This window comes from Rhizobium sp. P1_E1 (assembly GCF_056406015.1).
This window is the reverse complement of the sequence record NZ_JBFUAY010000022.1, coordinates 1-55,204: the sequence shown is the minus strand read 5'-3', so window position 1 is coordinate 55,204 and position 55,204 is coordinate 1. Positions and strand designations below refer to the sequence as shown.

General features: G+C 61.3%; 54 protein-coding genes, 1 tRNA gene and 1 pseudogene (1 of these 56 cut by a window edge). 22 read left to right on the top strand and 34 right to left on the bottom strand.

Features of this window, described 5'->3' with window-relative positions; genetic code table 11:
* Nucleotides 1-156, top strand: partial view of a TerC family protein gene (locus AC1D1Z_RS11195; RefSeq protein WP_018445305.1) — the end only. The gene continues 453 nt to the left of window position 1, outside the view; the window shows 156 of its 609 coding nt (coding positions 454-609); the start codon falls outside the window, past its left edge; its stop codon occupies nt 154-156.
* Nucleotides 157-192: 36 nt separating this feature from the next.
* Here AC1D1Z_RS11195 and AC1D1Z_RS11190 read toward each other — a convergent pair whose 3' ends face one another.
* Genes AC1D1Z_RS11190 through metG form a run of 3 tightly spaced genes read right to left on the bottom strand, consistent with a single transcriptional unit; the run spans nt 193 to nt 3,359 of the window.
* Nucleotides 193-1,017 (bottom strand): MBL fold metallo-hydrolase, encoded by an 825-nt coding sequence (locus AC1D1Z_RS11190; RefSeq protein WP_018242062.1) that lies wholly within the window; start codon nt 1,015-1,017, stop codon nt 193-195.
* A 4-nt stretch (nt 1,018-1,021) separates the two neighbouring features.
* Entirely contained in the window at nt 1,022-1,804 is a 783-nt protein-coding gene (locus tag AC1D1Z_RS11185) for a TatD family hydrolase (RefSeq protein ID WP_018242063.1), read from the bottom strand.
* 4 nt (nt 1,805-1,808) lie between these two features.
* Nucleotides 1,809-3,359, bottom strand: a complete 1,551-nt coding sequence (metG, locus tag AC1D1Z_RS11180) for a methionine--tRNA ligase (protein ID WP_018242064.1) — start codon at nt 3,357-3,359, stop codon at nt 1,809-1,811.
* 234 nt (nt 3,360-3,593) lie between these two features.
* On the opposite strand from metG, the gene AC1D1Z_RS11175 reads away from it, so the two are divergent.
* Complete coding sequence (locus AC1D1Z_RS11175) at nt 3,594-4,382, top strand: sulfite exporter TauE/SafE family protein (protein WP_018242065.1); 789 nt, start codon at nt 3,594-3,596, stop codon at nt 4,380-4,382.
* A 39-nt stretch (nt 4,383-4,421) separates the two neighbouring features.
* Here AC1D1Z_RS11175 and AC1D1Z_RS11170 read toward each other — a convergent pair whose 3' ends face one another.
* From AC1D1Z_RS11170 to AC1D1Z_RS11155, 4 genes are all read right to left on the bottom strand, one after another.
* A complete protein-coding gene (locus AC1D1Z_RS11170) occupies nt 4,422-5,447 on the bottom strand; it encodes a DNA polymerase III subunit delta' (RefSeq protein ID WP_130759120.1) in 1,026 nt (341 codons plus the stop codon).
* An 8-nt stretch (nt 5,448-5,455) separates the two neighbouring features.
* The gene (gene tmk / locus AC1D1Z_RS11165) at nt 5,456-6,136 is read right to left on the bottom strand and encodes a dTMP kinase (RefSeq protein ID WP_018242067.1); all 681 of its coding nucleotides are present in this window, start codon (nt 6,134-6,136) and stop codon (nt 5,456-5,458) included.
* Nucleotides 6,137-6,269: 133 nt separating this feature from the next.
* Nucleotides 6,270-7,463, bottom strand: a complete 1,194-nt coding sequence (locus AC1D1Z_RS11160) for a D-alanyl-D-alanine carboxypeptidase family protein (RefSeq protein WP_018242068.1) — start codon at nt 7,461-7,463, stop codon at nt 6,270-6,272.
* A 71-nt stretch (nt 7,464-7,534) separates the two neighbouring features.
* Complete coding sequence (locus tag AC1D1Z_RS11155; RefSeq protein WP_130759119.1) at nt 7,535-8,629, bottom strand: septal ring lytic transglycosylase RlpA family protein; 1,095 nt, start codon at nt 8,627-8,629, stop codon at nt 7,535-7,537.
* A gap of 395 nt (nt 8,630-9,024) precedes the next feature.
* Between AC1D1Z_RS11155 and AC1D1Z_RS11150 the strand changes: the two genes are divergently transcribed.
* Nucleotides 9,025-9,534 (top strand): hypothetical protein, encoded by a 510-nt coding sequence (locus AC1D1Z_RS11150; RefSeq protein WP_130759118.1) that lies wholly within the window; start codon nt 9,025-9,027, stop codon nt 9,532-9,534.
* A 115-nt stretch (nt 9,535-9,649) separates the two neighbouring features.
* On the top strand, nt 9,650-9,853 hold the full coding sequence (locus AC1D1Z_RS11145; protein ID WP_028733723.1) for a hypothetical protein: 204 nt from the start codon (nt 9,650-9,652) through the stop codon (nt 9,851-9,853).
* Between the two features lie 91 nt (nt 9,854-9,944).
* On the opposite strand, the gene AC1D1Z_RS11140 is transcribed toward AC1D1Z_RS11145, so the two are convergent.
* Nucleotides 9,945-10,271, bottom strand: coding sequence for a GYD domain-containing protein (locus tag AC1D1Z_RS11140; protein ID WP_011652042.1), 327 nt, complete (start codon nt 10,269-10,271; stop codon nt 9,945-9,947).
* Between the two features lie 269 nt (nt 10,272-10,540).
* Between AC1D1Z_RS11140 and AC1D1Z_RS11135 the strand changes: the two genes are divergently transcribed.
* The 4 genes from AC1D1Z_RS11135 to AC1D1Z_RS11120 all read left to right on the top strand — a co-directional run bounded on the left by AC1D1Z_RS11135 (nt 10,541) and on the right by AC1D1Z_RS11120 (nt 12,382).
* A tRNA-Ser gene (locus AC1D1Z_RS11135) sits at nt 10,541-10,630 on the top strand.
* Between the two features lie 100 nt (nt 10,631-10,730).
* Nucleotides 10,731-10,874 carry a hypothetical protein gene (locus AC1D1Z_RS11130; protein ID WP_162769136.1) on the top strand — a complete coding sequence of 48 codons (144 nt, stop codon included), beginning with the start codon at nt 10,731-10,733 and terminating at the stop codon, nt 10,872-10,874.
* Nucleotides 10,875-11,079: 205 nt separating this feature from the next.
* Nucleotides 11,080-11,466 carry a hypothetical protein gene (locus tag AC1D1Z_RS11125; protein ID WP_130759117.1) on the top strand — a complete coding sequence of 129 codons (387 nt, stop codon included), beginning with the start codon at nt 11,080-11,082 and terminating at the stop codon, nt 11,464-11,466.
* A gap of 244 nt (nt 11,467-11,710) precedes the next feature.
* Nucleotides 11,711-12,382 carry a hypothetical protein gene (locus AC1D1Z_RS11120; protein ID WP_130759116.1) on the top strand — a complete coding sequence of 224 codons (672 nt, stop codon included), beginning with the start codon at nt 11,711-11,713 and terminating at the stop codon, nt 12,380-12,382.
* Between the two features lie 76 nt (nt 12,383-12,458).
* On the opposite strand, the gene AC1D1Z_RS11115 is transcribed toward AC1D1Z_RS11120, so the two are convergent.
* From AC1D1Z_RS11115 to AC1D1Z_RS11100, 4 genes are all read right to left on the bottom strand, one after another.
* A complete protein-coding gene (locus AC1D1Z_RS11115) occupies nt 12,459-12,668 on the bottom strand; it encodes a hypothetical protein (protein WP_130759115.1) in 210 nt (69 codons plus the stop codon).
* A 361-nt stretch (nt 12,669-13,029) separates the two neighbouring features.
* A complete protein-coding gene (locus AC1D1Z_RS11110) occupies nt 13,030-13,287 on the bottom strand; it encodes a hypothetical protein (RefSeq protein ID WP_130759114.1) in 258 nt (85 codons plus the stop codon).
* A gap of 643 nt (nt 13,288-13,930) precedes the next feature.
* The gene (locus AC1D1Z_RS11105; protein WP_176707489.1) at nt 13,931-14,263 is read right to left on the bottom strand and encodes a hypothetical protein; all 333 of its coding nucleotides are present in this window, start codon (nt 14,261-14,263) and stop codon (nt 13,931-13,933) included.
* A 119-nt stretch (nt 14,264-14,382) separates the two neighbouring features.
* Nucleotides 14,383-14,664 carry a hypothetical protein gene (locus tag AC1D1Z_RS11100; RefSeq protein WP_130759113.1) on the bottom strand — a complete coding sequence of 94 codons (282 nt, stop codon included), beginning with the start codon at nt 14,662-14,664 and terminating at the stop codon, nt 14,383-14,385.
* 530 nt (nt 14,665-15,194) lie between these two features.
* On the opposite strand from AC1D1Z_RS11100, the gene AC1D1Z_RS11095 reads away from it, so the two are divergent.
* Both AC1D1Z_RS11095 and AC1D1Z_RS11090 read left to right on the top strand, forming a co-directional pair.
* The gene (locus tag AC1D1Z_RS11095) at nt 15,195-15,920 is read left to right on the top strand and encodes a 3-keto-5-aminohexanoate cleavage protein (protein ID WP_130652422.1); all 726 of its coding nucleotides are present in this window, start codon (nt 15,195-15,197) and stop codon (nt 15,918-15,920) included.
* Nucleotides 15,921-16,494: 574 nt separating this feature from the next.
* Nucleotides 16,495-16,716: an alkylphosphonate utilization protein gene (locus AC1D1Z_RS11090; protein WP_018242078.1), complete on the top strand. Its 222-nt coding sequence runs from the start codon at nt 16,495-16,497 to the stop codon at nt 16,714-16,716.
* A 19-nt stretch (nt 16,717-16,735) separates the two neighbouring features.
* On the opposite strand, the gene AC1D1Z_RS11085 is transcribed toward AC1D1Z_RS11090, so the two are convergent.
* The 3 genes from AC1D1Z_RS11085 to AC1D1Z_RS11075 form a co-directional block, all read right to left on the bottom strand.
* Entirely contained in the window at nt 16,736-17,563 is an 828-nt protein-coding gene (locus AC1D1Z_RS11085) for a transglutaminase-like domain-containing protein (RefSeq protein WP_130759112.1), read from the bottom strand.
* Between the two features lie 97 nt (nt 17,564-17,660).
* Entirely contained in the window at nt 17,661-18,542 is an 882-nt protein-coding gene (locus AC1D1Z_RS11080) for a transglutaminase family protein (RefSeq protein ID WP_477850507.1), read from the bottom strand.
* Between the two features lie 517 nt (nt 18,543-19,059).
* A complete protein-coding gene (locus AC1D1Z_RS11075; protein WP_047622869.1) occupies nt 19,060-19,215 on the bottom strand; it encodes a hypothetical protein in 156 nt (51 codons plus the stop codon).
* A 900-nt stretch (nt 19,216-20,115) separates the two neighbouring features.
* Between AC1D1Z_RS11075 and AC1D1Z_RS11070 the strand changes: the two genes are divergently transcribed.
* Complete coding sequence (locus AC1D1Z_RS11070) at nt 20,116-20,370, top strand: GlsB/YeaQ/YmgE family stress response membrane protein (RefSeq protein ID WP_018242084.1); 255 nt, start codon at nt 20,116-20,118, stop codon at nt 20,368-20,370.
* 78 nt (nt 20,371-20,448) lie between these two features.
* Here AC1D1Z_RS11070 and AC1D1Z_RS11065 read toward each other — a convergent pair whose 3' ends face one another.
* Complete coding sequence (locus tag AC1D1Z_RS11065; RefSeq protein WP_130759111.1) at nt 20,449-20,730, bottom strand: hypothetical protein; 282 nt, start codon at nt 20,728-20,730, stop codon at nt 20,449-20,451.
* 219 nt (nt 20,731-20,949) lie between these two features.
* Here AC1D1Z_RS11065 and AC1D1Z_RS11060 point away from each other — a divergent pair, with 219 nt between their 5' ends.
* Genes AC1D1Z_RS11060 through AC1D1Z_RS11040 form a run of 5 tightly spaced genes read left to right on the top strand, consistent with a single transcriptional unit; the run spans nt 20,950 to nt 26,408 of the window.
* Nucleotides 20,950-22,842, top strand: coding sequence for a peptidylprolyl isomerase (locus tag AC1D1Z_RS11060; RefSeq protein ID WP_130759110.1), 1,893 nt, complete (start codon nt 20,950-20,952; stop codon nt 22,840-22,842).
* An 8-nt stretch (nt 22,843-22,850) separates the two neighbouring features.
* The gene (trpD, locus tag AC1D1Z_RS11055) at nt 22,851-23,867 is read left to right on the top strand and encodes an anthranilate phosphoribosyltransferase (protein WP_130652425.1); all 1,017 of its coding nucleotides are present in this window, start codon (nt 22,851-22,853) and stop codon (nt 23,865-23,867) included.
* Between the two features lie 9 nt (nt 23,868-23,876).
* Nucleotides 23,877-24,689, top strand: coding sequence for an indole-3-glycerol phosphate synthase TrpC (gene trpC, locus AC1D1Z_RS11050; RefSeq protein ID WP_047622866.1), 813 nt, complete (start codon nt 23,877-23,879; stop codon nt 24,687-24,689).
* Between the two features lies 1 nt (nt 24,690).
* Complete coding sequence (gene moaC / locus AC1D1Z_RS11045) at nt 24,691-25,188, top strand: cyclic pyranopterin monophosphate synthase MoaC (protein ID WP_065277550.1); 498 nt, start codon at nt 24,691-24,693, stop codon at nt 25,186-25,188.
* The gene (locus tag AC1D1Z_RS11040) at nt 25,185-26,408 is read left to right on the top strand and encodes a molybdopterin molybdotransferase MoeA (protein ID WP_130759109.1); all 1,224 of its coding nucleotides are present in this window, start codon (nt 25,185-25,187) and stop codon (nt 26,406-26,408) included. The genes moaC and AC1D1Z_RS11040 overlap by 4 nt, the downstream gene beginning before the upstream one ends.
* 10 nt (nt 26,409-26,418) lie before the next feature.
* Here AC1D1Z_RS11040 and AC1D1Z_RS11035 read toward each other — a convergent pair whose 3' ends face one another.
* From AC1D1Z_RS11035 to AC1D1Z_RS11010, 6 genes are all read right to left on the bottom strand, one after another.
* Complete coding sequence (locus AC1D1Z_RS11035; protein ID WP_130759108.1) at nt 26,419-27,081, bottom strand: class I SAM-dependent methyltransferase; 663 nt, start codon at nt 27,079-27,081, stop codon at nt 26,419-26,421.
* A 28-nt stretch (nt 27,082-27,109) separates the two neighbouring features.
* On the bottom strand, nt 27,110-27,544 hold the full coding sequence (locus tag AC1D1Z_RS11030; RefSeq protein WP_080764150.1) for a GNAT family N-acetyltransferase: 435 nt from the start codon (nt 27,542-27,544) through the stop codon (nt 27,110-27,112).
* Nucleotides 27,545-27,688: 144 nt separating this feature from the next.
* Nucleotides 27,689-29,644, bottom strand: coding sequence for a DEAD/DEAH box helicase (locus tag AC1D1Z_RS11025; RefSeq protein WP_130759107.1), 1,956 nt, complete (start codon nt 29,642-29,644; stop codon nt 27,689-27,691).
* Between the two features lie 99 nt (nt 29,645-29,743).
* Nucleotides 29,744-31,600 carry a CHASE2 domain-containing protein gene (locus AC1D1Z_RS11020; RefSeq protein ID WP_130759106.1) on the bottom strand — a complete coding sequence of 619 codons (1,857 nt, stop codon included), beginning with the start codon at nt 31,598-31,600 and terminating at the stop codon, nt 29,744-29,746.
* A 5-nt stretch (nt 31,601-31,605) separates the two neighbouring features.
* Nucleotides 31,606-32,124 carry a FecR domain-containing protein gene (locus tag AC1D1Z_RS11015; protein ID WP_018445284.1) on the bottom strand — a complete coding sequence of 173 codons (519 nt, stop codon included), beginning with the start codon at nt 32,122-32,124 and terminating at the stop codon, nt 31,606-31,608.
* A 139-nt stretch (nt 32,125-32,263) separates the two neighbouring features.
* Entirely contained in the window at nt 32,264-33,409 is a 1,146-nt protein-coding gene (locus tag AC1D1Z_RS11010; protein ID WP_130716425.1) for a citrate synthase, read from the bottom strand.
* 85 nt (nt 33,410-33,494) lie between these two features.
* On the opposite strand from AC1D1Z_RS11010, the gene AC1D1Z_RS11005 reads away from it, so the two are divergent.
* The gene (locus AC1D1Z_RS11005; protein WP_130759105.1) at nt 33,495-34,583 is read left to right on the top strand and encodes a citrate synthase/methylcitrate synthase; all 1,089 of its coding nucleotides are present in this window, start codon (nt 33,495-33,497) and stop codon (nt 34,581-34,583) included.
* 42 nt (nt 34,584-34,625) lie between these two features.
* Here AC1D1Z_RS11005 and AC1D1Z_RS11000 read toward each other — a convergent pair whose 3' ends face one another.
* From AC1D1Z_RS11000 to AC1D1Z_RS10975, 6 genes and pseudogenes are all read right to left on the bottom strand, one after another.
* Nucleotides 34,626-35,096 carry an SRPBCC family protein gene (locus AC1D1Z_RS11000; protein WP_130759104.1) on the bottom strand — a complete coding sequence of 157 codons (471 nt, stop codon included), beginning with the start codon at nt 35,094-35,096 and terminating at the stop codon, nt 34,626-34,628.
* A 171-nt stretch (nt 35,097-35,267) separates the two neighbouring features.
* Nucleotides 35,268-36,896 carry a CTP synthase gene (locus AC1D1Z_RS10995; RefSeq protein WP_130759103.1) on the bottom strand — a complete coding sequence of 543 codons (1,629 nt, stop codon included), beginning with the start codon at nt 36,894-36,896 and terminating at the stop codon, nt 35,268-35,270.
* Between the two features lie 143 nt (nt 36,897-37,039).
* Entirely contained in the window at nt 37,040-37,570 is a 531-nt protein-coding gene (secG, locus tag AC1D1Z_RS10990; protein ID WP_018242101.1) for a preprotein translocase subunit SecG, read from the bottom strand.
* A gap of 139 nt (nt 37,571-37,709) precedes the next feature.
* Nucleotides 37,710-38,480, bottom strand: a complete 771-nt coding sequence (gene tpiA / locus AC1D1Z_RS10985; RefSeq protein ID WP_130759102.1) for a triose-phosphate isomerase — start codon at nt 38,478-38,480, stop codon at nt 37,710-37,712.
* A 243-nt stretch (nt 38,481-38,723) separates the two neighbouring features.
* A pseudogene (locus AC1D1Z_RS10980) lies at nt 38,724-39,436 on the bottom strand (IS5 family transposase).
* A gap of 116 nt (nt 39,437-39,552) precedes the next feature.
* Nucleotides 39,553-40,452 carry a phospholipase gene (locus AC1D1Z_RS10975; protein WP_047622855.1) on the bottom strand — a complete coding sequence of 300 codons (900 nt, stop codon included), beginning with the start codon at nt 40,450-40,452 and terminating at the stop codon, nt 39,553-39,555.
* Nucleotides 40,453-40,660: 208 nt separating this feature from the next.
* On the opposite strand from AC1D1Z_RS10975, the gene parE reads away from it, so the two are divergent.
* The 3 genes from parE (at nt 40,661) to AC1D1Z_RS10960 (ending at nt 45,407) form a co-directional block, all read left to right on the top strand.
* Nucleotides 40,661-42,760 carry a DNA topoisomerase IV subunit B gene (gene parE, locus AC1D1Z_RS10970; protein ID WP_130758766.1) on the top strand — a complete coding sequence of 700 codons (2,100 nt, stop codon included), beginning with the start codon at nt 40,661-40,663 and terminating at the stop codon, nt 42,758-42,760.
* A 200-nt stretch (nt 42,761-42,960) separates the two neighbouring features.
* A complete protein-coding gene (locus AC1D1Z_RS10965; RefSeq protein ID WP_130758768.1) occupies nt 42,961-44,094 on the top strand; it encodes an esterase-like activity of phytase family protein in 1,134 nt (377 codons plus the stop codon).
* Between the two features lie 116 nt (nt 44,095-44,210).
* Nucleotides 44,211-45,407, top strand: coding sequence for an AI-2E family transporter (locus AC1D1Z_RS10960; protein ID WP_130758770.1), 1,197 nt, complete (start codon nt 44,211-44,213; stop codon nt 45,405-45,407).
* A 20-nt stretch (nt 45,408-45,427) separates the two neighbouring features.
* On the opposite strand, the gene AC1D1Z_RS10955 is transcribed toward AC1D1Z_RS10960, so the two are convergent.
* Entirely contained in the window at nt 45,428-45,886 is a 459-nt protein-coding gene (locus AC1D1Z_RS10955; protein ID WP_130758771.1) for a GNAT family N-acetyltransferase, read from the bottom strand.
* 129 nt (nt 45,887-46,015) lie between these two features.
* On the opposite strand from AC1D1Z_RS10955, the gene AC1D1Z_RS10950 reads away from it, so the two are divergent.
* Nucleotides 46,016-46,438 (top strand): hypothetical protein, encoded by a 423-nt coding sequence (locus AC1D1Z_RS10950; protein WP_028733738.1) that lies wholly within the window; start codon nt 46,016-46,018, stop codon nt 46,436-46,438.
* On the opposite strand, the gene AC1D1Z_RS10945 is transcribed toward AC1D1Z_RS10950, so the two are convergent.
* The 3 genes from AC1D1Z_RS10945 to AC1D1Z_RS10935 all read right to left on the bottom strand — a co-directional run bounded on the left by AC1D1Z_RS10945 (nt 46,435) and on the right by AC1D1Z_RS10935 (nt 48,881).
* Nucleotides 46,435-47,577 carry a DUF2336 domain-containing protein gene (locus tag AC1D1Z_RS10945; protein WP_477850496.1) on the bottom strand — a complete coding sequence of 381 codons (1,143 nt, stop codon included), beginning with the start codon at nt 47,575-47,577 and terminating at the stop codon, nt 46,435-46,437. The genes AC1D1Z_RS10950 and AC1D1Z_RS10945 overlap by 4 nt on opposite strands.
* A 108-nt stretch (nt 47,578-47,685) precedes the next feature.
* Nucleotides 47,686-48,297 carry a flavin reductase family protein gene (locus AC1D1Z_RS10940; RefSeq protein WP_130758773.1) on the bottom strand — a complete coding sequence of 204 codons (612 nt, stop codon included), beginning with the start codon at nt 48,295-48,297 and terminating at the stop codon, nt 47,686-47,688.
* Entirely contained in the window at nt 48,297-48,881 is a 585-nt protein-coding gene (locus tag AC1D1Z_RS10935) for a nitroreductase family protein (RefSeq protein WP_130758774.1), read from the bottom strand. The genes AC1D1Z_RS10940 and AC1D1Z_RS10935 overlap by 1 nt, the downstream gene beginning before the upstream one ends.
* Nucleotides 48,882-48,995: 114 nt before the next feature.
* On the opposite strand from AC1D1Z_RS10935, the gene AC1D1Z_RS10930 reads away from it, so the two are divergent.
* The gene (locus AC1D1Z_RS10930) at nt 48,996-50,093 is read left to right on the top strand and encodes a hypothetical protein (RefSeq protein ID WP_047622851.1); all 1,098 of its coding nucleotides are present in this window, start codon (nt 48,996-48,998) and stop codon (nt 50,091-50,093) included.
* A gap of 225 nt (nt 50,094-50,318) precedes the next feature.
* Here the strand turns inward: AC1D1Z_RS10930 and thrS are convergent, their stop codons facing one another.
* The gene (thrS, locus tag AC1D1Z_RS10925) at nt 50,319-52,304 is read right to left on the bottom strand and encodes a threonine--tRNA ligase (RefSeq protein WP_477850493.1); all 1,986 of its coding nucleotides are present in this window, start codon (nt 52,302-52,304) and stop codon (nt 50,319-50,321) included.
* Nucleotides 52,305-52,454: 150 nt separating this feature from the next.
* Nucleotides 52,455-55,055 carry a tetratricopeptide repeat protein gene (locus AC1D1Z_RS10920; RefSeq protein ID WP_477850491.1) on the bottom strand — a complete coding sequence of 867 codons (2,601 nt, stop codon included), beginning with the start codon at nt 55,053-55,055 and terminating at the stop codon, nt 52,455-52,457.
* Nucleotides 55,056-55,204 lie beyond the last annotated feature (149 nt).

The following is a 55,204-nucleotide window of genomic DNA, read 5'->3' as shown; positions in this document are numbered from 1 at the left end:
CTGTCGATCGCGCTGATGGGTATTGCCGCAAACCTGATCGCCCGGTTGCTCACCAACCATCGCTGGATCGCCTATGTCGGTCTGCTGATCATCCTCTATGTCTCGCTCGACATGATCCACCGCGGCGCCGTCGAGGTTCTGCCCTACATGCAGTGACCCTGCATGCAGGGACCGGGCATGCGGTAACGCGGCTCAGGTCTCGATCCTGACCTCGGTCTCGAAGCTCATCTGGTCATACGCCGGCACCACATGGTCCGGCGTCTCAGCCATCACCACGTCGTAGTCGAGCGGCGTGTGCATATGCGTGAGGATCGCCTGTTTCGGCTTCAGCCGGCCTATCCAGTCGAGCGATTGTTCCAGCGACAGATGGCTCGGATGATAGGTATATTGCAGCGCGTCGATGATCAGCATGTCGAGATTTTGAAGCTTCTCGACTGTCTGCGGCGGGAAGTCGCTGATATCGCTGCAATAAGCGACATCGCCGATGCGGAAGCCGAGCGAGTGGATGTCGCCGTGCTGCTGGATATGCGGATGGAAGGCGATCGTGCCTCCGGGGCCGCGGATTTCCAGAGGTTCGTCGAGGTTTTCGATGACAATCGGCAGCACGATCGGCGGATAATTGCTGCCCGGCGGCGTTTCCAGGCAATAGCCGAAGGCTTCCCGCAACCTGTCCATCGTAAATTGGTCGGCAAAGATCGGGACCCGGCGGCGGGTATTGTGAAAATAGCCGCGCAGATCGTCGATGCCGTGAATATGATCGGCATGCGGATGGCTGTAGAGTACGGCGTCGACATGGTCGGCCCCTGCCCTGATCATCTGCTCGCGGAAATCCGGCCCGGTGTCGATGACGACGGTGGTCACCCCACCATCGGGTGCGAATTGCTGCACCATGAAGGCTGCGCGCGTGCGCCGGTTCTTCGGATTGTCGGGATTGCAGGCGCCCCAGTCGCCAGTGATGCGCGGCACGCCCGGTGACGACGAACAGCCGAGAATGGTGAAACGCCGCCGGTAGAGCACGCCGCTAGATCCTCGGCATCTTCGAGAACAGCCGGAAAGCGTTCTCCGTCGTGATCCGCGCGACCTCTTCGTAGGACAGGCCGATCGTATCGGCGAGCACCTCTGCCGTGTTGACGACGTAGGACGGCTCGTTGCGCTTGCCGCGCCAGCGCTTCGGCGCGAGATAGGGCGCGTCTGTTTCCACAAGCAGCCGCTCATGCGGGATCGTCCTGGCGATCTCGCGCAGCTCTTCCGACTTCGGGAAGGTCAGGATGCCCGAGAAGGAAATATAGCCGCCGAGTGCGACACCGGTCTTGGCAAGCTCCGGGCCGGCGGAGAAGCAGTGGAGAATAAAGGGGAAGGCCCCCTTCCCGCTTTCCTCTGTCAGTATGTCAGCCATGTCCTCGTCGGCGCTGCGGCTGTGGATGACGAGCGGCAGCCGGGTCTCGCGCGCCGCCGCAATATGCCGACGAAAGCCGGTCTGCTGATCCTCAGGCTTCTGCGTGTCGTAGAAATAATCGAGACCGGCCTCGCCGATCGCCACCACCTTCTCATGGGCATTGGCGAGACGCACCAGCTCTTCCGTCTGGATATCCAGCTCTTCGTCGGCATTGTTCGGATGCGTGCCGACCGAGCAGAACACCGAGGGATATTTCTCGGTGATGGCAAGCAGCGTCTCGAGCTTGCGCACCCGCGTCGAGATCGTCACCATCTGCGCAACACCGGCCGAATGGGCGCGCGCGACGATCTCGTCCCGCTCCGCCTCGAAGTCGGCGAAATCAAGATGGCAATGCGTGTCGATCAACACGGCCTCAAGCCTCCGGAGCCACGTAGCGCGGGAAGACCGGCGTCGGCGCTTCGAGCGCCGTTCCGGCAACCAGACGGCCGGCTTCGCCGAGGGCAGCAAAATCGCGCTTGTCTGCAGGTGCTGCAACAAGATCGAGCAGCTTGCCGGATGATTCCGGCATGAAGGGCTGCAGCAGGATGGCAATCTGGCGCACGACTTCGGCGGTCACGTAGAGCACCGTGCCCATCCGCTCCGGATCGGTCTTCTTCAGTGCCCACGGCGCCTGGCCGGCGAAATAGCGGTCGGTCTCGGAGACGACCGAAATGATCGAGGCGAGCGCCCGATGGATCTGCTGCTTGCCCATATCTTCGCGGGTCGAGGCATGCAGCGCATCGACCTGTGCCAGCATCGCCTTGTCTTCGTCGCTGAGGACCCCGCATTCCGGGATCTTGCCGTCGCAATTCTTGACGATCATCGACAGCGAGCGGCTGGCGAGATTGCCGATGCCGTTGGCGAGGTCGGAGTTGATGCGGGTTCCGATTGCCTCTTCGCTATAGCTGCCGTCCTGGCCGAATGACACTTCGCGCAGGAAGAAGTAGCGCACCTGGTCGAGGCCGAAATGGTTCACCAGATTGACCGGATCGACGACGTTGCCGAGCGACTTCGACATCTTCTCGCCCTTGTTGAGCAGAAAGCCGTGGGCAAAGACCCGCTTCGGCAGCGGCAGCTTCGCCGACATCAGGAAGGCTGGCCAGTAGACGGCATGGAAGCGAATGATGTCCTTGCCGATGATGTGCACGTCGGCCGGCCAGTATTTCGCCCGCGGGCCGTTCCTGTCCTCGATATAGCCTGTTGCGGTGATGTAGTTGGTCAGTGCGTCGACCCAGACATACATGACGTGGGCCGGATCGTTCGGCACCTTGATGCCCCAGTCGAAGGTCGTGCGCGAGACCGAGAGATCCTTGAGGCCCGACTTGACGAAGGAGATCACCTCGTTGCGGCGCTCGGCCGGACCGATGAAGTCGGGGTTCGCCTCATAATGCGCAAGCAGCTTTTCCTGGTATTCGGAGAGCTTGAAGAAATAGCTTGCCTCTTCCACCCACTCGACAGGCGTGCCCTGCGGCCCGTAGCGCACGCCGTCAGCGCGCAGCTCCGTCTCGTTTTCCTGGTAATAGGCCTCGTCGCGCACCGAATACCAGCCGGCATAGCTGTCCTTGTAGATGTCGCCATTGTCGGCAATCAGCTTCCAGATGTTCCGCGACGTTTCGTGATGACGCTCCTGCGTGGTGCGGATGAAATCATCATTCGAGGCGTTGAGCAGCGTCGCCATCGCCTGGAATTCGCCGGAGTTGCGGTCGGCGAGCGCCTGCGCGGTGATCCCTTCGGCGCGCGCCGTCTGTTGCATCTTCTGGCCGTGTTCGTCGGTGCCGGTCAGGAAGAAGACATCCTTGCCATCCAGGCGCTGATAACGCGCCATCGCATCGGTCGCGATCAGCTCATAGGCATGGCCGATATGCGGCTTACCGTTAGGGTAGGAAATCGCGGTGGTGATGTAGAAGGGTGTCTTGTCTGTCATGGCGGCCAATGTCCGGCTAACTCTATAAAAATGGTCAGCCGCTCTTAGCGCATGTCACCGCCGAGCGAAACCTCAACTTTCCAGCTGTCGATGATTTCCCAGACGCTGGCGTGGTGAACTTGACTCGGCTTCTCGCCCAATCTACCCGTCTTGGGAAAGAGGGCGGGACAAGAACGAAGTGCCAGTTTTCATCTACCGGATTTGTCGCGGCCCCGCGCAGCCAGGGGCGCTTGTTTGACATTCGAGCCGCTCTATTCGCTTTCCGGTCTGTGTGTCGGCGCCCTCGTCGGTATCACCGGCGTTGGCGGCGGTTCGCTGATGACGCCCCTGCTGGTGTTGCTCTTCGGCGTTCATCCGGCCACTGCCGTCGGCACCGATCTTCTCTATGCGGCGATCACCAAGACGGCGGGCACAGCCGTTCACGGCATGCATGGGCGGGTCAACTGGAAGATCGTCGGCAGCCTCGCAGCCGGCAGCCTGCCGGCCGCCCTGCTGATGCTGTGGCTGCTGGCAGGCGTCGATCGCAAAAGCATCGGCGTGACCAATACCATCACCACCGCGCTCGGCTGGCTTCTCGTCATGACCGCGATCATGCTGGTCTTCCGTGGCCCGATCCTCGAATTGGCGCGCCGCGCCATCGGTGATCGAACGCCGCCAAAGCCGACGACCATCCTCGCCCTCACTGTCATTCTCGGGTTCGTTCTCGGCGTACTCGTCACCTTGACCTCGGTCGGGGCCGGCGCGCTGGGTGTGACGATCCTGCTGGTCCTCTATCCCCGGCTCGATGTGCGCGAGATCGTCGGTTCCGATATCGTCCATGCGGTACCGCTGACCTTGATCGGCGGCACGGGCTATTGGCTGATCGGCGAGATCGACTGGCCGATGCTGCTTGCCCTGCTGATCGGCTCTATCCCCGGCATCATCATTGGAAGCCTTCTGGCGCCGAAGCTGCACGAACGCACCATCCGCATCGTCCTTGCCGCCACGCTTGCTGTCGTCGCATTGAAGCTGTTGACCGGCTGATCAGAGCATGGTGCCGAAAAGTATCAGCGGTGACGCGCTTTAGAGGCCTGGCTGCTTGATATCGGCGAGAATGCTGATGATCGTCTGCTTGCGGTCGAGGTTGTAGGCATCGGAAACGGTGAGCCGTTCGGTGATCTCGGAATAGAGCCGCGCCAGCCGCTCCGCAGCAGTGATCTGCCCTTCGCCCGCTGCCACGCGAGCCCGGTTCATGATGTCGTCGCCGACGTGGCTGACGAAGAAATCGAAAATCGTGTCGCTTTCCCTCCCCGAAAGCGCGTCGGCCAGCCGATGCATTGCCTTGCGTGCTGTCGGTCCCTCGGCGGATAGCATCTCGTCATAGGCGGCGATGATCTCGCCGCCGCCGTAGTTCAAGAGTTTCAGCGCCTCACCGACGCTGCCCTTGGCGGCCGAAAGCACCGCCCCGCCTTCGCCTGATATGCCGAGATGGGCAAGGGCCGCGACGAGTTCATCGTCGGCGAGCGGCGCCAGCTTCAGCGGCAGGCAGCGCGAGCGGATCGTCGGTAGCAGCCGTCCCGGCGCATGCGAGAGCACCAGGAAAAGCGCCCGCTTCGGCGGTTCTTCCAGGATCTTCAGGATGGCGTTGGCCGCATTGCGGTTCATGTCGTCGGCCGGATCGATAATGACGATCCGCCAGTTGCCGGTACCGGAGGTCTGCGAGAAGAATTTGCCGGCGCGGCGCACCTCGTCGACTGTTATCGCCGATTTCACCTTGCCGGTCTTTTCGTCCACCGGCCGGGCAAGGTGCAGGAGATTGTGCGAGGCGCCCGACGCGATCTGCCGGCTGACGGGAGAGGCAGGATCCGGATCGCCGATCGTCTCCGGCGCTGTCTCGGGATCGGGATGCGAGAGCACGTGATTGGCAAAGCGGAAGGCGAGCGTCGCCTTGCCGATGCCTTCCGGCCCCTCGATCAGGATGGCGTGATGGCCCTTGCCGGACCGGTAGGACTGCGCAAGGAAGGCTTCCGCATCCTTATGGCCGAACAGCCTGGCATTTTCTCCCGGCCAGATGGCGCCGTCGAGCAGTCCGGGCCTTTCCTCACTCATACCGGGCCTCACTCATGATGTGCGGCTTCCGGCATTCGGGCACGGCCTGCGGGCGATAGCAACTGTTTGACGATCGCCAGGATCTCGGCGCCGATCGTCTCTTCCGCCTGCATGGCGTTGACCACGTGGCAGCGCTCCGGCTCGCGGGCGGCGATATCGAGAAAGGCCTCGCGCCGTTTCTCGTGCGTTTCCAGCCGCTCCTTCTCGAAGCGATCGGGAGCATCGGCCGCAGCACGCTTTTGCGCCCGCTCCAGCCCGACCTTGGCGGGGATGTCGAGAATCACGGTGCAATCCGGCATGACGCCATTGATGGCGATGCGCTGCAGCGTCTCGATGAAATCGGGCTCGAGATTGCCGGTGACGCCCTGGTAGACCCGGGAGGAATCCATGAAGCGGTCGCAGAGCACGACCTTGCCTGATGCAAGGGCCGGCCGGATCACCTCTTCGACATGGTCGTTGCGGGCCGCGGCAAAGAGGATCGCCTCCATTCGCGTGCCGAAGGCTTCGGCAGCCCCCGACAACAGCACATGGCGCACCGCTTCGGCGCCCGGCGATCCGCCTGGTTCGCGCGTCACCAGCACGTCGTGACCTTCGCCCTTCAGCGCCTCGGCGAGGCGGCGGATCTGCGTGGATTTCCCAGCGCCTTCCCCGCCTTCAAACGTAACGAACAATCCCGTACCGGATGACAATGACAACTTCCCGCATTCCAGGCGCCGCACGCGCCCTGCTCCTTCTATCTATCCGAAGATATCAGGTAGGAAAACCTTTTGCCGCGGCGACATATTCACCTTTCCCGGCAAATTGCATGAAAGGACCGGGCTTTTAGCCGGGCGCGGACTTATCCCAGAGCCAGGAGAAGAACAGCGATTCGCCGAGTTCCAACACGGCGTCGACCGCCCGGCTGCTGAGCGAGCCTTCGCCGACCGCCTGCACGGTATAGAGCGGCACTTCCCTGAGCAGCCGGCTGCCGGCAAAAATCCTCAGTGTGCCTGCCTGGGTATCCGGCTTGACCGGCGCCGTCAGCGGCCAGCGATAGATGATGCGCGCCGACAGCCGGTCGGGATTGCTGATCGGAATATAGACGCTGACCGGCGCCTTGGCGACGAGATCGACGGTGCGTGCCGTGCCGCCATAGACGCTGGCGGCACCGATCACTTCCTTCTCGGCGAAGATCTGCCGGTTTTCGAAGGCCGTCAGCCCCCATTCGAGCACCCGCTTGGCCTCCTCCGTCCGCTCCTTGTCGGAATCGATGCCGGCAAGCGCCAGAAACAGCCGCCGGCCGTCGCGCTCAACCGACGCGACGATCGAATACCCCTCGCCCTCGGTAAAGCCGGTCGCCAGCCCATCGGCGCCGAGATCGAGCCCGAGCAGCGGGTTGCGGTTGCGCTGGAAAATCTTGTTCCACTCGAAATCCGGCTGGGCGAAATAGGGATAGAGGTTCGGATAGGTCTGCTGCAGGGTCGCGGCAAGCGTGACCATTTCGCGCGCCGTCACCTTGCTCTTGCCGTCGGGAAGGCCGGTGGAATTGCCGAACTCAGCTTTCTCCATGCCGAGCTCGTGGGCCCGGCGCGTCATCGACACGGCAAATTGCTGCTCGCTACCGGCCATGCCTTCGGCGAGGATGATGCAGCTGTCATTGGCGCCCTGGATGGCGACGCCCTTGATCAGGTCCTCGACGCGCACGTGCGATTTGAGGCTGGCAAACATCGTTGCCGTCCGCGACGGCGCGCCGCCCGTCCGCCAGGCATATTCGGAAACGGGATATTCGGTATCGAGCGTGATCTGGCCCTTCGTCACCGCCTCGAAGACGAGATCCATCGTCATCAGCTTGGCGAGCGAAGCCGGCGAAAAGCCCTGGTCCTCGTTCTTGGCGAGAAGCACAGTGCCGGTGGCAGCCTCGATCATATAGGCCTGCGCCGCCTTGGTAGCGAAACCGGCGGCACCGCCATCGGCTGCAAACGCGCCGGTGGCAAACGGCATCAGGCATGCAAGCAGGCGAAGCGCAGGCTTCAGCATCGCAATTTCCATTTATGGAGCGGCGTATGTCGAGAGGTTAGAGCCAGGGAGAATCCGATGCAATGCCATGCTCAGCGCGCGACGGATTTGGCCTGATGACGCTTGGCTGCGGCAAGGATCGAATCGTGCGTCAGCCCGTCATTGCGCACCATCACCGCATCGAAAGCGAGATCGACGGTCACCGTCTTCACCTCTTCGTCCTGGTAGCCGAGCGCCAGCGAATTCTGAGGCCGCTCATAAGGCATCGGACCGATCTCGGGCAGTACGACCATCTGATCCATGGCCTGCGCGCCATTGTTGAAGGACGGCGGCGATGGCGCGACCAGAACATGGGCAGCCGGTGCCAGAGCGGGTGCTGCGTTGTAGCGTGCGCTCGGCGTCGAGCCGGCATAGGAGGTCGCCGACATCGGCACCGGCACGTTGGCCGGCGTCTCGTAATCTTCCGAACTCTGCAGCTGGTCGCGGGTGATCTTGCGGCTGTTGGAGGCGACCATCACGCCGGTTGCGATCTGGCCTTCCGGATTGACGCCGGGAATACGGCTGCCCTTCGGCACGTAGGAAGCCATCAGATAGGGCATGTCGTGGCCGTCCATACGGGCGCGGCCAACATATTGCACGCGCACCTTGCCGGTGCCGCTGTGCTGCAGATCGAGCATATCGGCCGTCTTGTTGGAAAGGTCGATGATGCGGCCTTCGTGATAGGGGCCGCGATCGTTGACGCGCACGATGACGGAGGAACCACTTTCGAGATTGGTGACGCGCGCATAGCTCGGCAGCGGGAAGGTCGGATGCGCGGCGGAAAGATGCATCTGGTCGTAGACTTCGCCGTTCGCCGTTAGACGCCCGTGAAAGGCTGAACCATACCAGGAGGCGACGCCGACCTTGTTATAGGCGAAGTCTTCCTTCGGGTAATACCACCTGCCCTTCACCTCGTAGGGATTGCCGACGATGTAGCGGCCGCCGCCCTTGGGGATGTTGTTGCCCGTGGCGACCCGCGGGCTCGCCTTCACGCCATATTCGGATTCGGAGAAATATTCTTTGCCGTGGGATTTTTTCTTCGGCACTGCCTGCGTCGTGCCACACGCCGCCACCGTTGCACACATCGCCGAGATCGCCAGCCACCGTGCTGTCGTTGCGAAAGACGCCGCCCCGTAATCCAGTTTCATATGCCCCACGCCGCTCAAAGATCGTTATGGTTAAGGAACCTTGCCCCATCCTGGGCCAATAACGCCTTATCCCCACCCGCCTAACGAGGCTTTAATCTTGTTAAGTTCATGGCAAATTTACGAACGATTTCGCAGCGATAGCGACAATTCTAATGATTATGGTTTATAAATCACTAACGCGAGCCCTTTCCGCCTACCCTCCCGCCGCCGCAATGAGGCCCGAATTCATCGTGCCGATGCGGGGCATATGGTGAACATCTGGGCGCTTCCGGATGCCCCAAAAGCTCCATATTGAAACACGGTCTGCGCGTATTTCGCGAGCGGCAGCGCGGCACTCCTTGCCTATCCCGGCGATATGACGCTATGCACTCTCATCGCGGGTTGGGGGCATGAGAATGGGCCGAATTTTCAAAAGCTTGATCTTGCTGGTGGTGATATCAGCCTCATCAGCGGTCGGCGCCGCCACGGAGAGTTTCCCCGCTTATTGGCGCAAGACGATGACCAATGATCCCTCGACGAATTTCTATCTTGCGGAGACCCTAAAACCCTTGCCGAACAAGGATGCCGAAACTCTCAAGGTGCTCCGCCTGTCGCTGATCGCCGGCAACCTTTGCCTCGGCGCCGCCGTCGATAGGAGGACAGGCGAAGCCTATCTGCAGCGGGCCGGATATGACCGCCTCCGGGGAAAGACGTGGGACGAAGCCGCCTTCCTTGCCGACGACTGGTTCAAATATTTCAACTACCGCTCCCTCGCCCATCTCTGCGCCGGCATCGACTATATTTTCGGGCCTGAGGGAAAACTGGTGCCCAATCTGGTAAAGCCCGGCATGGGTGAACCGAAGGAATCCTACGATCCCCAAAATCCCTACCTGCGGCTTCCACCCCTACGCAATCCGAATGGGTAGGTCACCCGCCGACTGACTGTGATGCAACGCGGATCGCGTATTTGACTCTTCGTGGCTGTATGGGAACGAAATGGCCGCCGCAGGCTTTGAAGGTTTAGACCTTTGGAGAATCACTATGAACGATGAAACCCTGACGCAGCTGGACACGGTCAGCCAACAGCTGCATGCCCGATCTCTGGCGCTTTCCCAACCAGATAAAGACAACGACATCGCAATCCTGATGTCGGCACTCGCCGTGACGATGGAGGCGGTTCGCTCTCTCTGCGAGGATATGAACCAGCTCAACGGTCCGAAGGGCCTCGGATCTGACGGGGGCTAGCTCTCGCATGTCTCCGGCGCAATTCTCGGAGAGCTTGCGCCGGGGAACGCGATCCGCACGAAACACTTCTTCCACATCAGTGGACCGCCACCTACGCTGCCGGTGGGCGATACCGAATAGACTTCGCCTTTTCCAAGGCTTCGATCGTATCCTCGACGCTGAGCAGGACAGTGGTCTCCATGGAGCTGAGCGCGCCTCCTGCACCGATAGCAAGCGCGACTGCCGCCATCGATACGTTATCAGGCGCCTCCCACAGATTCCAACCATCATGCTCGCCGAAGGCGTACCAGAATCCATGGAGCTTTCCACCCACAGACTCGATGTAACTGCGTGCCGCCTCTCGGCGATCCTCGGGGTTTTCGATCATTCGCGCCCACGTCTCGGGCGTGTAGCTAAAGCGCGTGAGATACATGGCCATGGTTTGTTTCCTCCGCCAGAACAATACAGTAAACGCTCAAGCCGGGGCGAACGCCAGTCATTTCCAATCTGCGGCACCGGGGCCTCCCTGCCTGTTTTGCTCGCAAAACTGCGATCGGCGAAGATACCGGCAAATGCTGCAGAGCAAGTTGACGCTGCGATCAAAGCTGCTAAAAAGCCAGCCATCGAGTGATTGGGTAGCAAATCGGCGGCAATAGCCGGTTCGCAGAAATCAACAGAATGTCGATTTCACCACCTTTTCAAGCAGATGGAAGAGTGTCCGAGTGGTTTAAGGAACCGGTCTTGAAAACCGGCGTGCGGGAAACCGTACCGTGGGTTCGAATCCCACCTCTTCCGCCAACCCGCATCGCGAGAACGCGAAGACCCTGCGAACGATCCCCAGCCATGCTCTCCGCGCCCGGAAGGCGGTCCCGTCCCTGCCGCAGGCAATGCGGAGCAGATGGTCGACAAGCGCGCTTTCGAGTTTTGCGGCGCCGATGTTCAGCTCACGCCGATAGTGCTTCCGCAGCGTTTTTCCGTCGATTGCAATGACGCGGCCGATTTCGAGTTGCGAAACACCCTCGGCCGTGAGCAACTCGACTAGRCGGCGTTGCATGTCCGTAGGGTGATGCGGGGGTCTGCCAGCGTGTTTTTTGGGTGCTTCATCCATAGACGGGAAATATACGCATGTGAGTTGGCAGCTGCCATGAAGATGTGAATGACCGAAGGTTGCGCCCCGAGGTTGAAATCATGCGTCTGTTCCTCTTTGATGGCAGGGGCGATCATTGCTCTGTGGCCCGGAGACTCCGATGGATATGACCACCCCCAGCGGACACCTTTTGGGCCTGTCCTTCATAATGCTCTGGGTGTTGCTGGTAATCCTGATCTTTAGCGCCGTGCGTCATGGGTTGAATGCAGAGCCGAAGGACGATGATCGGTCCCTCGCGCAGGATCGTTCACGTGGACGCATAGTCCGGTCTCTCCTCGAAGGCGACAGGCGGAATAGGGCCGTGGCCCAAGCTGTCGAAGCTAAGGCCAAATCCTATTTCGCGCGCCGCCTCGGCAAAATCCATCTGGCAGCGCTCGCCTTCTTCATCGCGACAACCCTTTTTCTGGCGCTCTGGAATCGCTATGAGGCCAAGATACAACGGGCATCCCAATTCCAAGTTACATCACCGCTGCAGTACGATAGATGACGGTTTTGGTGGCAATCGCTATTCCGGCGAAATACAGCCCACCTGATGTTTCGTCAGCGTCAAAAAAATTTCCGGATGAGATTGCACGCGGGGCCCCGAGGGCTTCCCTTTTCAACGTTCGCCCGCCCCCGGGGCTCTGGCGCTGGGTTGCGACCGCCATGTTTAATTACGCGCATCAATTGACGGAAGAAACGACATTCTGTTCCTATTGGTGTTCCAGATGAACCAAGGAGAGAACGCAGACATGACCCCAATCAACAAAGAGGAAGCGGTTCGAAGGGATGATAAGTGGCTGCTTTCCACGGTCTTCAAGATCAAAGATCCTTATGATCTGAAACCATTCTTTCAGTGCTTCTGCAATGTACTTCCAGAACGACCACTAATCACGGAAATTCAGGAAGCGGAACATTTACTCAATACACGAGGCAAGAAAGTGCAGACTTATTACCTTAAAACCGCGACTGGTCCGTTTCGAGCAGTGAAGATGGCTGAGGGCATGGTGCTTGCACCATTCGATGACGTCGACATATCCACGACACAAGGTAGATCGGCTTTCCTGCGCACTGCCCGTGTATGCGTTCCACTCGAGTGGGAGCATAGCGTAGAGCATGCGGGGTATGCAGAGTACGCCGGTGCCGTGGGTACCCTGATGCTTCGAGAAATGTCGAAGCCCAAACCGATTTACTTACATGCAAGGTTCACCTACCCAAGTATGGGGCTCAACGAGCCTGAAGGCTATTGCTTCCTGTTTCGACTTGAAGATCAGTCGGAGTTCTTTCTAATGATATCTGATAGCGGGGCTATCCTAACGGTGCCCGAACCGCCATTTGAAATCATTGCCAGCAAGTCAAAAGAGGACACAGAAAGAGCACTGGCGGATTTTCGCGCCAGAAATCCAGGTAAGATTTCTATCTGAATTTGTGAACGACGGGCTCAATCGAGCCGTACATCGCGGTTGGATTGGAACCGATACTCCGTCCTCGGGCGCATGTTCATTGCCATGCCCTTAGTTCTCGCTCGATCTCAGCAAGGGCGTCTATCTTCCATTGAACAAGGTACACATATTGTTCCGCCATTAGCTCATCGATCTCACTGTCGGTGAGCGGGCTGAAGTGGAGGCTTTCGCGCGACCTCTCCAGCGCAGCGTCAGCTTGGGCGTCCAGGGACGTCTTTGTCCGACGAAGAACTTCTTCGAGGGTCATTGCTGCCGTCCTTCCGTCTGTTTGCCGGCCCGGGGCTCACCCTTTTGAGAAAGCTGCCAGAGAGCAACATTCGAACCGGGTTGAACGCCCGCTGGCACGTCGTCAAGCGCTATCCACATCGACCCGGCAAAGGTAGTCACACTTCCCCGTCGATATTCCAAGGCCCTCTATGGTAGCAGCCGGCATAGTGGACGCCGCCGGCTTCGAGTTCGGCGACGCGGGCGGCGAGCGTCTTCATCTTCGCTGCTGTACTGGCGGCCGTGGCAGCGATGAGAGCGTGAACACTCCGCCTGCTCAATGACCGTTCAAGCCTCAGCGCGCGCCGCGATAAGGGCGAGCTGCCCGTCGTCGTCCTTGTCTGTCATTGCCCAATGCTCCGAATGATTTCCCCCACCTCGGCGCCTGACATGGTGCGGCGTTGATCAAGGGCGAGCGCTAGCTTTTCGATCGAGCGGCGATGCTCGATCACGAAACGCTCCGCGAGTGCAGAGAGCGCGAGGCGCATTTCATCGCGGCCATCGGCCCACGAACCTAAGAAAACCGAATGTTCCAACAGTTGTTGATCCGGTTTCGACATTTCAGTTTTGGGCGAGCCTTGATTTCGGCATTTTTTCGGCATTCGCCGTTTCAAAAACGGTACCATGCGCCGCAGAACGACGAATCACGAAGCCGATAAGCGCCGAGATTCGCTTTTAAATAACAAGATGTTACGCTGAGAAACGCAACGAAGCGCGAAACGGCAAAACCGGCGTGCGGGAAACCGTACCGTGGGTTCGAATCCCACCTCTTCCGTCACGCAACATTGAATTTGCTGCATAATTTCTGGTTTCTGCCCAAAAATTGTACGCTTATCATAACGATAGGATGCCATCTAAGCGGAACCGGCGCGCAGTGGTCGGGCTTCCGTTTTGCTGTCGCCCCGATGATCGACTGGACGGATCGGCCCAGAAACAAGGTGACTTCGTGTTAAGTCGTACTTCTCGTCGTACCGTGGGTATTGAGCCTCCCTCACCTAGCCCTAAATCGGCACCCCCTAATCCTTGCAAAAATTCACAAGACGAATAGATTCAGTCCATCAGATAGCTTTTGCTGGTGACCACGGATGTACTGGCACCGTGCTGATGCAATCAAAGAAGGGTCGGCGCGAGCATTCGCCCCGACCTTTTTCTTTGCTGTCGCCCCGATGATCGACTGGACGGATCGGCACCGAAATAACGACCTCTGATGCCCGTGTCGTACTTCTCGTCGTCCTGCGCGGACGGCTAGAAATTAAAATACAGGCTCACACCTGACCTACGTTGGTAGGGGTAATAGTCGCGATAGCCGTAGTGGGGGTATTCATAATTTCGGGGATAGCCATAGTTCCGCGGACGGTAGCATGAGCCGTAATACCGACAGTCTCGGTAAGCGTATCGCTGGTGCTTCCAGTGGCCATTCGCATGCTTTTTGCCATGGCTGCGGTGTTTGACCTGCTCGATGTCGGCGGCGTGCATTGGCACTGCTTTCGGCACGACGATCGGTGTGGCGTTTAGCGGCAGGGCGAAAGATGCAGCCAGGACCACGGCTGCAAGTGCGGGAAAAAGTTTCTTCATCATCGGCGCATCCTTTCAGGCGTCTAGCCTGGGTTAATAAGCATTAACCTAGGATGAACGGATGGGCGCTGCCTTGATCTAGCCATCGCGGCGGCTTGTAACGCCGCGTCTAGCCACCTCTTTCACAAACCAAAGTGAAGCCTTTTCTTTCGATTACGAAAAGTATCCAGCATCTCCTCCACGAAAGCATCTTTGTCTACCGGCGTGCTGGGATGCAATCGATGCTCCTGTACCCACTGGTCCCATTCCAATGCTTTGATTGCGTCTCTAATCATCCTGTAGCGCTCCGCCAGGCGCTCCCTTGTTAGCTCGACAGTTTGGATCTTCAGGAGCTCGACCTGTCTCCATGCAGGTCGAGCCGCCAACCAGGCGCCGGCTATCGCCAGCACCGCCACAAACGCCACACCATTGTCATTTGGTGAGTCGTGAGATCGAATTCTCCGTGAACGGCGAGGCTGGGAACTAACGTCCGCATTGCGGCTGGAGCAATGAGAGAAGACCAAGACCGACCGGCGACCTTTGCGTCGATGATGAGATGATGTACAGGCTGCGGCAGGACGCGACTGCCATTAACTCAAGAATGGGGTCGGGCGGCAGATTGACGTCACGTCGCTGCCACGAGATCACGTGGCCGTCCTCTGAGCCTGCGTCGCAAAGACGTCCTGACATGACACGGCAACCTTGCAGGGCTGAATTCATTCCGCGTTAGGCTTGCTTCAACCCTCTAATTGAGCCGCTTTAGGTTCTCGGCGTTCGCGCAGCTTGATCCTGCGCGAGAGGCAGCAGTCGCCTATCTCGGCTGATTTGATATCACTGGGGCTGCAACAATAGCAGGGGAAACAGCCGTGATAGCGGCGGCGCCAAGGTTCTTCGAATTTTCCAGATTTTGGTATACCCAGTGTCTTAAGCGGCCCAACAAGCGCGAGGCTCCCTTATGATCGTTCAAGCTTGCATCAACGGCGCACGGCCGAGGGATTTCCATCCGCTCATTCCGCTGACGATCGATGCCATGGTGCGCGATGCCGCCGCTTCGGTCGCGGCGGGTGCCGCGGAGCTCCACATTCATCCGCGCGGAGCCGACGGCAAGGAGAGCCTTGCCGCCGTAGACGACACGCTTGGCGCGATCCGCCGCGCCTGTCCGGGAACGCTGATCGGTGTGTCCACCGGCGCCTGGATCGAAGGCGATCGGGAGAAAACGCGGGCAGGCATCCGCTGCTGGCGCGTTCTGCCGGATTATGCGTCGGTGAACCTGTCGGAAGACGATGCGCCTGGTGTCATCCAGCTGCTCCGGCAGAAGGGCGTCGGGATTGAAGTCGGGCTGGCATCGGTCGCCGATGCGGAGCGCTACACCAGCCTCGAAGATCATGAGCGGGTCTTTCGACTGTTGATCGAGCTTGACGACGAACAGGATCTGCAGCGCGCATGCGATATCAGGGATGGCATCATCGAGGTGCTTGAGCGCAGCCGCGTCAATCGGCCGATCCTCCTGCACGGCTTCGACGGGACTGTCTGGCCCTTCGTCCGATCGGCGCGCGAACGCCGCTATTCCACCCGCATCGGCCTGGAAGATGGTAAGCACCTCCCGGATGGAACGATTGCGAGTGACAATGCTGCATTGGTCGCGGCGGCCGTTGCAATCTTCCGCGGCCAATCGAACTGATCCCACTGTCGAATTTTCGCCGTTGTCGGTCCCCTTGATCCCGGCCGATCGTTGCTCGCGAACTAGAACCATGACAACTGAATAGAAGCTTTCCGGTTTTCGGAATTCGGGGCGCCTGATAAATATTCACGAAAAATACGAGTATATGAGGACGCCAATAGAACCCCAGAAGATAAGCGGTGCCAGTATCATCCCGGCGACAATAATCTTAGTCACAGCAAAAACTCCGCAAACTCCGCCCCGGCGCAAAATCTATGGCAGCGGCCGAAGCGTTAGTATGGGCATGAAGTCCGAGACAGGTCGGACCTTGGTCTGAACTTGCTGCGGCGGATGAGCGCCGGGCTCATTTATCCCCGGGCGCTGGGAGCTGCCGGTAAGGGATCGCCGGCGTTCTGGAGGTCTGCGCGTGAGTTGATTGAAGAAGGGTCGCGTAGGACTGAAGAGCAGCCTGGCCGGCCCCTTCGCATTGACTATCCCATGCCAACATGATTTCCCGTCCGCATCACGACAGCGCCGCGCGTCTTTTCAGACGCGCAAAGGACGCTGCAGCACTTTGAATTACTGCGGGGACATCATGGCCGACATCATTGTAAAGGACAGCAACGGGACTCAGCTTCAAGACGGCGATTCCGTGACGCTGATCAAGGACCTCAAGGTCAAGGGAACTTCGGAGACGCTGAAGCGCGGAACCCTGGTCAAGGGGATTCGCCTGACCGACAATCCTGGTGAGATCGAGTGCAACACCAAGCAGGTCAAAGGCCTCGTACTGAAAACCGAGTTTTTGAAGAAGGCATAGAGGGTCTCCTCGCCCACCATCAATCGTCCTTGAATGCCTCCTGCGGCAGTTCCTCGGTGATCACCTCGAAGCGGGAGAGCGTTGCCGGGCCGAAGGCCGTCGACATGGCGACGTCGGTGGCGTCGCGCCCGGTCGCCATCAGGATCCGGCCGATGCGTGGCGTGTTGTGGCGGGCGTCAACCGTATGCCAGTGGCCTCCGAGAAAGACCTCGAACCAGGCGCTGAAATCCATTGGATTGGGATCGATCGGAACGCCGATATCGCCGAGATAGCCCGTGCAATATCTGGCTGGGATATTCATGCATCGGCAAAGCGCGATGGCGAGATGGGCAAAGTCGCGGCAGACGCCCGCCTTATCGGTGAAGCCGCCATGCGCGGTCCGGAGAACGTCCGCCTTCAGGTAATCGAAGGTGATGTGGTCATGGACGAAATCGCAGATCGCCTGGACACGCGCCCAGCCGAGCGGCGTCGATGAGAACGTGGCCCAGGCAAAATCGGCAAGCCTGTCGGTGTCGCAATAGCGGCTGCCAAGCAGGAAGACCAGCACATCATCTGGCAGGTCATTGATCGCGTGCTGGACGGCATCGTCGGGAACGATGTCGGGCTGACCGCTGTCGTAGATCTCGAATTCCGTCGAGATTGTCGTCAGGCCCGGCGGGGCGACGATCCGGCTGCAGGCATTGCCGAACACATCAGTATAGCTCCAGGCCTCGATCGGCTGGTCGAATGTCAGGATCTGATCGCTGAGAAGATCGGCACGACGGGATGGGTGGATATTGAGGACGAGCAGCATTGGCGTTGGCTGCATGCATTCGTAGCCCAGATGAAACCCGGCGCGTATCTTCATGGTGGCTTCCTTGTCGCGTCTCCGCATTGGCAGAGGTGAGTAGGGAACGCTGATCGCGCTACCCGGTTCCCGCAAGACCGGGACTGTCACCGCCTGGCTAGCCAGATTGCCTTGTGGTGACGTTCACCTGCACCGTCATGCTGTCGAAATCCTTCCCATCCCCGTCATAGCTGCCGCTCAACGGGACTGCCTGGCGCGGATCGCGGGCAACGGCGACACGAATGAGATCGCGGTTGCCGACGATGCCGTTGGTCGGATCGAACTCCGTCCAGCCGGYGCCGGGAAGATAGATCTGGCACCATGCATGCGTCGAACCGCCGCCGAGCACGGTGGAGCCGTCCCGGTCGGGAACATAGACATAACCCGTGACGAACCGCGCCGCGAGGCCGAGGACGCGTGCCGCCTCCATCATCAGCAGCGCAAAATCCCGGCAGGTGCCGGAACGAAGCTGCAAGGTCTGCACCGGCGTCTGAGTCCCATGTTCCTGGCGCCGCGCATAGACGAAGCTTTCCCGAATGGCATAACAGAGCGTCATCAGCAGGTGCCCGGTCTCCGTTGGACGTCCAACGCGCACGAACTGGCGCGCCCAGCGTCCGACCTCGTCGTTCGGATCGGGATAATGGCGCTGCATCGCCGGCGTCAGATCGGCAATCTCATCCTTGTCGTAGGAGAATGGATAGGTCAGGGCCTCGTCGTCGACCTTAAGATCCAGGGCGACCTGCGGCGTATGATCGAGCGTGATCCAGGTTTCGAAACGAAGCTCGGACGCCGGCCTCGAAATATTGATGAGCGCCACGCAATTGCCGAAAACATCGTGGATCCAGCGCACATGACTTTCCTCAGGATAGATCGTCAACGACGCTTCGATCAGCCGCTGGTCGAAACTGTCGCGCGGTCGGAACATCAAGCGATGCTCGCCGAATTCGACCTCCCTGACGTAACGATAGGACGTGATGTGGCGGACGGAGAAAATCGTCATGAGCCGCCGTCCGGTAATCTGTTCACTTTGCTGCTCCAAGACGGCGATACCGCCTCTCCTCTGCGGAAGCGCCCTGCCCGCTTTCCCGCTCATCCCGATTTCTTGTCATATAAGCACATTCGAAAGATTGCTATTGTATCTTCAACCGATCGACGGCAGGGCCGTCCAACCTAAGAGGATAACATGCATATCATCTGGGACGTTCTGACGCTTCTGCTGACAATCGGCTCGCTCTATGGCGGTCGCGAATACCGGATTATTCGCGCCCGTGCCCGCGCTCAAAACTGGGGCAACTTCTGACCTGATCCCAATATCATTGATTCGATCCGGATATCTCTGATTCAATTTTGAATTATGGTGCGCATCGGATCGTTGCCGGTCGCGGTTACGTCGAATGACGTAAAGCCACACGTTTAAGAAAGTGCTTTATTAGCTGAGACGGAGTCTATCCGTCCATTCTCCCTGTTATTCTAAGCCCGCCTCACCCCAGGCGGGCTTTTTTATTCTGTCGCCTGCGTCACTTCTTTGAGCCGGCGGAAAGCACCCGATGGGTCGCGTTGTCCATGGCGTGGCTCGCTTCCTGTCCATCCTTCTTCAGCCCGTATGCGGTATTGCCGCAACCGGAAAGTGTCAGCAGGCAGATGCAGGCGATGGCGATTGCAGCTTTTGGCATCAAGTGTTTTCCCCCGGATTGAATGGCGATTCAGAGCATGATGCCGAAAAGTGTGAGCGGTTTTCGGACGACATCATGCTCTAACTCTTAATTTAGAACAGGAATCAGATTTTAGGCCGACTGGGCCTAAAATCATCCTATTCTAGAGAAAATGATGCACTCCTCGCCAAAATCAATCCGCAGGAGATAAGCGCGAACTGGCGGTATGGAACTCCATGACGCGGATCGGCGTTAACGGGAGCTATCCAACCGGGGTTAACGACATGGATTACCAGATTGCCTTCGCTGCGACGGTCGCAACAGCATCCTTCCTCTTCTTCATGTTGATCGTCCACCGGACCTGATTGCCAGCCGGCGGCGGATTGGGCTTGAGGCGCTCGATCACTTGACCATCGCCGACCCAGTTTGCGATCCGGAGAGATGGCAGCACCAAGTGCTATTGCGTCTGCAGTCGGCGTTGATCAGGCGGCGTAGACCGGAAGGTCTGGCGAGCATAGATCGCCGAAGATCCGTCAGCAAACACGGGAAGCGTGAAGAAGAAGTGTTTCGACATCGGAAAGTATTACGACAATCAAAAATGTGTTAAAGTTTAATCAATTGTGAGGCTTAACTATCTGTTAACAATATAGTTGCGCTCCTTCCGCTTCCGCTTATGCTTTACGCAAAAGGGGAGAGGAAAGATGTTTAGCAAAAGCCTGATCATGCCTTTCGGATTCGCAATGCTCGCCGTTGCCGGCCTGCTCTTCCAGATTGCCGCCCACGCGCTGAACTCTCCGGTCACCTTGCTACAGCCGTGAGTCACATAAGTTGCTGAACCTGCAAGCAATCTCAGTAACTGGGAGTGGAACTTCCTTTCGTTTCGTGCATTCTGTGACTCGTTTTGCCAGGAGGGAGATAACCATGGAAGACGCAGGCGTGGGTTGGATTGCAGCCATCATTATCGGCGGTGTCGCCGGATGGCTGGCGGAAAAGGCCATGCGCAGCAGCATGAGCCTGCTCATGAACATATTGCTCGGCATCATCGGCGCGATTGTCGCCAACTGGATCCTCGGTTTGTTGCACATCCAGCCGCTCGCCGGTTGGCTGGGTTATCTGATCACCGGTTTCGTCGGTGCCTGCATCTTGATCGCGATCGGGCGCGTCATCCGCCGCTGACGGTAGCTTTTGCCGTCATCGGAAGTATTGAAAGCCGGGCGTTCATGACGTCCGGCTTTTCTTCACCTATATTCCCGTTCAACGGCGGCTGAGCAGGCCGATCACGTAGGCAATGCCTGCCGTCACAGCGAGTGCCATGAGCGGTTCTTCGCGCACCTTGTCGCGCAGTTGCTCCGTCATCAGCGAAGCCTCGTCGGTAACCGCCGACTTCGCCCCCTGCCCCAGCGCCACCACGCTTTCCGTCAGCCGGGAAAGATCGTTGCGAAGGGCTGCGACCTGCGCCGACAGATCGTCTGCTGCTATGTCAGCCTTGACGCGCGCAGCGGTGGATTCGGCGGAAGCGGTTTTCAATTCTGCCATGGTCTGCTCCTGTTTCATGGGATGCCGCTTCAACGAAATGGCGGCCAAAAAGGTTCCGCCGGAGCCGATCTTTTGTTCGCTGCAAAGCTGCTGCCGCGCTGCCGTCGGTCCGCGCAGCTTTTCGCGTGACAAACCCTTCATTTCCTGTCGGGTTTGTTTTAAGGAACGTCGAATGTCTGCCCGCGCGCGGGTCAATGATACTGCGAGGTTTGCGTTTCTATGTTCCATATCCTGAGAAGGGCCGCTCAGACCTGGGTCGCCAAGCTGCTGATGCTTCTGCTGGTCGCGTCCTTCGGCATCTGGGGCGTCTCCCGGTCGCTGATAACGGGCAGCAACAGCACCACGGTGGTGACCGTCGGCGATCAGCATGTGGACGTCAACGAATTCCACCTCGCCTATCAGCGCCAGGTGGCAAGCGTCAGCCAGCAGTTCGGCACGCGCCTCACCCCCGAGCAAGCCCGCGCCTTTGGCATCGAGCAGCAGGTGCTCGCCCAGCTCGTCGCCGGTGCCTCGCTCGACCAGCTCGCCGAAGACATGAACCTCGGCCTGTCGCAGGATCGCCTCGCCCAGCTGATTGCCGACGATCCGGCGTTCAAGGCGGTCAACGGCCAGTTCGACCGCGAGCTCTTCGTCTCGCGTCTTCGCAATGCCGGCATCCGCCAGGACGATTACATCAAGGAGCGCAGCAAGGTCGCTGTCCGTAGCCAGGTGGTCGATGCCATCTCCAACGGGTTCACGGCCCCGAAGACGCTGGTCGATGCCCTGAAACTCTATGGCGATGAAAGCCGCAGTATCGACTACCTGCTGCTGACCAACGCCAATATCGAGCCGATCAAGGCGCCTGCCGACGACGTGCTGGCGACATGGTTCGATGGCGTCAAGCAGCGCTACCGGGCGCCGGAATACCGCAAGCTCATTTATCTCAAGCTGCAGCCCGCCGATATCGCCGATGCGGCGACCGTCACCGACGACCAGATCCACGAAGCGTTTGACAAGAGCAAGGATACCTATCGCACGCCGGAAAGCCGCACCATCGAACAACTGACCTTCACCAGCAAGGATCTCGCCGCCGCCGCCGAAACGGCGCTGAAGAGCGGCACCGGCTTCGACCAACTGGTTTCCGACCAGGGCAAGACGGCAAGCGACGTGCTGCTCGGCGAGTTCACCAAGGACAAGGTTCCCGACCAGGCCGTTGCCGATGCGGCTTTTGCGGTTTCGCGCGATGGCGGCACGACGCCTGTCGTCGATGGCTCCTTCGGCCCCGTCATCCTGCGCGTCACCAACATCAAGCCTGAAACGACGAAGAATTTCGACGAGGTGAAGGAGGATATCCGCAAGCAGCTGGCACTCTCCAATGCCTCTCAGGAAGTGATCAACGTTCACGATCGCATCGAGGACCTGCGCGCGGGCGGTTCCACGCTCGAGGATATTGCCGGCCAGCTGAAGCTCACCGCCGTGGCCGTCGACGCCGTCGATATGACCGGCGCCGACAAGGACGGCAAGGAGGTCAAGGATCTCCCCGCCAAGCAGCAGCTGCTCGGCGAAGCCTTCAAGACCGAGGTCGGCGTCGATGCGCCGCCGCTGCCGATCGGTAATGACGGCTATGTCTGGTTCAACGTCCGCGAAATCACGCCGGACCGCGAGCGGCCGGTGACCGAGGTGCGCGAAAAGGCCGTCGAAGACTGGACGGCGGAGCAGCAGAAGGCCGAGCTCGCCAAGAAGGCCGGTGAATTGAAGGCCGAAGCGGCCAAGGGCACGGCACTTGCCGATATCGCGACGCCGCTCGGCATCGCCGTCGAGAGCAAGAGCGGCGTCACCCGCTCCACCGATGATGCGGTCCTCGGCCGGGCAGGCATCACCGCCGCCTTCTCCGGCCCCGTCGACACGGTCGCAAGTGCTGTCGGCGCCGATCCCTCGACGCAGATCCTGCTGAAGGTCACGGAGGTCAACACCCAGCCGACCGGCGATGTGCTGAACAACCGCGATGCCCAGATCACAGCCATGGCCAATGCTGCCGGCGATGATATTCTCGATCAGATGGTCAACCTGTTGCAGACGCAATACGGTGCGCAGATCAACCAGACCCTCGCCGAACAGGCGACGGTCCGCTAGGAGGCTCTATGACCGATCTGAAGCCGTTCCTGGCCAAGGCCGCAAGCCGCGAGCCGCTGACGCGAGAGGAGGCCCGAGCCGCCTTCGACATCCTGATGTCGGGCCAGGCGACGCCCTCGCAGATCGGCGGCTTCCTGATGGCGCTGCGCGTGCGCGGCGAGACCGTCGATGAGATCGTCGGCGCCGTCACCGCGATGCGCTCGAAAATGCTGACCGTCGAGGCCCCGGCCGATGCGATCGACATCGTCGGCACCGGCGGTGATGCCAGCGGCACCTACAACATCTCGACGCTGGCGGCGCTGATCGTCGCCGGCGCCGGTGTTCCTGTCGCCAAACACGGCAACCGGGCGCTGAGTTCGAAATCGGGCGCGGCCGACAATCTGGCGGCACTCGGCGTCAAGCTCGACGTCGGTCCCGAGATCATTTCCCGCTGCATCGCGGAAGCCGGCGTCGGCTTCATGTTCGCCCAGCTGCATCATTCCGCCATGCGTCATGTCGGCCCCTCCCGGGTCGAGCTTGGCACGCGCACGATCTTCAACCTGCTCGGGCCGCTTTCCAGCCCGGCCGGCGTCCGTCGCCAGCTGCTCGGCGTCTTCTCGCCGCAATGGCTGGTGCCGCTTGCCGAAGTCATGCGTGATCTCGGCTCCGAATGCGTCTGGGTGGTCCATGGCGATGGCCTCGACGAGATCACCACGACCGGCATCACACACGTCGCGGCACTCGAAGACGGCAAGATCCGCACCTTCGATCTCTCGCCCGCCGATTTCGGCGTCAGCCCTTGCTTGCTCGCCGACATCAAGGGTGGTGACGGTGTCGCCAATGCCGCAGCCCTTCGCGAGGTGCTCGGCGGCGCCAAGAACGCCTATCGCGATATCTCGCTCGCCAATGCGGCTGCCTCGCTCGTGATCGCAGGCAAGGTCGCAACGATCCGCGACGGCATGACGCTGGCCACGCAATCGCTGGATAGCGGCTCTACCGCGCTCGCTCTCGACAAACTCATCGCCGTTTCCAACGATATCGACTAGGATTGCCCGATGACCGATATCCTGAAGAAGATCGAACTCTACAAGCGCGAGGAGATCGCCGCCGCCAAGGCGACGGTGTCGCTTGCCGACTTGAAGGCGATGCAGGCTGATCAGTCCGCCCCGCGCGGCTTCCACAAGGCGCTCGTTGCCAAGCGTGATGCCGGCCGCTTCGGCCTGATCGCCGAAATCAAGAAGGCGAGCCCGTCGAAGGGCCTCATTCGCCCGGATTTCGATCCGCCGTCGCTGGCGAGCGCCTATGAGGCCGGCGGTGCCGCCTGCCTTTCGGTGCTGACCGACAGGCCGAGTTTCCAGGGCGCGCCGGAATTTCTGACGGCCGCTCGTGCTGCCTGCACGCTGCCGGCGCTGCGCAAGGATTTCATGTTCGAGACCTATCAGGTGCAGGAAGCCCGCGCCTGGGGTGCCGATTGCATCCTGCTGATCATGGCTTCGCTGTCTGACGACGAGGCCGAACGCCTGCAGGACGAAGCCTTTGGCCTCGGTATGGACGTGCTGGTCGAGGTCCACGACGCCGAGGAGATGGAGCGGGCCCTGAAGCTTTCCTCGCTGCTCATTGGCATCAACAACCGCAATCTGCGGACCTTCGAAGTCAGCCTGAGCGTCAGCGAGACGCTCGCCCCCATGGTGCCGGACGACCGGCTGCTGGTCGGCGAAAGCGGCATCTTTACCCATGCGGATTGCAAGCGCCTGCAGGCCGTCGACATCAATACCTTCCTCGTCGGCGAGAGCCTGATGCGCAAGGACGACGTAGCCGCCGCCACCCGCGCGTTGCTTTTTGGCGAAGCCGCCATCGCGGCCGAATGATATGAGCGGCCAAAAGCCAGGGCTCACTCATATCGATGCCTCCGGCGAGGCGCATATGGTCGATGTCTCCGATAAGGCCGAGACGGTGCGCATCGCCACTGCCGAGGGCCATGTGAAGATGGCGCCGGAAACACTCGCTCTCATCCGGCAAGGCAATGCCAAGAAGGGCGATGTGATCGGGACGGCGCGCCTTGCCGGCATCATGGCGGCAAAACGCACCGCCGATCTCATCCCGCTCTGCCATCCGCTGATGCTGACGAAGGTCACGGTCGAGATCGAGGAAGATGCCGCCCTGCCCGGTCTGCGCGTTACGGCCACCGCCAAGCTGACCGGCAAGACCGGTGTCGAGATGGAGGCGCTGACCGCCGTCTCTGTCGCTTGTCTGACGATCTACGACATGGCCAAGGCGGCCGATAAGGCAATGGAGATCGGCGGCATCAGACTTCTAGAAAAGTCCGGCGGAAAATCCGGCGATTTCCGTCATCCGGAGGCAAGATGAACCTTCTTCCGGTCGCCGAGGCTCTGAACCGCTTGCTCTCTCGCGCAAAGCCCGTTGCGGCGTCCGAGACGCTGCCGCTTGCCGAGGCTGAGGGCCGCGTCCTGGCCGTCGAGCTGACGGCCGGCCTGACCCAACCGCCCTTCAACGCCTCTGCCATGGATGGCTATGCGCTACGCCGCGAAGACGCGCCGGAGCCGGGCGCCGTGCTGAAGGTCATCGGGATATCTTCCGCCGGCCACGGCTTCGAGGGAAGCGTCGGCCAGGGAGAGGCCGTCCGTATCTTCACCGGCGCGCCTGTTCCGCCAGGCGCTGATAGCGTCCTGCTGCAGGAGGATGCGGAGAAGATCGAGGGCGGCATCAGAACCAATTTCCCTGTGCGGCAGGGCCAGCACGTGCGTCCCCGCGGCCAGGATTTCGCCGAAGGCGAAGCCGTGTTGTCGGCCGGCACCGTGCTCGATTTCTCGCGGCTGACGGTCGCTGCGGGCATGAACCGACCTGATGTCGAGGTGCTGCGGCGCCCGCTGATCGCCATCCTCGCAACCGGCGACGAACTGCTGCCGCCCGGAAGCACGCCCGGCCCTTCGCAGATCATCGCATCCAATACGTTTGGTATTGCAGCCCTTGCCCGCAAAGCCGGCGCCGATGTGCTCGATCTCGGTATCGTGCCTGATGACAAGGCCAAGATCACCGCGGCGATCGGCACGGCGCGGGACGCCAAGGTCGATGTGATCGTCACGCTCGGCGGCGCTTCGGTCGGCGACCATGATCTGGTGCAGGCCACGCTGACCGAGGCCGGCATGCAGCTCGATTTCTGGCGCATCGCCATGCGCCCCGGCAAACCGCTGATGGTCGGCAGCTTCGGTGAGACGCATGTGCTCGGCCTGCCCGGCAATCCGGTCTCTAGCCTCGTCTGTTCGCTGCTCTTCCTTGAGCCGCTGATCCGCAAGCTCGCCTCCCTGCCGCCAGTGCGGCGCGAGGCAACGGTGGAGGCGGCCGTCACACTGCGCGCCAATGACCACCGGCAGGACTATATCAGGGCGAAACTTTCGAAATCCGCTGCCGGCGCCTGGCTCGCCGAGCCTTTCGGCAAGCAGGATTCCTCGATGATGAAGGTCTTCGCCGCAGCCGATTGCCTCGTCATCCGCCCGCCGCATGCGCCGGAACTGCCGGCCGGAGCGCCCTGCCCGGTCATGCTGTTGCGGCCGAATCTCTTGGCATAATCTCAGCCTTTCAGCCGTTGCCGAAGAGCGCAAAAACGCCCGCCGGCGCGGCACCGCCGGTGCCCCCACCGAAATCCGCAACTATATGGGTGGCGATTCGGCTGAGTTCGCCCCGCGGCAGGTGGGCCCGTTCGGGATCGCCGATCAGCACCTCGATGCCGCTCGCCTGGCAACGCCGCAGGAAGGCCATCACCCGCAAGGCGAGCGTGGGATCGTAGAACAGGTCGCCGACCACGAGGAGGTCTATCTCCGGTGGTGGATCCTCGATGATATCGGCGGCCCGGGCTATGATATCCACGCCGTTGATCGCCGCGTTGAGGCCGATCGCGGCAATGGCATTGGCATCGATGTCGACCGCCGTCACCGTGGCGGCTCCGGCCTTCGCCGCCGCAATGGCGACGAGCCCCGAGCCGGCGCCGAGATCGAGGACACGGCGACCCACGACTATTTCCGGCCGGTCGAGCAGATAGCGGGCAAGCACGGCGCCGCCGGCCCAGGGATAGGCCCAATAAGGTGCCGGATCGGCTTCTCTGCGGCCTGCAAGCCGCCAGAGCCCGCTTGCGGGGCCTGCCGTATGAAGCCGGATCTCGGGAATGGACGGAACGGGTGAGATCGGCAGATTAGCTTTGATAAAGGCGACCGGATCGGGTTGCTGCATGCCCGGGCGTTTCATCGTCGTCTGCTCCTGCCGCCACCGAAGCTCAATAGTTCTTCATGGCAAGATGCGGCATGCCACCGTCGAGGAATTCAGTGCCATAGGCAACGAAGCCAAAACGCTCGTAGAGCGGCAGCTTGTCCGCCTGCGCTGTGAGATAGAAGCGGTTGTCGCGTGCGCCGCGATGCAGTTCCATTGCACGCCCGATCATATCAGCCGCAATGCCGCGGCCGCGCCATCGGCCAGCAACCGCAACCCGGCCGATCTTCACATGTTCCTCGGCGTAAATGGCTCTCAGYGTGCCGGAAACCTCGCCCGCCGTGACAGCGACGAGATGATGGGCGCTGAGATCGTCGGCATCGAATTCCTCGGCTTCGGGAACCTTCTGCTCATATACGAAAACTGCGCGTCGCAGCCGGAAGGCCTCATTGCAGAGCGTACTGAAAACCGGAACGCTGAGGATTGCCGTTTCCACCATCATCCTTGCCTCGCTGAGGGATACGACCCAAAACCCTCCGCCAAGACCGGCGAAGGGTTGCTGCATAATTCCTCAAATAGGAAACGATTTTAAGGACAAATTATGCATTAATTCAAAGCATTACAGCGCAGTGCTGCAGCGACAAAATCAGCCGGTCCTCTTCTTCGAAAACTTGCCCTTCGGCCCGGCGCCGCCTTTGCCGTCATATTTGGCGCCTTCGAATTTCGGCTTGTCGAATTTCGGCTTGTCTGACTTCGGGCCATCGAAGCCGGGTTTGCCCGGCTTCTTGCTCCAGGGCTTGCTATCCTGTCTCTCCTGGCCGGCATTGTCGGCTGCGGCGTATCCGCCGCCCGGACCCTTGCCGAACTTGTTCTTCGGCCGCTCGCCGCGGAACGTATCGTCCGGCCGCTCGTCGCGGGATGGCCTGCCGGCATAAGGCTTCGGCGACGGCGCCCGGCTAAAATCCGGCGTGCCGGGAAGCCTGGTCACGCGGATGCCGCGTTCGAGCGCCTTGTTCGGTCCGATCGCCGCCTGGAAGCTTTCGGCGCTCGCCGCAGCGATCTCCACGAAGGTCTCCTCAGGCTGCATCTTGATCGCGCCGATCTCGCGCTTCGTCACATTGCCGTTGCGGCAGAGCATCGGGATCAGCCAGCGCGGCTCGGCATTCTGCTTGCGCCCGACCGAGACGGAGAACCAGACGCTAGCGCCGAAATCCTCGCGCGGTCCCTTCTGCGCCGGCTCGTAGGGCTCGGCATTGTCGCGGCGGTTGCGGCTGCGTTCGTCCTGCACGGTAACTTCGATGAGATCTTCCGGCGCCGAATGATTGGTGCGGTAAAGACGCAGGAAGGCGGCGGCAAGCTTTTCGCCGCCGTGGCTGGCAAGAAGCTGCTGAACCAGCCCCTGCTCTTCCTCCTGCGGCGTTTCGTTGAAGATCGGGTCGGCGAGCAGCCGCTCGTCGTCGCGTTCGCTCACCTCCTCGGCCGAGGGCGGTCGCGCCCAGGCAGCCGAAATACCGGCATTCTCCAGCAGGCGCTCTGCCTTGCGCCGTGCATTCAGCGGCACGATCATGGCGCTGATGCCCTTGCGTCCGGCCCGGCCGGTACGGCCGCTGCGGTGCAGCAGCGTTTCCGGGTTGGTCGGCAGGTCGGCGTGGATGACGAGATCGAGGCCCGGCAGGTCGATGCCGCGGGCGGCGACGTCGGTCGCGATGCAGACCCGGGCGCGCCCGTCGCGCATCGCCTGCAGCGCATGGCTGCGTTCGTTCTGCGTCAGCTCGCCGGACAGCGCCACCACGGCGAAATTGCGGTTGTTGAACCGCGCGGTCAGATGATTGACGGCAGCGCGCGTCGAGCAAAAGACGATGGCGTTGGTCGCCTCGTAATAGCGCAGCACGTTGATGATCGCATTCTCGCGGTCGCTCGGGGCCACCATGAGCGCGCGATATTCAATATCGATATGCTGCTTTTCCTCGGCCGCGGTGCTGATGCGCACGGCATCGCGCTGGTAGCTCTTGGCAAGCTTCGCGATCGCCGCCGGCACCGTTGCTGAAAACATCAGCGTCCGGCGTTCGTCCGGTGCCGCATCCAGGATGAATTCGAGATCCTCGCGGAAGCCGAGATCGAGCATCTCGTCGGCCTCGTCGAGCACGGCAGCCTTCAGTTCCGACATGTCGAGCGCCCTGCGGCGGATATGGTCGCAGAGCCGGCCGGGCGTGCCGACGACGATATGGGCGCCGCGTTCGAGCGAGCGGCGCTCGCTGCGGATGTCCATGCCGCCGACGCAGCTGACGATCACCGCGCCAGTCATCTCAAAGAGCCATTCGAGCTCACGCTTGACCTGTAGAGCAAGTTCGCGCGTCGGGGCGATGACGATGGCGAGCGGCGCGCCGGCATTGCCGAAGCGCTCCCTGCCTTCGAGCAGCGTTGGCGCCAGCGCCAAGCCGAAGGCGACGGTCTTGCCGGAACCGGTCTGGGCCGAGACCAGCGCGTCGGAAGCGGCAAGCGCCGGATCGAGCATCGCCTTCTGGACCGGGGTGAGTTCGGCGTAACCGCGCTTCTGCAACGCCTTGGCGATCGCCGGGACGACGCCGTTAAATTCTGTCATGGATTCGATCTTTCGGAGCTGTCAGGCGCGTTGCTGCGCCATGGCCGGAGCCAGCCGGCGGGGTATTTGCGCCGTTCCTAGCCGCTCCCGCGGCGATTGTCAAAGCGTACGGCTACGCCACAGCCAGACGTCGATGCGGCTTGCCCGGCCGCGCAGCGCCGTTTCCAACGGTCCCTCCATGCGGCCTGACTGCGTGAGCACGCTATCGGAGCCGGCAGCGCGGACGATTTCGGCGCTCAGCGCCAGTTCGACACCATGGCGGGCGGCCACCTCCATCAGCCGGCTGCCGACATTGATGGTGTCTCCCGCCGCCGTGATCTGTTGCCGGTCGCCGGTGCCCAATCGCGAGGCGACGATCGGGCCGCAATGGGCGCCGACCTTGAAGCCGATCTTTTTCGGGGCAAAGCCCGCATGCGCTTGAAGCCAGGCTCGTGTGCGCTCGCAGAGGCTGACCGCGCAGGCAGCGGCGCGGGCGGCATCGTCATCGGCCGGCTCCGGTAGGCCGAACAGGATCATCGCGCCGTCGCCCATGAAGCTGGTGATGGCGCCGCCATGGGCGCGCGCCTCCTCGTCGACCAGTTCGAAGAAGCCGCTCAGCATCTCGCTGACCGCCACCGGCCCGACATTTTCGCTGAGGCCGGTGAAACCCGAGAGATCGATGAAGATGACGGCGGCGTTCTGGCGCACCGGCGCAGCAAGGAAATTCGGATCGCGCGCCAGCCACTCGCCGAGGCCGGGCGCCTCGATGCGCTGCAGGAGCGCGCTCTGCTCGGCGAAATGGCGGGCGCGGCCGCGGTCGAGCCAGAGCTCGGCCGCCCCGTAGATCAGCGCCGGCGGCAGCGCTGCGGCGATCGGCAGCGCCGCACTCAACCAGTAGCCATGCGCAAAAGCCGACAGATTGATCATCGCCCAGACGATCAGCGTCAGCACGATGATGATGTAGCCTGCCGCACTGCGGCGCCAGGCAATCAGCGAAACGAGCACGAGCGTCAGACCGACGGCAATGCCGGCATCGATCAGCCTTATCCTACGGTCGCGCACCATGCCGTCGCCGGTGACGAGATGGGTGATCGCAGTCGACATCACCTCGACGCCCGGCATGACGGGATCGAACGGCGTCGGAAAGACGTCGCCGCCGCCCGTCACCGTCGAACCGATGACGACGATGCGACCAGTGACCGCATCCGCCGAAAGCTTGCCATCCAGCGCATCGGCGGCGCTAAAGGTGGCGATGCTGCCATGCCCGCCATAAAAAGTCACCGGCAGGCGCTGGCCGATATCGGTGGGAATACGCAGCTTTCCGAGCATGATGGCATCGGGTTCGATGGTGGGGTCGACGCCGAGCGCCACCGACGCGACACGCAGCGGAAAAGCCGGATCCAGCCGGTCTGCGGAACGCGAGATCAGCGGAATGAAGCGCGGCGTGCCGGTCTGGTCGGTTGCGACATTGACGATACCGACCGCCGCTGCCTCGGCAAAGCGCGGAAGCGGCAAGAGCAGCTGGTTTGCCTCAGGGATGGCGGCAAGCGGATCGCCGGCCGCATCCGTGACCCGCTGGCTGCTTTGCGCGAAAGTGGCAGCGGCCGCAATCACGCTCGGCCCCTGGCGAAGGGCAGCAGTCAGCGCCGCATCACCCGCTTCCGGCCCCGGATCGACGAGCAGAATGTCGATCGCCAAAGCCTTCGGCTTCAACGCGGTGATCGCCTCGGCAAGGCGTGCAAGTGTCGCCCGATCGAGCGGATAACCGTGCGCCCTAGCGGTGCGGTCGTCGATCGCAACGATTGAGACGACGGGCGGCGGTGTTTTCGCGCCGACGATGGCGCTGCGGATATCGGCAAGCGAGGCCTCCATCCGGTCGAGAAGGCCGCTTCCGGCATTGAGATGGGTATAGCCGAGCGCAGCCGCCCAAAGACCGGCGAGCAGCAGCGCGATCACGGTCAGTAGACGATGGTTCATGGGATTTATTGGCCGAGGCGGGCAAGAAGGGCGGCGGCGCGTGGCGCCGGCCAGCGGCGCACGACGAGGGGTTCTGTTCCGTCGGTAACGTCGACGCCCTCGCCCGGCGACAACACCACTGCCTCGCCGGCCGGCCGGCGGACCGCGACACTGCCTCTGACGACCAGCACCGAGGTCTTGCCGCCTGCGACATCGACAGCCCATTGCGTACCGCGCACGGCAGCGATCGCCTGCGGCGTCACGACCTGAAAACCACCGGCGTGCTGGTTGCTGTCGACATCGACGAGAATGGCCTTGCGCCGCAGCGATGCCGAATCAGGGCTGCCGTCGCGGTTGCGGTCGACGAGGCTGTAGGCGGCGCCCGCCTCCGCCGTTACCGTGACGCCGCCTGGACAACTGAGCACCTGGCGGGCGCCGGCATCACGCGATACCGTGCAGCCGGCAGACTGCGCAAAGGCCGCCCCATGCGGAATGAGGCCGAGAACGAGTGCGGCGGCAAGCAGGCTGCGAAGCGTCGTATTCATGGAAAGTCCCCTTGACTATGCGGAACAGCTCTTTTCGAAAGCGCCCGCCAACCGTCTTCTTCCATGTGAGGGATGATAGACGAATTCAAATATTTCCCTAGGCAAAAAAAGTAAACCGGCGCAATCGCCGGCGGAATTCTTACGTTCTACTATCCGTTTCAAGCACGGGTCCGGCATAACGCGCCCGCGGCCGGATCAATTCGCCGCTGTCGATCTGCTCCATCGCATGTGCTAGCCAGCCGGCGGAACGGGCAAGCGAGAAAATGATGATCGGCGCCTCCCTCGGGAGGTCGAAGGCGGCGGCCATTGCGGCAAGCGCGAAATCGACGTTGACCTTCTCGCCGACCATCTCCTCGCCGGTTTCCCGGATCTCGGCAAACTGTGGCGGCAAGTCAAAGTGCGAAAGCAGCGCCAGAGCCCTGACGTCGCCATCGGGATAGAGCGGATGACCGAAGGCCAACAGGCGATTACCCTGGGCGAGCGTGCGGCGGATCGCCCTTTCCGACCCAAGGGCGGAAGCGGTCTCGATCAAGGCGTCGACGCCCTGCCAAGCGGCGCCATGCAACGGCCCTGTCAGCGTCGCCAGACCGGACAGCACGACGGCCGAAAGAGCTGCACCCGCCGATGCCGTGACCCGCGCCGCAAAGGTCGAGGCGTTGAGTTCGTGATCGGCAAGCAGCACCAGCGCGCGACGCAGGCAATCGGCAGCGTCCGGCCGCTGCCAGCTTGCCGCAAGCCGCAAATGCAGCGGCTGGTCGGAAGGCCCTGGCGCCAGCGCATCGGCGACGGTGCGGAGAACGCCACTTGCTTCGCGGCGGAGTGCTGCCTGCGAGCGGCCGAGCGATGGCAGATCCGAGGTCACCCGCCCTGCCAGCGCCAGGAAGGCAACCTGAAGCGACGGAGAGGCATGTCCGGTCCCGCTGCCGGAGGAAAGTGTTTCCGCGCCGTTCCAGAGCAGTGCCGCCGTCTGCTCCAGCGTCGCGACTTCGGCGAAATCGGCCGCATCCTTTCCGCGATAGAAAAGCCGTCCGCCGATGATGGTGGAAATTGCCGAGGAGAGAACCGGATCGCCCCAGCGGATCGCCTCGGCGGCGACCGTTTCGGTCTTGCGGCGGCCGGCATGGCGTTCGGCAAGCCGCTGTACGTCGGAAGCCTGGTAGAGGCTGCGGCGCGGGTCGGTGGGATCGGGCTTGGCACGGATGCGCCCGCGACTGACATTGGCGTAGAGCGTCTGCGGCTTGGTCTTCAGCGCCCGCAACGCCTCCTCGGCAGTCAGCCACGACATTGGAGCCTCACATTGATCAATTACGTCAAGATTGACGTCAATGACGACTAGGTTGGATCATCCCGATCGTAAAGGAGAAAACAACATGAAAAATGGCTTGGAAGACGTCATTGCCGCCGAAACGCAGCTCTCGGATGTCGATGGCGAAGCGGGACGACTGATCATCCGCGGCGTATCGCTGGATCATCTGGTCGCAGACGGCACCTATGAAGGCGTCGCAGCCCTGTTGCTGGACGGGTTGATGGAGCGAAGCTTCAATGAAGTGGAATTGCGCGACTGGCTGGCGCAGGCGCGAACTGGGGTGTTCGACCACATCAAGGCCGCCGATGCCTCTTTGCTCGCCCTGCCTCCGGTCGATGCGATGCGGGCGCTGATCGCCCGGCTGCCTGACGGCGAGGATTTCGATACCGCGCTCAACCTTCTGGCGGCGCCTGCGGTCTTTCTGCCGGCGGTTTTGCGCCTGCAACGCGGTGAACAGCCGATCGCACCGGACGCCTCGCTGCCGCAGGCGGCCGATATCCTGCGCATGCTGACCGGAAAAATGCCGACCAGGGAGCAGACGGCTGCACTCGATGCCTATCTCGTGACGATATCTGACCATGGCCTCAATGCCTCGACCTTCGCGTCGCGCGTCATCGCCTCGACGCAGGCTGGCCTCACCTCTTCGGTGCTGGCGGCGCTGAGCGCCCTGAAAGGGCCGCTGCATGGTGGCGCGCCCGGTCCCGTGCTCGACATGCTGGATGCGATCGGAACGGCGGAGAATGCCAACCCGTGGCTCGGCGAAGCGCTCGACCGCGGCGAAAGGCTTATGGGCTTCGGCCATCGCATCTATCGCGTCCGCGATCCGCGCGCCGATGCGTTGAAGGGCGCTCTGAAGCCGCTGATATCAACCGGACAGGTAAACAGCGCCCGCGGCGCGCTGGCGGAAGCCGTGGAGGCCGCCGCATTGGCGATCCTGAAGGCGCGCAAGCCGAACCGCCCGCTTGACGTCAATGTCGAATTTTATACCGCGCTGCTGCTCGAAACGCTCGGCTTTCCCCGTGAGGCCTTCACCGGCGTCTTCGCTATCGGCCGCACCGTCGGATGGCTGGCCCATGCACGTGAACAGGCGCTCGACGGCCGGCTGATCCGTCCGCGCTCGGTCTATATCGGGCCGCTGCCGGCCGCAGCTTAGAGGTTGAATTCGCCGGCAGGGCCATATCCTTGCCGGCGACCGTCAACCGCCGACGAAGGCGGCGAGGTTGTCGAGCGTCGAGCGGCAACCTTCCTCATTGTCTTCGAGGCGAATGCCGGAGGGAATGTTGTCGCAGACCATCGTCACATCGGTGCCTCCATCTGCAGGCGACAATATCGTGGTCACGGTCATCTCGCCGGAAAAGCCCTCGTCCTCGGAATCGAAGGTCGTGGCCCAAACGATTCGTTCGTCCGGCACGAGCTTGGCAAAGCGGCCTTCGAACCTGTCGGTCTTGTCGGAGCTCTTGCCCGGCTGCGACGCCTCGTCGTCGGGATAGACGAGCGACATGCTGAAGGCACCGCCTTCCCTGCCCTCGAAGGCATGGACGATGCCCTTCATCGAACCGGGCGGAAGCCAGGTGGCGACGGCATCTGCATCGAGGAAGGCGCGGTAGATGCGCTGGCGTGGTGCTGCGATGAAGCGTGAGACGGTGGTGCTGCGTCCGGTGTTCATGCCGGCGAGATAGCGCAAGCACGGATGTTATCCAGATCGTGCCAGAGCAATTCCAGCAAAAGTGCGCAGCGGTTTTGCGTCCGGAATTGCGTGAAAACAAAGAGATAGAGCATTTCCGTTACTCGAAGAAAACGGAAATGCTCTAACCGCGCGATCTGGTGTTGGTATTCGTCAGACGAGACGGCTTTGTTCCGTCGCCGCTTCGATGAAGCTCGCAAACAGCGGATGCGGATCGAGAGGCCGGCTCTTCAGTTCCGGGTGGTACTGCACGCCGATGAACCAGGGATGGTCGGGATATTCGATCGTCTCCGGCAGCACGCCGTCCGGCGACATGCCGGAGAAGACGAGACCGCAGTTTTCGAGCCGATCCTTGTAGTCGACATTGACCTCGTAGCGGTGGCGGTGACGCTCGGAAATATCGGTGGAACCGTAGATATCCGAGATCTTCGTGCCCTTCTTCAGCGACGCCTTGTAGGCGCCGAGGCGCATCGTGCCGCCGAGATCCCCGGCTGCCGTGCGCTTCTGCAATTCGTTGCCCTTGACCCATTCGGTCATCAGGCCGACCACGGGTTCTTTCGTCGCGCCGAATTCTGTCGAGGAGGCACCGGCCACGTCGGCGAGATTGCGCGCCGCCTCGATGACCGCCATCTGCATGCCGAAGCAGATGCCGAAATACGGCACCTTGCGCTCGCGGGCAAAGCGGGCAGCGTGGATCTTGCCTTCGGAACCGCGTTCACCGAAGCCGCCGGGCACGAGGATGCCGTGCACCTTTTCGAGATAGGGTGCCGGATCTTCCTTTTCGAAGACCTCGGATTCGATCCATTCGAGGTTGACCTTGACGCGATTGGCGATGCCGCCGTGATGCAGAGCCTCGATCAGCGACTTATAGGCGTCCTTGAGGCCGGTATATTTGCCGACGATCGCGATCGTCACCTCGCCCTCCGGCGTGCGGATGCGATTGCAGACCTCTTCCCACTGGTCGAGCCGTGGCTTCGGCGCCGGCTCGATGCCGAAGGCGGCAAGGACTTCGTCGTCCAGACCTTCCTTGTGGTAGGCTATCGGCACATCGTAGATGTTGGCGACGTCGAGCGCCTGGATAACGGCGGACGGGCGAACGTTGCAGAACAGCGAGAGCTTGCGGCGTTCGGCTTCCGGAATTTCGCGGTCAGCGCGCACCAGCAGGATATCGGGATGAATGCCGAGTGCCTGCAGTTCCTTGACCGAATGCTGTGTCGGCTTGGTCTTGAGCTCGCCGGCCGCCGGAATATAGGGCATCAGTGTCAGGTGGACGTAGACGGCGGTGCCGCGCGGCAGGTCGTTGCCGAGCTGGCGGATCGCCTCCATGAACGGCATCGCCTCGATGTCGCCGACCGTGCCGCCGATTTCGCAGATGACGAAATCGTAGTCGTCATTGCCCTCGATAACGAAATCCTTGATCTCGTTGGTGACGTGCGGAATGACCTGCACCGTCGCGCCGAGATAGTCGCCGCGCCGTTCCTTGTCGATGATGTTCTTGTAGATGCGGCCAGTGGTGATGTTGTCGGTCTTGGTCGCCGAACGCCCCGTGAAGCGTTCATAGTGACCGAGATCGAGATCGGTTTCCGCGCCGTCGTCGGTGACGAAGACCTCGCCGTGTTGGGTCGGGCTCATCGTGCCCGGGTCCACGTTCAGATAGGGGTCGAGCTTGCGCAGCCGGACCCGATATCCACGGGCCTGCAGCAACGCTCCGAGAGCCGCGGCCGCAATTCCTTTTCCGAGAGAGGAAACCACGCCGCCAGTGATGAATACGTATCGCGCCATGGGATTCACCGGATACCTTTTCAAAAACGATTCCACCAGCCCAAAAATTCTTTTCCGGAACTTTCGGAGCGTGGCGTGGGAATCTGAACAAAAGAAAACCGGCAGACCCTAGGGCCTGCCGGCGGTTTATGTCGAAGACCGGCTTACTGTCCCGTCGGGACGCCGGAAGGCTGAGCCGGTGCCGGCGCGGCCGGAGCTGCGGGCGTTGCCGGAGCCGTCGTCGCCGGGGCAGTCGTAGCAGGTGCGGTGGCCGCGGGGGCCTGAGTTGCCGGAGCCGCAGTTGCCGGAGCTTGAGCGGCGGGAGCCTGCGGTGCGGGCGTCGCTGCTCCGCTGCTCGGAACGCCGTTGCCGGCCGGCTGATTTGCCGGAGCCTGCGCGCCGCCGAGCGAATCGAGAATGCCGTTGCCCTGGCCGCCTGTTGCCGGAATGCGGTCGAGAATATCGCTCGGACGGCCCTCGTAACGCGTCAGTATGCCGAGGCCAAGCGAGGTCAGGAAGAACAGGGTCGCAAGGATCGCGGTGGTGCGCGTCAGCGCATTGGCCGTGCCGCGGGCCGACATGAAGCCCGAACCGCCGCCAATACCGAGGCCGCCGCCTTCAGAGCGTTGGATGAGCACGACGCCAACAAGGGCGAGCACGATCATGAGATGGATGACAATCAATACTGTCTGCATGGGTCCAGTCCTGCCCGTCTGGAGACGGGCATAAATAAGAATTCTGGCGGCTCTTTACATGAGGCTTTCATCTATTCCAAGCCCTTCGGCCCGGAATATGCCCTGGGATAAACGAATAAACCCAGGAATAAACAATGCCTCAGGCGAGCAGCGCCTCATAGGCCCGGTAGATGGCGAGGAAGTCGGCCGCTTTCAAGCTCGCCCCGCCGATCAGCGCGCCGTCGACATTGGCGATGCCCATCAGCTCATGGGCATTGGCCGGCTTGACCGAGCCGCCGTAGAGAAGACGCATCTTGCGGCCCTCATCGCCGAAGCGGGCCACAAGTTCTGCCCGCATAAAGGCATGCGCCTTTTCGACGTCACCTGATGTCGGCGTCACACCAGTGCCGATCGCCCAGATCGGTTCGTAGGCGATGACGGTATTTTCGGCCGTCGCGCCATCGGGAACGGAGGCGGAAAGCTGGCGTTTGATGACGTCGAGCGCCTGGCCTGTCCGACGTTCATCCGCCGTCTCGCCGATGCAGATGATCGCCGTCAGCTCTGCGGCGAAGGCCGCCTCCGCCTTGGCGCGCACCAGATGATCGGTTTCGGCATGGTCGGTGCGCCGCTCGGAATGGCCGACGATGACATAGGTGCCGAAACAATCGGCAATCATCTCGGCCGAGATGTCGCCGGTATGTGCACCGGACGGATTCTGATGGCAGTCCTGAGCGCCGATCGCCAACGGGCTGTCGGTGCACAGCGCCGTCGCCACGTAGAGCAGCGTCGCCGGCGGGCAGATCAGCGCTTGGACCTTGTCGGCCTGCGGCGGGCTAACACCCTCGGCGATCGCCTTGATCTGATCCAGGGAGGCACGCATGCCATTCATTTTCCAGTTTCCCGCCACAAGCGGGCGTACATCAGGTGTCATGCTGGCCTTCCACAATCTGCTTATGCCTTGGGCAATATCAAAAGCTTGCAGCAAAGAAAAGCATCACGCCCTTGACGTAAAGGGAATCTCTGCGATCCCGCGCATATTTCTGCCGAATATCGTCCGCTCAAGCGCCGCGCGTCTTTCAAGACACGCAAAGGTAGTATTTCTGAATTCATGCATCGTACTATTCCGAAAAATAGTCTCCGATTTTCCGTCAGAAGCGCTAGGAGCTGTGGACAGTTACCTGAGCCACAGGATTGTTGCGGCAATTGCGATCATTGCCCGATAGTTTCGGGCGGTTTTCTCGTATCTGGTGGCGATGCGTCGAAATTGTTTGAGTTTGGAGAAGCAGCACTCGATCAGATGACGCTGGGCGTAGAGTTGCTTGTCGATCGGATACTTCCTTGCACGCGAGGGGTTGTTCGGGATGACCGCTTGCGCTCCCTTGTCGGCGATGACTTTGCGTAGCCGATCGCTGTCGTAAGCAGTATCGGCCAGGACAACATCGGCTGGCAGCTCTTTGATCAAGGCATCGGCTTGCGGTGCATCGCCTTTCTGGCCGGCGGTCAGCACGAAACGAACAGGACATCCAAGGCCACGCACCGCCAGATGGATTTTGGTGCTCAGGCCGCCACGAGAACGGCCAAGGGCCTGATCTTCAGCCCCTTTTTTGCGCCGGAGGCGTGCTGATGGGCGCGAATGATGGTGCTGTCGACGATCAGGTATTCGAAGTCGTTATCATCCGACATCGCTTCGAAGAGACGCCACCAGACGCCTTTCCGACTCCAGCGACTGAAGCGGCGAAACACACTGTTCCAATCACCGAACACATCCGGCAGATCGCGCCAAGGCGAACCCGTCCGCACGATCCACAAGACTGCTTCCACAAACATTCGATTGTCACGTCCAGACGAACCGCGCGTGCGATCATCGCCAATGATATGACGAGACATCCGTTCCCACTGGTCATCCTGAAGAATCAAACGGTCTAAAATACCCATGGCTGCCTCCAAAAGACAGCATTGAATCAGACCAAAGCTCTTTTGGGAATCCTAAGAGTCCACACCTCCTAGCCGGCAAGAATCCAGTTTACCACTCTGCGCCAGTCGATCATCCGGATCGGCGTCCCGTGATTGCCGGTCTCAAACAGCGTGAAACGCGTCGGATATTTTGCTTTGTGCAGGCTTTCGAACAGTGCCTGCTGGTCGGAGGCGGCATAGACCGGGTCGCGGCTGCCATGGGCGAACCAGAGCGGCAGCTTCGCCCTATAGAAGGCGCTCTTGATGAAATCCGGATCGGTGACCCCGCTCATGATCAGCATGCCCTTCAGCCGTTTGACGCTGTCACCATCGCGCGCAATGCCCCAGCAGACCTGGCTGCCCATCGAGGCACAGGAAAGGACGATCGGCCGGCCGGGCGATTGCGCGTTGGCATAGCGGATCAGGCCGGCGATCGCCGCAACGCCGCTGCTGTCGAAGCTTTTGACGGTCGGCGAATAATAAACGCCGCCATTGCCGGCGACGAGGTTCTTCAACCGGTTGAAATTGCCGCCGAAGCTGTAATCGTTGGCGCCGAGCCGCCGGTCACCGTCGCGCCCATGGATGAAAATCACCGTGAAAGCGGCACTCTGAGCCGGTCCCACCCTGGTGACATCGAGCTTGATGCCGTCGAGAGACAGCGTCTCGTCCGCCTGGGCCTTGCGGATGCCGAGCGCCACATATTTCTGCTGCACCCGCTTTTGCGGGATCTGGTCGCGGCCGTTGATATCGCGCATCTCGTCATAGTCGATGACCTCGAAGGCACCGTCATCGCCCGTCTGCAGCACAGCCTGCTTCGAAAACAGATCGTCCTTGAAGGGCGCCAGCACATCGGCTGCCTGTGCCGGGCCAACAGCGGAGAGCATGGCCGCAGACAAGAAAAACGCCGCAATTGCGGTGATGATGGTGCAATGACTTGTGGACATTCGCATTCGGATGGTTCCTGAAGCCTGCCGCCGCTTGCCATTCCGCGCCCGGCAACGCAAATCATTTGGGAAAAGCCCGCCAAGTCAGGCGGTGTCGCGTATAGAGGTGTTTTGTGGCAAAATCTGCCTGATTCGCAAACGTGGCATGAAATGCGGTGATTTTGGGTCGGCGGCGGATGCCCGCCCAAGACAGGATGAAGATCTGAACGGCTCCATGGACGATAGCAACGACCTCTTTTCCGGAATGCCCCTCTCTGAAAAACGCGAGGAGGCGCAGAAGCCTGCCGCTCCGGCCGAGCGGCCGCCGGTGACGGCTGCGCCCGTCGCCGCCGCAGCACCCCCTGCCGGAGCCTCCGCGCGCCCGGCGCCCGCCGCGTCGAACTCCGATGACTACGGTGCCTCGTCGATCCGCGTCCTCGAAGGCCTTGAGCCGGTGCGCATGCGCCCGGGCATGTATATCGGCGGTACCGACGAAAAGGCGCTGCATCACCTGTTTGCCGAAGTCATCGACAATGCGATGGATGAGGCGGTCGCCGGACACGCCAATTTCATTGAGGTTTATCTCGACCTCGAGGGTTATCTCACCGTCTCCGACAACGGCCGCGGCATCCCAGTCGAGAACCATCCGCAGGTGCCGGGCAAGTCGACGCTCGAAGTCATCATGACCAAGCTGCATGCCGGCGGCAAATTCGACGGCAAGGCCTACGAGACCTCCGGCGGCCTGCACGGTGTCGGCGTTTCGGTCGTCAACGCACTCTCCGACGACCTCGAGGTCGAGGTGGCGAGAAACCGCAAGCTCTACCGCCAGCGCTTCTCTCGCGGCCTGCCGCAGGGCGGGCTCGAAGAGTTGGGCGACGTCCACAATCGCCGCGGCACCCGGGTGCGCTTCCATCCAGACCCCCAGATCTTTGGGGATCACATGAAGTTCGATGCCGCCCGCGTCTTCCGCATGGCGCGCTCGAAAGCCTATCTCTTCGGCGGTGTCGAAATCCGCTGGAGCTGCGAGGCAGGCGTGCTGCCCGAAGGCTCCGAGGTGCCTGACAAGGCCGTCTTCCACTTCCCCGGTGGCCTGAAGGATTATCTCCAGGCGACGATGGGCAAGGAGTTCACCGTCACCCGCGAGATCTTTGCCGGCAAGACTGAGAAGACCAGCGGCCATGGCTCGATGGAATGGGCGATCACCTGGTATGGCGGCGATCCGCAGGTACATTCCTATTGCAACACCATCCCGACCCCCGAGGGCGGCACGCATGAGGCGGGGCTGCGCATCGCGCTGACCAAGGGCCTGAAGGCCTATGCCGAGTTGACGCAGAACAAGCGCGCCGCGCAGATCACCACCGACGACGTGATGATCTCCGCCGTCGGCATGCTGTCTGTCTTCATCCGCGAGCCGGAATTCGTCGGCCAGACCAAGGACAAGCTCGCGACCGTCGAGGCCCAGCGCATCGTCGAGAACGCGCTGCGCGATCCCTTCGACCATTACCTTGCGGACAATCCGAACGAGTCGGCCAAGCTGCTCGATTGGGTGATCGAGCGCGCCGAGGAGCGCTTGCGCCGCCGCAAGGAAAAGGAAGTCAACCGCAAGACGGCGGTGCGCAAATTGCGCCTGCCCGGCAAACTTGCCGATTGTTCGCAGAACACCGCGGAAGGCGCCGAACTCTTCATCGTCGAAGGCGATTCGGCAGGTGGTTCGGCCAAGCAGGCGCGCAACCGCTCCAACCAGGCCATTCTGCCGCTGCGCGGCAAGATCCTCAACGTTGCCAGCGCCGGCCGCGAAAAACTCGGCGCCAACCAGCAGCTCGCCGATCTCATCCAGGCGCTCGGCTGCGGCACGCGCTCGAAATACCGCGACGAAGACCTGCGCTACGAACGCATCATCGTCATGACCGATGCCGACGTCGACGGCGCCCATATCGCCTCGCTGCTCATCACCTTCTTCTATCAGGAAATGCCGGAACTCGTGCGTGGCGGTCATCTCTTCCTCGCCGTGCCGCCGCTTTACAAGATCACCCAAGGCTCGAAATCCGCCTATGCCCGCGACGACAATCATCGCGCCGAGCTGATGCAGACGGAGTTCAAGGGCAAGGCCAAGGTCGAGATCAGCCGCTTCAAAGGTCTCGGCGAGATGATGCCCGCCCAGCTCAAGGAAACCACCATGGATCCGTCCAAGCGCACCCTGCTCAAGGTGCTTATCGACGAGGTGGATTTCGAAGGCACCCGCAGCGCCGTCGACGATCTGATGGGCACCAAACCGGAAGCCCGCTTCCGCTTCATCCAGGATCGTGCGGCCTTCGCGGAGAATCTCGATATCTAGGATATGCCTACGAGTGCACCGAACGGTCGGATAGACACGGGTTCGTCGCCACGCATTTTAGCATTCTCGATTTCACGGAACTGACGAAGAACCGTAACAACTCCGTCAAACAACCGGCGCATGAAACGGTGGGCGCGCCTTCCCTCGGGGAGCGACGGCGCCGGTTCGATCCGTTTTCAACCCCTTGCCGGATATTTGTCATGACCAAGCGTTTTCTCGCGGCTGCCGCTTTTGTTCTCCTGTCCAGCACCGTCAGCGCCACCGATATCGGCGCCACCTTCGAGACCGCCTGCCCCTTCGGCGATTGCGCCGCCGGCATTTCGCTCTCCTATCTCGGTGAATTCGTAATCCCCACGGGCCACATGGAAAACGGCGTCGAATTCGGCGGCATTTCCGGCCTCGATTTCGATGCCGCCACCGGCCACTATCTCGCCATCAGCGACGACCGCTCGGAAAGAGGCCCAGCCCGCTTCTATGAACTCGACGTCGATGTCGACGCGTCCGGCCTCAAGGGTGTTTCGGTCGTCAAGCAGGTCACCCTGAAGGACAAGAACGGCGAGCCCTTCGCCGCCAGGACCGTCGATCCGGAATCGATCCGCCTCGGCAAGGACGGCATCTATTGGGGCAGTGAAGGCGACGGCAAGGCGTTGCTTGCGCCCTTCGTCCGTGTCGCTTCGCCGGACGGCTCCTTCGTCCGCGAATTCCAGCTGCCGGAAGGCTTTGCGCCGACCGCGGACAAGTCGACCGGTATCCGCGACAACCTCGCCTTCGAAGATCTCGCCGTCGCGCCCTCCGGCGATGTTTTCGTCGGTGTCGAAGCCGCCCTCTATCAGGACGGCCCGAACCCTTCGCTGACGTCAGGCAGCCTGTCGCGCATCGTCCGCTACGACGGCGCCACCGGCGAGCCGAAGGCCGAGTACGTCTATCCGGTCTCGCCGATCCCGCAGGCCGCCACCAAGGCCGACGGCGGCAACGACAACGGCATGTCGGAGATGCTTGCCCTCGACGATCACCGCCTGCTCGCCGTCGAGCGGAGTTATGCCCAGGGCTTCGGCAACAGCATCAAGATCATGATGATGGATCTGACTGATGCCACCGATGTATCCGCCATCGCGTCCCTCGCCAAAAACGACCAGCGTGTCGTTCCCGCCCGGAAGAGCCAGGTCCTTGATTTGAGGGCGATCGGCCTTGTTCCCGACAATATCGAGGCCATGTCGCTGGGGAAGGCCAAGGACGGCACCGACGTCCTCATTCTCGGCTCCGACAACAATTTCTCGACCAGCCAGAAGACGCAATTCTACGCCTTCAAGATTCTGCGCCGCCCGCAGCAGTAAGACGCCCGGGTCTGAGCGTCGAATAGCGACGCTTTGTATACGCTTTCATGGTGCGGACCTTGAAACCGCCGGGTTGATGGCCCATAACCAGAGTACAAGAAAAAGAAGAGGCGCGCGTGGGTGTGTTCGACCGTCAGAAAAGCAATCATGAGCCGCGATGGCTCGGATCATCGGCGCAGACGCGCACGCCGCTGATTCCCTCCATTTCGGCGGCGCGCTGGCTGCTGGTCCTGGTCGTCGCTGCCGGCGTCTATTTCTTCTACGGCTTCCTCGTGCCGGTGCTCGCAGCCCTCGTCATCGGCTTTGCCAGCTGGCCGCTCTACCGCAAGCTTCTTGCCCGCGTCGGCGGCAATACGACGATCGCCGCGACCATCGCCATCATCATGATCATCACTTTCCTGGTCATCCCGATCGGGCTTGCTGTGACCTATACGACCGGCGAAGTACGCACCTGGGTCACCTGGGCAATCCACGCCAACCGCGCCGGCGCCCCGACACCCGACTGGATCGTCGCGCTGCCTTGGGCCGGCGCCTACCTCGATGAAGTCTGGACAAAATATATCGGCAGTCCCGGCGCCTTGGGCGAAGTCATCCAGGCAGTCAGCGGCGCTAATATCGGCAACATCTACCGCGCCGTGCTTGCGGCCGGCGGCGGTGCCTTCCACCTGCTGCTGACGCTGCTCTTCATGCTGATCGCGCTGTTCTTCGTCTATCGCGACGGTTTCTCCTTCTCCAAGCAGATCGACATGCTGGGCGAGCGTATCCTGCCGAACCGCTGGGAGCGCATTTCCCGCGTCGTGCCGGCGACGATCAGCTCCACCGTCATGGGCATGACGCTGATCGCGATCGGCGAAGGCATTGTGCTCGGCCTTGCCTACTGGATTGCCGGCGTGCCCTCGCCGGTGACGCTCGGCGTTCTGACGGGCGTCATGGCGCTGATACCGGGCGGTGCGCCGCTCTCCTTCACGCTGGTCTCCATCTATCTGCTGGCGAGCGGCTCGCATGTCGCCGGCATCGGTCTCTTCGTCTGGGGTACGGTCGAATTGTTCATCGTCGACAAGACGCTGCGGCCGAAACTCGTCGGCGGTCCGATCAAGCTGCCCTTCCTGCCGACCTTCTTCGGCCTCGTCGGCGGTGTCAAAACGATGGGTTTCCTCGGGCTCTTCATCGGCCCYGTGCTGATGGCGCTGATCGTCGCCATCTGGCGTGAATGGATCCACGAGGCCCGCAGCGCCGACAAGAGCGAAACGGGGCCGCAGATCATCATCGACGAACCGGCCCTACCGCCGGTACCGCGAGTCGCCGAAGGCTGAACATACCTTCGCAGACGGGGCTACCCCAGCCGCTTTTCCATGAACAGGCTGAGCGGGTCCGGCAGGTAGGCGCCGAAAGGTTCGATTTCCCGATATCCGTATTTGCGATAGAGCGCGATCGCCTCGGGTTGGTAGATGCCGGTTTCGAGCCGGATCGCCGTCAGCCCCTTTTTTTCTGCGATTGCTTCGAGCGCATTCATCAGGCTGCTGGCGATCCTCAGCCCCCTTGCCTCGGGATCGACGAACATGCGCTTGATCTCCGCCGTGCCGTCACCGGCCTCGACCAGCGCGCAGCAGCCGACGATCGCATCGTCGCTGCGCGCGACGAGGAAGCTCACCGCAGGTTTCTCCAGCACGGACAGGTCGACCAGGTGGTTGCTTTCCGCGGGATAGAGCGATTGCGCATAGGCATCGGAAAGATCGAGAAGGCGAATGACGCCCTCTTGGCGCGGCGGCTCCAGGGCGATGGTCACGGACATGCTGACTTCCTCTGGTGGCGCGGGGCACAATTTTTCCCGACATGACGAAGAGTTAATGCCGTTGCCTTCATTCGGTTGGAATTGCACCCTCTAAGACGATGAGGTGCTCAATAATCAAGGAAGCAGAATATGCAAGCGGTGCTGATCGCGATGACCATTCTCGGCTGCGACGATTCGATCAGCCAGTGCAATTATGTCGCGACGGTCGATAAACGCTGGGAAACCGTTGCCGCCTGCGATGCGGAAGCCGAACGACGCCTGAAGACCTATGTCAATGTCAATTATCCCTCGGTGATCGCGGTGTGCGAGGCGCCGAAAGCCATCGCCGCCGCCGAGCCGCCGAAGCCGGCGCCCGTGCCTGCCGCTGCGCCCGAGGTCGCTGTCGCAGCGCCCGAGGAACCGGCAGGAAGGATCGCCGGTTTTGCTGAAGGCATCGCCGGGCAGGTCCGCGCCCATCTGCCCTCAGGCAAAAGCGTCAGGGACACACTCACCAAACCCGTGCACTTCGTATCCGCCAGCTATTCCTGGGTGGTGACGCGGCTCGCTGATTAGGCGGCCGCAAGCGCCGCGTAGACGCGGGCCGATTGTCGCTGCTCGTTAACATGCAGCTTTTCCACCAGGTCGAGCAGTTCGCCGATCGCGCCATGCGCATCATGATGGCGGAATTTTTCGAGAAGACGGCCGCAGACATTGCCGAGCACGCTGCCCGGCGCTTTTCTGGCGGCGTCGCGCCACAGCATCGTCGCCTCGACAAAGATCACGCTGATATTCCTCGGCAGGCCGGCGGACTCGTAGAGCGCACGCACGGCATGCATACGCCCGGTTGCCAGGATCGAACGCACCCGGCGCTCGCGGCACGCGGTCAGATCGACGATCGCGCCGGCGAAGAAGTCCACCTTGCCGGCGCAGAGCGCATGCATCAGGAAGGATGGCGTCAGCCGGCCGTTGAGGCGCAGATGCTGGACGAGGTCGGGGATTTCGCGCGGGGCAATATCGCCGGCGATCGAGACGATGGCAGCCTCGGTCGCCTCGCGGCTGATGCGCTGGAGCCGCTGCAGGCCGATCGCCGCCTGCACCAGCGGCAGCCCGATCAGCGCATTGCTGACATGCTGGGTGAGCAACTGGYGGGCATCGGCCGGAAGGTCGCTTCGGTCGAGAAGCAGGTTGCGGATATCGCAGCAGTCCCCGAGCCGTTCGGCGATGCGCTTCAACGACAGGCTGGAGATCACCGCGCCGTCATTCTCGAGCAGGCAGAGGAGTTCTTCCTCGTCGCCGACCTCCGCAAGCGCGGCGGAGACCGGGCGCGTCACATGCGCCCTCGCCGCGATCAGCATGCGGGTCGCGCCGTTGCCGCGCGCGGCAAGGTCGACCAGATCGGCGTCGCTCAAAAGCGGCGAACAGGTCACCGCATGGCAGGCAACCTCGGGCTGGTCTTCGGCAAGCGAAAGGATCAGGCTGCGCGGCGCGTCGGGCGACCAGGCGATCGCCTCGGCAAGCGCAAGCCGCACACGTGGCGACGGATCGTCGAGAAGAAAGGTCATCGCCATTTCGGCCGCCGCCCGCTCGTCCGCGGACATTTCGGACTGCAGATAGGCGCGCCCGAGTGCGTTTGCGGCCCGGGCTCGGTCACCGGTCTTGGCCGTTTCGATCCAACGAAGGAAAGCTTCTACGATCACGCGACGCCCCAGCACTTGAACGCGATTCCCTCGCGCTCCATTCAATGCTGCGACCGTAGTGGCAAAAGGTTTAAGATTGGTTCACCATGCTTCTTAAGGCTTTGGACACCTTGCCGGTTCGGCTCAGCCTTGCTGCGGCTTCGGCCGGACCATCTCGAAAACTTCGCTGCCTTCGCTGTAATCCATGTAGCCCATGCGGGCCAAAGGTCGGGCGATCGACATGTCGAGGCGGCCATCCCTGACGATCGCTTCATCGATACGGATGCCGACCACTTCGCCGAAGACCAGGACGTTTTCGGACGGTTCCCCCGACAGCGTCTTCGGCTCGATGATCTCCGTGACCTTGCATTCGAGCACCGCGAAAGCCTCGCCGACATAGGGCGCGTCGATCAGTTCGGCCGGCTTCGGCGTCAGGCCGGCGAAATCGAATTCGCTGTCGCCGTAGGGCAGCGCCGCCGAGGAGAGATTCATCTTCTCGGCGAGATCGCGGCTGACGAAATTGCAGGTGAAGACGCCGGTCTCGGCCGCGTTGCGCTGGCTGTGCTTGCGTCCGGCCGAAGAAAACATCACCAGCTTCGGGCGGTCGGCAACGGCATTGAAGAAGGAATAGGGCGCCAGATTGATCGAACCATCCCTGCCCTTGCTGCCGATCCAGCCGATCGGTCGCGGCGACACGATCGCCTTGAACGGGTCATGCGCGAGCCCGTGCCGGTTGCTGTCGGTGGTGTAGAACATCAGTCGTCTCCGCCGACCCAGGTTACCGTATCGGCAAGTTCGGGCCGCGGCCGCTCGATTGCCGGAAATGTGGTCGAGCCGATATGGATGAACCCTGCCACCTTTTCATCCGGACCGACGCCGAGCAGCGGATAGGCGCGCTCGTCATAGGCGAACCACTCCGTCAGCCAGTTGGCGACATAACCATTGGCATTGGCGGCGAGGATGACGTTGAAGCAAAGCGCGCCTGCCGACATCAACTGCTCCCATTCCGGGATCTTGATATGCGGTCCTGCCTTGCTGACGACAGCGACGACCACGGGCGCGCGGGTGAAACGGCTGCGCTCGACCTGGATCATCTCTTCGGAAAGTTCGGGCTTTGTCTGAAGTGCCAGCGTCAGAAGCCCCTCGCCGAGACGCACGCGCTGCTCTCCGCGATAGACGATGAAGCGCCAGGGGGCGATCTTGCCGTGATCGGGAACACGCGAGGCTAGACGCAGAATCTCCTCGATCTCGGCCTTCTCGGGGCCTGGTTCGCACATCTGGAAAGCGGGGATGGAGCGGCGCACGGCGAGGTAGTCGATCAGCTTGATATCGGATTTCATGCGGGAGAGGCTCTCATTATTTATGCTGCTGCAAAGGGTGGGTCTTGAATTTGCCATCGCGTTGGTCTTGAAGTGGCCTTTGCGATTTCAGAAGTCAATCGGTTCACGAAACAGATGTTTGGCATTTTGCCTTTTGCACGCATCGGCCTTGCCATTGCCCTGATCATACTGACGCCCTTCGGCGCCAGCGCTCAGGATGCCTTCAAGGGATTCAAACAGCTTGAATCGACGCCGAAGATGCCGAAGCTCGATGCCTTCATCGCGCCCGGTGCGGCGCCCGAAGGGGTCAAACTGCGCGACGTCCCGATGGAGGCCAAGCTGACGGCGGACGGCACGCCGGTTGAGGAAGGCCTCTCCTGGTACGTCTTCAGCCCGATCGCCGGATCCGACGGCAAGTTGCCGCTGATCGCCAGCGCCAAGGGCGGGCCCGCCGCCTTCCAACTCGCTCCGGGCGATTATTTCGTCAACGTCTCCTTCGGCCGAGCCGGCGTCACCAAGAAACTGACCGTGCCCGCTGAAGGCGAGGTCGACAAGCAGGTGATGGTGCTCGATGCCGGCGGCCTGCTCCTCAATGCCGTCTCCGGCACCGATGCCCGCATCCGCCCCGACCAGTTGAGCTTCTCGATCTATTCCTCGGAAGTGCGCGACGATGGCGAGCGCGGCCTCGTCATGGCCGATGTCTCGCCGAATACCGTTGTCCGCCTCAATGCCGGCACCTACCACATCGTTTCCGAATATGGCAGCGTCAACGCCGTGATCCGCGCCGACATCCAGGTCGAGGCCGGCAAGCTGACCGAAGCGACGATCCAGCATCGCGCCGCGCAGATCACCTTCAAGCTGGTCTCCGACGCCGGTGGCGAGGCGATCGCCGATACCGCATGGTCGATCCTGACGGCGGCCGGCGACAGCGTCGGCGAAAGCGTCAGCGCCTTCCCCACCATGGTTCTCGCCGAAGGCGGATATTCCGCCGTCGCCCGCAACAAGGACAAGATCTATCAGCGCGATTTCACCGTCGTCGCCGGCAGGAACACCGATGTTGAGGTCCTGATGAAGGACCAGCAGCCGCAGCCTCCGGCGGATGCTGCCCGCACGGTGCAGCAGGTGCCTGTGGGCACACCGACACCGCCGGGTGTCCAGCCGGCTCCGGTGCAGCCGCTGCCCTCTTACGAACAGCTCGTGCCGCAGGGCGGTGACGACACCAGCCTCGATTGATTTTACCGCGCGCGGTTTCGGCTCAGCCGAGACGTTTGGAAGGCGCGCTTCGGCGGCGCCATCGTGAGGACGGCCTCGTTATCGCGACTTAGAAGCCCCCGGCCGTACAATCAGCAGGTTTCATCATTGGTATGGGGAGATTCGTTGAAGCGCCGCTCGGCCTCGGGCGACGCGCAGACCGGATTTCCGACAGCGCCGAGCCTGGCGCTGTCGGATCCCTGCTATTCAGGCCGCCTTGGCTTTTTTTGCTTCGGCCTTGCGACGAATGTCGGGCGGTGTCGCTTCGAGGGCAAGGCTCTCGACGGCGGCGTCGAGCCCCATCGAAACCTGCTCCTGGCTGCCCAGGCGGCGGATATTGACCGTGCGCTCCTCGGCCTCCTTCCTGCCGCAGACGATGATGACAGGAACCTTGGTGACCGAATGTTCGCGGACCTTGTAGTTGATCTTCTCGTTGCGGAAGTCGGTTTCGACGTTGAGACCGGCCTCGCGCAGCGCCTCGGCCACTTCAAGCCCGTAGGCGTCGGCTTCCGAGGTGATCGTTGCGACCACCACCTGAAGCGGCGATACCCAAAGCGGCATATGGCCGGCGAAGTTCTCGATCAGGATGCCGAGAAAGCGCTCCATCGAGCCGCAGATGGCGCGGTGGATCATCACCGGCTGCGTCTTTTCGGAGTTGCTGTCGATATAGAAGGCGCCGAAGCGTTCCGGCAGGTTGAAGTCGACCTGCGTCGTGCCGCACTGCCATTCGCGGCCGATCGCATCCTTCAGCGTATATTCGAACTTCGGCCCGTAGAAGGCGCCCTCGCCCGGCAGAATGCCGGTCTTGATGTCATTCGACTGCTGCTGGATCRTCTCCAGCACGCCCATCATCACGTTTTCCGCGCGGTCCCAGAGTTCGTCCGAACCGACGCGCTTGTCCGGCCGGGTCGAAAGTTTGATGGTGACTTCGTCGAAGCCGAAATCCTTATAGACCGAAAGGATCAGGTCATTGATCTTCAGGCATTCGGCGGCCATCTGCTCGTCGGTGCAGAAGATATGCGCATCGTCCTGCGTGAAACCGCGCACGCGCATCAGCCCGTGCAGCGCGCCCGACGGTTCGTAGCGATGGACATTGCCGAATTCGGCAAGCCGGATCGGCAGCTCGCGGTAGGATTTCAGCCCGTGCTTGAAGATCTGGATATGGCCGGGGCAGTTCATCGGCTTCAGCGCAAAGACGCGGTCGTCGTCGGTGTCGTCGCCGGCAACCGTCACCTTGAACATGTTATCGCGGTACCAGCCCCAGTGACCGGAGGTTTCCCACAGCGATTTGTCGAGCACCTGCGGCGCATTGACTTCCTGATAGTCGCCGGCAAGCCGGCGGCGCATATAAGCGACCAGCGTCTGGAATACGCGCCAGCCCTTGCCGTGCCAGAAGACGACGCCAGGACCCTCTTCCTGGAAATGGAAGAGATCCATCTCGCGGCCGAGGCGGCGGTGATCGCGCTTTTCAGCTTCGGCAAGCATATGCAGGTAGTTGTCGAGTTCCGACTGCTCGGCGAAGGCCGTGCCGTAGATGCGGCTCAGCATCGGATTGTTGCTGTCGCCGCGCCAATAGGCACCGGCCACCTTCAAGAGCTTGAAGGCTGAGCCGATCTGGCCGGTCGAGGCCATGTGCGGGCCGCGGCAAAGGTCGAACCAGTCGCCCTGATAATAGATCTTGAGATCCTGCCCTTCCGGGATCGCGTCGACGAGTTCGACCTTGTACTGCTCGCCCTTGTCGGCGAAGACCTGTTTAGCCTTCTCGCGCGACCAGACCTGCTTGGTGAAGGCGGCGTTGCGGGCGATGATTTCCTTCATCTTCTTTTCGATCTTCGGCAGATCGTCGAGTGTGAAGGGCTCGTTCTTGGCGAAGTCGTAATAGAAGCCGTTTTCAATGACCGGACCGATCGTCACCTGGGTGCCGGGCCAGAGTTCCTGCACCGCTTCGGCCATGACGTGCGCCGCGTCGTGGCGGATGAGTTCCAGCGCGCGGTCGTCATTGCGGGTGATGATCTCGATCCTACCCGTCGCCACGGGATCGGAAAGGTCGCGCACGGTGCCGTCGATTGCAACGGCGACTGCCTTCTTGGCGAGCGACTTGGAAATGGATTCGGCGACATCCCGGCCGGTTGCGCCAGCATCGTAGCTGCGCACGGAACCATCGGGAAATGTCAGGGAAATAGCTTGGGACATCGAAATTCTCCTTGTCCAGTCCCGCCAACGAATGCGGGTGGTTGCAACGACAGCGCCTCCGTCCTTGGATGCGCCGCCGCCTGATAGCCAGATTTGCTGCGTGAGTAAAGACGAAGCGGGGCGATCCGGCACCGAAACGAGGTCGTGCGTCTATCCGCCGTAGGTCATTGCGTAATCCCTGAGCGCCGATTTCAAGGGCTGGTCAATCTCATCGTCCAGTGGCCCATCGTAAAGGCCGCGTCGCGAGAGGCTTCTTTTCAGTGCCGTGCGGGTGAAAGATGAAAACGCCTTCAACTCATCGGCAATCTGCCGGTCTCCCTGCCGCATTGCCAGAAGGATGTTTTCGGCTGCGTTATCCGAACTGAAGGTCGCATCATAGGCATAGGCCAGCCGATAGGCGGCTCTGTTGTAGCCAGTGTCCATCGCCCGCAGATACCACTTGATGGCCTCTTGCCGGTTGACAGCAATTCCGAGGCCATCGTCGTAGAAACGCCCGAGCGAGAACATGCCGCCGGCCGAATTCAGCTCGGCGGATTTTTTGTAATATTGGAATGCGATAGCCTGATCTTGATCCTTGCCGTTCTCGTAGTACCACCCAAGATTAAGAGCGCCGGCCGCAGATCCCGCATCGGCCGCCTTCTGATACCAGTTGCGGGCGATGGTCTGGTCCTCTTTGGTGCCGATGCCATTCTGGTAGTAGTAGCCGACGGCGTTCATCGCTTCAGGATATTGCTTGAAGGCCGCCATCATGAACCAGCTGAGCGCCTTGGAGCGATCAATAGGCACGCCCTGCCCGTATTCGTAGATATCGCCCAGGGAGTATTGCGCTTTCGCATTGCCATGGGCCCCGGCCTTCGTCAGCCATTCCAGAGCTTTGCCGAAATCCTTCAGGTTTCCATCCGCTCCTCGATAGAGCGTCCCGAGCCTGTACATCGCGTCAGCAGAGTTCTTGTTCGCCGCCACCTCGTACCACTCGATCGCTTTCGCATAGTCGCGGGCGACCCCATCGCCATCCTCATACTTGATGCCGAGCAGGATCATCGCCGTGACGTTACCGGCGGCCGCTCCTTTTGCCAGATAGTCGATCGACTTGCCGTCGTCCCGCGGCAGGTTGGCATCATTGGCGTACATTTCGCCAAGCTCGGCGAAGGCATCGATAAATCCGTTCTCTGCAGCGGCCTTAAACCAGTGTACGGCTTCTCTCGAATCCTGAGCCGTACCCTCGCCTCTTTCATACAAAAGCCCAACACAATACTGGGCCTTGGCCGAACCATTTTCGGCCGCCTTGAGATACCAGACAAAGGATTTTTGGGCGTCGGCAGTCGTACCCGAACCGTCATAGGAGCGGTCAGCGACTTCGAGAAATGCGTTGGTATCTCCTGCCTCCGCCGCCTTCTGGAACCATTCGAAAGCTTTGACCACATCCTTGGGAAGGCCGCCGCCTTTTTCATAACCATAGGCAAGCACCCGCATGGCGTCTGTCTCGCCGGCGGCCGCAGACTTCTCCAGCCATTTCACGCCGTTTTCGACGTCACGAGGACCACCCGTTCCCATATAGAGCGATTGACCGAAACGTCGGGCGCCGCTGGAATCTCCGAGTTCGGCAGATTTTCCATACCAGATGCGGGCTTCGCTCTCGTCTACCGGCACACCTTTACCTTGCTCATACATGGCGCCCACATCTGCCATGGCACGGGCATTCCCACGAGAGGCAGCTTCCTTCATCCAGTACATGGCCTGGTCATAGCGCGGATCGGGCATCTTCAATAAAAGCAAAGCCTTGCTGCGATAGGCAGCGAGTATGTCTTGCGCAATTGCCTGATCCAGCAGGCTCTCGGCCTTTGCGAAGTCACGCTTCGTCTCTCTGCCCGCCACGTAGACGTCTGCCAGCGTCCTCATCGCATTGCCGTCGCCAAGTGCCACGGCTTTCTCAAGGAGATCGAGCGCGGTCTTTCTCTGCGTCTTGTCCCCATCTCTCAGATAATATCGAGCAAGCGTCCTCATTCCATCGGCGGAACCTTTCCGCACCAGGTCGTCCAGCATGGCAACGGCGCGGCTGGCATTCTTCTCCGTTCCGATGCCTTTCGTGTAAAGGAATGTGATGTCCGTTGTCGCTCTCTCATGGCCCTGTTGTGCTGCGGCCGAAAGCAGTCCAAAACCCCGCTCGGCGTCAACGGGAACACCAATCCCGTCCAGATACATCCAGGCAAGCGACCTCTTGGCGGGAATGTAGCCCAGCCGATCTGCAAGTTCGAAATAGGAGCGCGCCATGACAAAGTCCTGCGCAACGCCCCACCCCAACATGTACATCTCTCCAAGATAGTCGGCGGAGCGCGGATCGTTTGCTTCTCTTGCCTTTCTCAGCCAGGCCAGCGCGGCTTTGAAATCACGCTCACGCCCGAGACCGTAAGCAGATGCCTTCGCCAGGTAATCCATGGAGGGTGCGTGCCCATGGGCCGCCAACTCCTCGAATCCGGCAAGGGCCGGTTCGAATTGCTGAAGGTTGAACTTGCTGGCGAGCCAGAAATAACGGGCGTCGATGGAGCTTGGTTCTGCCTGCAAATAGGCTTCGCAAGCGGCAAGCGCATCCCGCCAGTAAGCGAGATTGTCGATTTCTRCGCCATCACGCGCCAGATGGCGGCACGTGGCTGCCGATGCTGGGTCAACTGCGGTTGCAGCAGCTGCCGGGGTGTTGGCAATAGAGATGGCGAGAAAAAGCGAGGCAGTCGCGAGATAGTGAAAGAGCTTCATCAGTGACGGAATTTCAAAAATTAGGACAGGAAATACACTGATATCTGTCACTTATTCAACTGCAAGTACATTTTTTCTCGAGTGATAAAAACCATTGAAGACGTGTTTTCCTTGCATCTAATCCAGCATATCCATCAGAGTTCGCACCG

Excerpts from the sequence above, each read along its gene's own strand:
- AC1D1Z_RS10995 (WP_130759103.1), bottom strand. The coding sequence starts at position 36,896 with ATGGCGCGATACGTATTCATCACTGGCGGCGTGGTTTCCTCTCTCGGA.
- AC1D1Z_RS11025 (WP_130759107.1), bottom strand. The coding sequence starts at position 29,644 with ATGACAGAATTTAACGGCGTCGTCCCGGCGATCGCCAAGGCGTTGCAG.
- AC1D1Z_RS10965 (WP_130758768.1), top strand. The coding sequence starts at position 42,961 with ATGACCAAGCGTTTTCTCGCGGCTGCCGCTTTTGTTCTCCTGTCCAGC.
- AC1D1Z_RS11120 (WP_130759116.1), top strand. The coding sequence starts at position 11,711 with ATGACCCCAATCAACAAAGAGGAAGCGGTTCGAAGGGATGATAAGTGG.
- moaC (WP_065277550.1), top strand. The coding sequence starts at position 24,691 with ATGAGCGGCCAAAAGCCAGGGCTCACTCATATCGATGCCTCCGGCGAG.
- AC1D1Z_RS11160 (WP_018242068.1), bottom strand. The coding sequence starts at position 7,463 with ATGCTGAAGCCTGCGCTTCGCCTGCTTGCATGCCTGATGCCGTTTGCC.
- AC1D1Z_RS11010 (WP_130716425.1), bottom strand. The coding sequence starts at position 33,409 with ATGTCGTGGCTGACTGCCGAGGAGGCGTTGCGGGCGCTGAAGACCAAG.
- AC1D1Z_RS11145 (WP_028733723.1), top strand. The coding sequence starts at position 9,650 with ATGAACGATGAAACCCTGACGCAGCTGGACACGGTCAGCCAACAGCTG.
- AC1D1Z_RS11085 (WP_130759112.1), bottom strand. The coding sequence starts at position 17,563 with ATGAAGATACGCGCCGGGTTTCATCTGGGCTACGAATGCATGCAGCCA.
- AC1D1Z_RS11075 (WP_047622869.1), bottom strand. The coding sequence starts at position 19,215 with ATGCCAAAAGCTGCAATCGCCATCGCCTGCATCTGCCTGCTGACACTT.
- AC1D1Z_RS11020 (WP_130759106.1), bottom strand. The coding sequence starts at position 31,600 with ATGAACCATCGTCTACTGACCGTGATCGCGCTGCTGCTCGCCGGTCTT.
- parE (WP_130758766.1), top strand. The coding sequence starts at position 40,661 with ATGGACGATAGCAACGACCTCTTTTCCGGAATGCCCCTCTCTGAAAAA.
- metG (WP_018242064.1), bottom strand. The coding sequence starts at position 3,359 with ATGACAGACAAGACACCCTTCTACATCACCACCGCGATTTCCTACCCT.
- trpC (WP_047622866.1), top strand. The coding sequence starts at position 23,877 with ATGACCGATATCCTGAAGAAGATCGAACTCTACAAGCGCGAGGAGATC.
- AC1D1Z_RS10930 (WP_047622851.1), top strand. The coding sequence starts at position 48,996 with ATGTTTGGCATTTTGCCTTTTGCACGCATCGGCCTTGCCATTGCCCTG.
- AC1D1Z_RS11005 (WP_130759105.1), top strand. The coding sequence starts at position 33,495 with ATGAAAAATGGCTTGGAAGACGTCATTGCCGCCGAAACGCAGCTCTCG.
- AC1D1Z_RS11090 (WP_018242078.1), top strand. The coding sequence starts at position 16,495 with ATGGCCGACATCATTGTAAAGGACAGCAACGGGACTCAGCTTCAAGAC.
- AC1D1Z_RS10940 (WP_130758773.1), bottom strand. The coding sequence starts at position 48,297 with ATGTTCTACACCACCGACAGCAACCGGCACGGGCTCGCGCATGACCCG.
- AC1D1Z_RS11150 (WP_130759118.1), top strand. The coding sequence starts at position 9,025 with ATGGGCCGAATTTTCAAAAGCTTGATCTTGCTGGTGGTGATATCAGCC.
- AC1D1Z_RS10955 (WP_130758771.1), bottom strand. The coding sequence starts at position 45,886 with ATGTCCGTGACCATCGCCCTGGAGCCGCCGCGCCAAGAGGGCGTCATT.
- AC1D1Z_RS11000 (WP_130759104.1), bottom strand. The coding sequence starts at position 35,096 with ATGAACACCGGACGCAGCACCACCGTCTCACGCTTCATCGCAGCACCA.
- AC1D1Z_RS11095 (WP_130652422.1), top strand. The coding sequence starts at position 15,195 with ATGATCGTTCAAGCTTGCATCAACGGCGCACGGCCGAGGGATTTCCAT.
- AC1D1Z_RS11040 (WP_130759109.1), top strand. The coding sequence starts at position 25,185 with ATGAACCTTCTTCCGGTCGCCGAGGCTCTGAACCGCTTGCTCTCTCGC.
- AC1D1Z_RS11115 (WP_130759115.1), bottom strand. The coding sequence starts at position 12,668 with ATGACCCTCGAAGAAGTTCTTCGTCGGACAAAGACGTCCCTGGACGCC.
- tpiA (WP_130759102.1), bottom strand. The coding sequence starts at position 38,480 with ATGACACCTGATGTACGCCCGCTTGTGGCGGGAAACTGGAAAATGAAT.
- AC1D1Z_RS10935 (WP_130758774.1), bottom strand. The coding sequence starts at position 48,881 with ATGAAATCCGATATCAAGCTGATCGACTACCTCGCCGTGCGCCGCTCC.
- AC1D1Z_RS11065 (WP_130759111.1), bottom strand. The coding sequence starts at position 20,730 with ATGGCAGAATTGAAAACCGCTTCCGCCGAATCCACCGCTGCGCGCGTC.
- secG (WP_018242101.1), bottom strand. The coding sequence starts at position 37,570 with ATGCAGACAGTATTGATTGTCATCCATCTCATGATCGTGCTCGCCCTT.
- AC1D1Z_RS11060 (WP_130759110.1), top strand. The coding sequence starts at position 20,950 with ATGTTCCATATCCTGAGAAGGGCCGCTCAGACCTGGGTCGCCAAGCTG.
- AC1D1Z_RS11110 (WP_130759114.1), bottom strand. The coding sequence starts at position 13,287 with ATGCCGAAAAAATGCCGAAATCAAGGCTCGCCCAAAACTGAAATGTCG.
- AC1D1Z_RS11125 (WP_130759117.1), top strand. The coding sequence starts at position 11,080 with ATGGATATGACCACCCCCAGCGGACACCTTTTGGGCCTGTCCTTCATA.
- trpD (WP_130652425.1), top strand. The coding sequence starts at position 22,851 with ATGACCGATCTGAAGCCGTTCCTGGCCAAGGCCGCAAGCCGCGAGCCG.
- AC1D1Z_RS11105 (WP_176707489.1), bottom strand. The coding sequence starts at position 14,263 with ATGATGAAGAAACTTTTTCCCGCACTTGCAGCCGTGGTCCTGGCTGCA.
- AC1D1Z_RS11130 (WP_162769136.1), top strand. The coding sequence starts at position 10,731 with ATGGTCGACAAGCGCGCTTTCGAGTTTTGCGGCGCCGATGTTCAGCTC.
- AC1D1Z_RS11170 (WP_130759120.1), bottom strand. The coding sequence starts at position 5,447 with ATGAGTGAGGAAAGGCCCGGACTGCTCGACGGCGCCATCTGGCCGGGA.
- AC1D1Z_RS10950 (WP_028733738.1), top strand. The coding sequence starts at position 46,016 with ATGCAAGCGGTGCTGATCGCGATGACCATTCTCGGCTGCGACGATTCG.
- AC1D1Z_RS10975 (WP_047622855.1), bottom strand. The coding sequence starts at position 40,452 with ATGCGAATGTCCACAAGTCATTGCACCATCATCACCGCAATTGCGGCG.
- AC1D1Z_RS11015 (WP_018445284.1), bottom strand. The coding sequence starts at position 32,124 with ATGAATACGACGCTTCGCAGCCTGCTTGCCGCCGCACTCGTTCTCGGC.
- AC1D1Z_RS11070 (WP_018242084.1), top strand. The coding sequence starts at position 20,116 with ATGGAAGACGCAGGCGTGGGTTGGATTGCAGCCATCATTATCGGCGGT.
- AC1D1Z_RS11140 (WP_011652042.1), bottom strand. The coding sequence starts at position 10,271 with ATGGCCATGTATCTCACGCGCTTTAGCTACACGCCCGAGACGTGGGCG.
- AC1D1Z_RS11035 (WP_130759108.1), bottom strand. The coding sequence starts at position 27,081 with ATGAAACGCCCGGGCATGCAGCAACCCGATCCGGTCGCCTTTATCAAA.
- AC1D1Z_RS11155 (WP_130759119.1), bottom strand. The coding sequence starts at position 8,629 with ATGAAACTGGATTACGGGGCGGCGTCTTTCGCAACGACAGCACGGTGG.